Origin of the sequence: Enterobacter cloacae complex sp. P14RS, assembly GCF_014895895.1 — a bacterium.
Taxonomy (GTDB): Bacteria; Pseudomonadota; Gammaproteobacteria; order Enterobacterales; family Enterobacteriaceae; genus Enterobacter; species Enterobacter bugandensis.
Window position 1 is genome coordinate 57,672 of the sequence record NZ_JADBQM010000008.1, and the last position, 57,671, is coordinate 115,342.

General features: G+C 56.0%; 52 protein-coding genes (2 of these 52 cut by a window edge). 28 read left to right on the top strand and 24 right to left on the bottom strand.

Annotated features, from left to right (window positions below):
- A protein-coding gene (gene rhaT, locus IM295_RS07850; RefSeq protein WP_193066500.1) for an L-rhamnose/proton symporter RhaT crosses the window boundary here: on the top strand, positions 1-462 show its 3' end. It extends 573 nt beyond the left edge of the window; 462 of the gene's 1,035 nt are visible here — the last part of the coding sequence; the start codon falls outside the window, past its left edge; its stop codon occupies positions 460-462.
- Here the strand turns inward: rhaT and rhaR are convergent, their stop codons facing one another.
- Together rhaR and rhaS are read right to left on the bottom strand one after the other, a co-directional pair.
- Complete coding sequence (gene rhaR / locus IM295_RS07855; protein WP_028014857.1) at positions 463-1,311, bottom strand: HTH-type transcriptional activator RhaR; 849 nt, start codon at positions 1,309-1,311, stop codon at positions 463-465.
- Positions 1,312-1,384: 73 nt separating this feature from the next.
- Positions 1,385-2,221: an HTH-type transcriptional activator RhaS gene (gene rhaS, locus IM295_RS07860; RefSeq protein WP_028014858.1), complete on the bottom strand. Its 837-nt coding sequence runs from the start codon at positions 2,219-2,221 to the stop codon at positions 1,385-1,387.
- A gap of 301 nt (positions 2,222-2,522) precedes the next feature.
- On the opposite strand from rhaS, the gene rhaB reads away from it, so the two are divergent.
- The 5 genes from rhaB (at position 2,523) to rhaM (ending at position 7,665) form a co-directional block, all read left to right on the top strand.
- Positions 2,523-3,992 carry a rhamnulokinase gene (gene rhaB / locus IM295_RS07865; protein ID WP_063155513.1) on the top strand — a complete coding sequence of 490 codons (1,470 nt, stop codon included), beginning with the start codon at positions 2,523-2,525 and terminating at the stop codon, positions 3,990-3,992.
- Positions 3,989-5,248 (top strand): L-rhamnose isomerase, encoded by a 1,260-nt coding sequence (rhaA, locus tag IM295_RS07870; protein ID WP_192987483.1) that lies wholly within the window; start codon positions 3,989-3,991, stop codon positions 5,246-5,248. Before rhaB ends, rhaA begins: the two co-directional genes overlap by 4 nt.
- 96 nt (positions 5,249-5,344) lie before the next feature.
- Complete coding sequence (gene rhaD, locus IM295_RS07875) at positions 5,345-6,175, top strand: rhamnulose-1-phosphate aldolase (RefSeq protein WP_045260243.1); 831 nt, start codon at positions 5,345-5,347, stop codon at positions 6,173-6,175.
- Between the two features lie 30 nt (positions 6,176-6,205).
- The gene (gene fucO, locus IM295_RS07880) at positions 6,206-7,354 is read left to right on the top strand and encodes a lactaldehyde reductase (RefSeq protein ID WP_126300700.1); all 1,149 of its coding nucleotides are present in this window, start codon (positions 6,206-6,208) and stop codon (positions 7,352-7,354) included.
- Entirely contained in the window at positions 7,351-7,665 is a 315-nt protein-coding gene (rhaM, locus tag IM295_RS07885) for an L-rhamnose mutarotase (protein WP_047366790.1), read from the top strand. The genes fucO and rhaM overlap by 4 nt, the downstream gene beginning before the upstream one ends.
- Here the strand turns inward: rhaM and IM295_RS07890 are convergent.
- From IM295_RS07890 to IM295_RS07905, 4 genes are all read right to left on the bottom strand, one after another.
- The gene (locus IM295_RS07890; protein ID WP_069733783.1) at positions 7,653-8,930 is read right to left on the bottom strand and encodes an MFS transporter; all 1,278 of its coding nucleotides are present in this window, start codon (positions 8,928-8,930) and stop codon (positions 7,653-7,655) included. The two genes, rhaM and IM295_RS07890, sit on opposite strands and share 13 nt — an antisense overlap.
- A gap of 44 nt (positions 8,931-8,974) precedes the next feature.
- Positions 8,975-11,098, bottom strand: coding sequence for an alpha-galactosidase (locus tag IM295_RS07895; protein WP_193066501.1), 2,124 nt, complete (start codon positions 11,096-11,098; stop codon positions 8,975-8,977).
- A 104-nt stretch (positions 11,099-11,202) separates the two neighbouring features.
- On the bottom strand, positions 11,203-12,198 hold the full coding sequence (locus IM295_RS07900) for a LacI family DNA-binding transcriptional regulator (RefSeq protein WP_193066502.1): 996 nt from the start codon (positions 12,196-12,198) through the stop codon (positions 11,203-11,205).
- A gap of 17 nt (positions 12,199-12,215) precedes the next feature.
- Positions 12,216-12,764 (bottom strand): helix-turn-helix domain-containing protein, encoded by a 549-nt coding sequence (locus IM295_RS07905; RefSeq protein WP_193066503.1) that lies wholly within the window; start codon positions 12,762-12,764, stop codon positions 12,216-12,218.
- A 103-nt stretch (positions 12,765-12,867) separates the two neighbouring features.
- Between IM295_RS07905 and IM295_RS07910 the strand changes: the two genes are divergently transcribed.
- Positions 12,868-13,527: an AzlC family ABC transporter permease gene (locus tag IM295_RS07910; RefSeq protein ID WP_028014867.1), complete on the top strand. Its 660-nt coding sequence runs from the start codon at positions 12,868-12,870 to the stop codon at positions 13,525-13,527.
- Entirely contained in the window at positions 13,527-13,850 is a 324-nt protein-coding gene (locus tag IM295_RS07915) for an AzlD domain-containing protein (RefSeq protein ID WP_193066504.1), read from the top strand. The genes IM295_RS07910 and IM295_RS07915 overlap by 1 nt, the downstream gene beginning before the upstream one ends.
- A gap of 40 nt (positions 13,851-13,890) precedes the next feature.
- Here the strand turns inward: IM295_RS07915 and IM295_RS07920 are convergent, their stop codons facing one another.
- A complete protein-coding gene (locus IM295_RS07920) occupies positions 13,891-14,103 on the bottom strand; it encodes a DUF1471 domain-containing protein (RefSeq protein WP_028014869.1) in 213 nt (70 codons plus the stop codon).
- A 114-nt stretch (positions 14,104-14,217) separates the two neighbouring features.
- Entirely contained in the window at positions 14,218-15,054 is an 837-nt protein-coding gene (fdhD, locus tag IM295_RS07925; protein ID WP_193066505.1) for a formate dehydrogenase accessory sulfurtransferase FdhD, read from the bottom strand.
- A gap of 371 nt (positions 15,055-15,425) precedes the next feature.
- On the opposite strand from fdhD, the gene fdnG reads away from it, so the two are divergent.
- Genes fdnG through fdhE form a run of 4 tightly spaced genes read left to right on the top strand, consistent with a single transcriptional unit; the run spans position 15,426 to position 20,949 of the window.
- The gene (fdnG, locus tag IM295_RS07930) at positions 15,426-18,476 is read left to right on the top strand and encodes a formate dehydrogenase-N subunit alpha (protein WP_193066506.1); all 3,051 of its coding nucleotides are present in this window, start codon (positions 15,426-15,428) and stop codon (positions 18,474-18,476) included.
- A gap of 12 nt (positions 18,477-18,488) precedes the next feature.
- Entirely contained in the window at positions 18,489-19,391 is a 903-nt protein-coding gene (fdxH, locus tag IM295_RS07935) for a formate dehydrogenase subunit beta (RefSeq protein ID WP_193066507.1), read from the top strand.
- Positions 19,388-20,023, top strand: a complete 636-nt coding sequence (gene fdoI / locus IM295_RS07940) for a formate dehydrogenase cytochrome b556 subunit (RefSeq protein WP_015569914.1) — start codon at positions 19,388-19,390, stop codon at positions 20,021-20,023. The genes fdxH and fdoI overlap by 4 nt, the downstream gene beginning before the upstream one ends.
- On the top strand, positions 20,020-20,949 hold the full coding sequence (gene fdhE, locus IM295_RS07945) for a formate dehydrogenase accessory protein FdhE (RefSeq protein WP_028014872.1): 930 nt from the start codon (positions 20,020-20,022) through the stop codon (positions 20,947-20,949). Before fdoI ends, fdhE begins: the two co-directional genes overlap by 4 nt.
- Positions 20,950-20,987: 38 nt before the next feature.
- Here the strand turns inward: fdhE and IM295_RS07950 are convergent, their stop codons facing one another.
- Positions 20,988-21,362: a PIN domain-containing protein gene (locus IM295_RS07950; RefSeq protein ID WP_370551805.1), complete on the bottom strand. Its 375-nt coding sequence runs from the start codon at positions 21,360-21,362 to the stop codon at positions 20,988-20,990.
- Positions 21,362-21,604, bottom strand: coding sequence for a ribbon-helix-helix domain-containing protein (locus IM295_RS07955; protein WP_015569912.1), 243 nt, complete (start codon positions 21,602-21,604; stop codon positions 21,362-21,364). Before IM295_RS07955 ends, IM295_RS07950 begins: the two co-directional genes overlap by 1 nt.
- Before the next feature lie 198 nt (positions 21,605-21,802).
- Between IM295_RS07955 and IM295_RS07960 the strand changes: the two genes are divergently transcribed.
- Positions 21,803-22,723, top strand: coding sequence for an alpha/beta hydrolase (locus tag IM295_RS07960; protein WP_193066509.1), 921 nt, complete (start codon positions 21,803-21,805; stop codon positions 22,721-22,723).
- 8 nt (positions 22,724-22,731) lie between these two features.
- Here the strand turns inward: IM295_RS07960 and fabY are convergent, their stop codons facing one another.
- From fabY to IM295_RS07990, 6 genes are all read right to left on the bottom strand, one after another.
- The gene (fabY, locus tag IM295_RS07965) at positions 22,732-23,673 is read right to left on the bottom strand and encodes a fatty acid biosynthesis protein FabY (RefSeq protein WP_028014875.1); all 942 of its coding nucleotides are present in this window, start codon (positions 23,671-23,673) and stop codon (positions 22,732-22,734) included.
- A gap of 44 nt (positions 23,674-23,717) precedes the next feature.
- Complete coding sequence (dtd, locus tag IM295_RS07970) at positions 23,718-24,155, bottom strand: D-aminoacyl-tRNA deacylase (protein ID WP_008501836.1); 438 nt, start codon at positions 24,153-24,155, stop codon at positions 23,718-23,720.
- Positions 24,152-25,033, bottom strand: coding sequence for a virulence factor BrkB family protein (locus tag IM295_RS07975; protein WP_045260235.1), 882 nt, complete (start codon positions 25,031-25,033; stop codon positions 24,152-24,154). The genes dtd and IM295_RS07975 overlap by 4 nt, the downstream gene beginning before the upstream one ends.
- Positions 25,027-25,626, bottom strand: a complete 600-nt coding sequence (yihX, locus tag IM295_RS07980) for a glucose-1-phosphatase (protein WP_047745778.1) — start codon at positions 25,624-25,626, stop codon at positions 25,027-25,029. The genes IM295_RS07975 and yihX overlap by 7 nt, the downstream gene beginning before the upstream one ends.
- A gap of 87 nt (positions 25,627-25,713) precedes the next feature.
- The gene (locus tag IM295_RS07985) at positions 25,714-26,184 is read right to left on the bottom strand and encodes a hypothetical protein (protein ID WP_049001393.1); all 471 of its coding nucleotides are present in this window, start codon (positions 26,182-26,184) and stop codon (positions 25,714-25,716) included.
- Positions 26,181-26,924: a winged helix-turn-helix domain-containing protein gene (locus IM295_RS07990; protein WP_193066510.1), complete on the bottom strand. Its 744-nt coding sequence runs from the start codon at positions 26,922-26,924 to the stop codon at positions 26,181-26,183. The genes IM295_RS07985 and IM295_RS07990 overlap by 4 nt, the downstream gene beginning before the upstream one ends.
- 547 nt (positions 26,925-27,471) lie before the next feature.
- Between IM295_RS07990 and IM295_RS07995 the strand changes: the two genes are divergently transcribed.
- Together IM295_RS07995 and IM295_RS08000 are read left to right on the top strand one after the other, a co-directional pair.
- Positions 27,472-28,089 (top strand): helix-turn-helix transcriptional regulator, encoded by a 618-nt coding sequence (locus IM295_RS07995; protein ID WP_193066511.1) that lies wholly within the window; start codon positions 27,472-27,474, stop codon positions 28,087-28,089.
- Between the two features lie 72 nt (positions 28,090-28,161).
- Positions 28,162-31,092, top strand: a complete 2,931-nt coding sequence (locus IM295_RS08000) for an autotransporter outer membrane beta-barrel domain-containing protein (RefSeq protein ID WP_193066512.1) — start codon at positions 28,162-28,164, stop codon at positions 31,090-31,092.
- A 35-nt stretch (positions 31,093-31,127) separates the two neighbouring features.
- Here the strand turns inward: IM295_RS08000 and IM295_RS08005 are convergent, their stop codons facing one another.
- A complete protein-coding gene (locus IM295_RS08005) occupies positions 31,128-31,922 on the bottom strand; it encodes a DeoR/GlpR family DNA-binding transcription regulator (RefSeq protein WP_032644939.1) in 795 nt (264 codons plus the stop codon).
- Between the two features lie 34 nt (positions 31,923-31,956).
- Positions 31,957-32,853 (bottom strand): sugar kinase, encoded by an 897-nt coding sequence (locus IM295_RS08010; RefSeq protein ID WP_088204722.1) that lies wholly within the window; start codon positions 32,851-32,853, stop codon positions 31,957-31,959.
- Positions 32,854-33,008: 155 nt separating this feature from the next.
- Between IM295_RS08010 and yihU the strand changes: the two genes are divergently transcribed.
- From yihU to ompL, 7 genes are all read left to right on the top strand, one after another.
- Positions 33,009-33,899, top strand: coding sequence for a sulfolactaldehyde 3-reductase (yihU, locus tag IM295_RS08015; protein WP_193066513.1), 891 nt, complete (start codon positions 33,009-33,011; stop codon positions 33,897-33,899).
- Between the two features lie 17 nt (positions 33,900-33,916).
- Positions 33,917-34,792: a sulfofructosephosphate aldolase gene (gene yihT / locus IM295_RS08020; protein WP_028014885.1), complete on the top strand. Its 876-nt coding sequence runs from the start codon at positions 33,917-33,919 to the stop codon at positions 34,790-34,792.
- Between the two features lie 14 nt (positions 34,793-34,806).
- On the top strand, positions 34,807-36,048 hold the full coding sequence (gene yihS / locus IM295_RS08025) for a sulfoquinovose isomerase (RefSeq protein WP_063437450.1): 1,242 nt from the start codon (positions 34,807-34,809) through the stop codon (positions 36,046-36,048).
- A 16-nt stretch (positions 36,049-36,064) separates the two neighbouring features.
- Entirely contained in the window at positions 36,065-38,089 is a 2,025-nt protein-coding gene (locus IM295_RS08030; protein ID WP_193066514.1) for an alpha-glucosidase, read from the top strand.
- A 45-nt stretch (positions 38,090-38,134) separates the two neighbouring features.
- The gene (locus IM295_RS08035; RefSeq protein ID WP_022649848.1) at positions 38,135-39,517 is read left to right on the top strand and encodes an MFS transporter; all 1,383 of its coding nucleotides are present in this window, start codon (positions 38,135-38,137) and stop codon (positions 39,515-39,517) included.
- Between the two features lie 46 nt (positions 39,518-39,563).
- Positions 39,564-40,985, top strand: a complete 1,422-nt coding sequence (locus tag IM295_RS08040; protein WP_193066518.1) for an MFS transporter — start codon at positions 39,564-39,566, stop codon at positions 40,983-40,985.
- A 73-nt stretch (positions 40,986-41,058) separates the two neighbouring features.
- Positions 41,059-41,745: a porin OmpL gene (gene ompL, locus IM295_RS08045; protein ID WP_045260222.1), complete on the top strand. Its 687-nt coding sequence runs from the start codon at positions 41,059-41,061 to the stop codon at positions 41,743-41,745.
- 51 nt (positions 41,746-41,796) lie between these two features.
- On the opposite strand, the gene typA is transcribed toward ompL, so the two are convergent.
- On the bottom strand, positions 41,797-43,620 hold the full coding sequence (gene typA, locus IM295_RS08050; protein WP_028014891.1) for a ribosome-dependent GTPase TypA: 1,824 nt from the start codon (positions 43,618-43,620) through the stop codon (positions 41,797-41,799).
- A 378-nt stretch (positions 43,621-43,998) separates the two neighbouring features.
- Between typA and glnA the strand changes: the two genes are divergently transcribed.
- The 4 genes from glnA (at position 43,999) to IM295_RS08070 (ending at position 48,272) form a co-directional block, all read left to right on the top strand.
- A complete protein-coding gene (gene glnA / locus IM295_RS08055) occupies positions 43,999-45,408 on the top strand; it encodes a glutamate--ammonia ligase (protein WP_008501856.1) in 1,410 nt (469 codons plus the stop codon).
- A 169-nt stretch (positions 45,409-45,577) separates the two neighbouring features.
- Complete coding sequence (gene glnL, locus IM295_RS08060) at positions 45,578-46,627, top strand: nitrogen regulation protein NR(II) (RefSeq protein ID WP_014172250.1); 1,050 nt, start codon at positions 45,578-45,580, stop codon at positions 46,625-46,627.
- A gap of 11 nt (positions 46,628-46,638) precedes the next feature.
- The gene (gene glnG, locus IM295_RS08065) at positions 46,639-48,051 is read left to right on the top strand and encodes a nitrogen regulation protein NR(I) (RefSeq protein ID WP_028014893.1); all 1,413 of its coding nucleotides are present in this window, start codon (positions 46,639-46,641) and stop codon (positions 48,049-48,051) included.
- A gap of 110 nt (positions 48,052-48,161) precedes the next feature.
- Entirely contained in the window at positions 48,162-48,272 is a 111-nt protein-coding gene (locus tag IM295_RS08070) for a YshB family small membrane protein (RefSeq protein ID WP_017382667.1), read from the top strand.
- A 53-nt stretch (positions 48,273-48,325) separates the two neighbouring features.
- Here the strand turns inward: IM295_RS08070 and hemN are convergent, their stop codons facing one another.
- Positions 48,326-49,699 (bottom strand): oxygen-independent coproporphyrinogen III oxidase, encoded by a 1,374-nt coding sequence (hemN, locus tag IM295_RS08075; protein WP_126327362.1) that lies wholly within the window; start codon positions 49,697-49,699, stop codon positions 48,326-48,328.
- Between the two features lie 188 nt (positions 49,700-49,887).
- Complete coding sequence (yihI, locus tag IM295_RS08080) at positions 49,888-50,403, bottom strand: Der GTPase-activating protein YihI (protein WP_028014895.1); 516 nt, start codon at positions 50,401-50,403, stop codon at positions 49,888-49,890.
- 577 nt (positions 50,404-50,980) lie between these two features.
- Between yihI and yihA the strand changes: the two genes are divergently transcribed.
- Entirely contained in the window at positions 50,981-51,610 is a 630-nt protein-coding gene (gene yihA / locus IM295_RS08085) for a ribosome biogenesis GTP-binding protein YihA/YsxC (protein ID WP_045630625.1), read from the top strand.
- Positions 51,611-51,921: 311 nt separating this feature from the next.
- On the opposite strand, the gene polA is transcribed toward yihA, so the two are convergent.
- Positions 51,922-54,714, bottom strand: a complete 2,793-nt coding sequence (polA, locus tag IM295_RS08090; protein ID WP_193066515.1) for a DNA polymerase I — start codon at positions 54,712-54,714, stop codon at positions 51,922-51,924.
- A 440-nt stretch (positions 54,715-55,154) separates the two neighbouring features.
- Here polA and IM295_RS08095 point away from each other — a divergent pair, with 440 nt between their 5' ends.
- The gene (locus IM295_RS08095; protein WP_045630627.1) at positions 55,155-56,063 is read left to right on the top strand and encodes an acyltransferase; all 909 of its coding nucleotides are present in this window, start codon (positions 55,155-55,157) and stop codon (positions 56,061-56,063) included.
- A 23-nt stretch (positions 56,064-56,086) separates the two neighbouring features.
- On the opposite strand, the gene dsbA is transcribed toward IM295_RS08095, so the two are convergent.
- Together dsbA and IM295_RS08105 are read right to left on the bottom strand one after the other, a co-directional pair.
- Positions 56,087-56,710, bottom strand: a complete 624-nt coding sequence (dsbA, locus tag IM295_RS08100; protein WP_028014899.1) for a thiol:disulfide interchange protein DsbA — start codon at positions 56,708-56,710, stop codon at positions 56,087-56,089.
- Positions 56,711-56,737: 27 nt separating this feature from the next.
- A protein-coding gene (locus tag IM295_RS08105) for a serine/threonine protein kinase (protein ID WP_193066516.1) crosses the window boundary here: on the bottom strand, positions 56,738-57,671 show its 3' portion. 53 nt of this gene lie beyond the right edge of the window; only the last 934 of its 987 coding nucleotides appear in the window; the start codon falls outside the window, past its right edge; the stop codon is at positions 56,738-56,740.

Consider the following 57,671-nt stretch of genomic DNA (forward strand, 5'->3'; position numbering starts at 1 on the left):
ATGAACGCCGCCAAACCGATGCACGACGCCGCTGCGGCGCTGGGCGTTGACCCGCTGTATGTTGCCCTGCCAAGCTACGTGGTGATCATGGGCGGCGGCGCGCTGGTAAACCTCGGCTTCTGCTTCATTCGTCTGGCAAAAGTGAATAACCTGTCGGTAAAAGCCGACTTCTCGCTGGCAAAACCGCTGATCCTTACCAACGTTCTGCTCTCCGCGCTCGGCGGCCTGATGTGGTATCTGCAATTCTTCTTCTACGCCTGGGGCCACGCCAGCATTCCGCCGCAGTACGACTACATAAGCTGGATGCTGCACATGAGCTTCTACGTGCTGTGCGGCGGTCTGGTTGGGCTGGTGCTGAAGGAGTGGAACAACGCCGGACGTCGTCCGGTTGGCGTACTGAGCCTGGGCTGCGTGGTGATTATCATTGCGGCCAATATCGTCGGCCTCGGCATGGCGAACTGATTACGCTGCTTTTCGACTGCGATGACGCCACTGAACCGGCGTCATCCCCACCTCACGGTTAAACACCACCGAAAAGTAGTTACTGTCCTCAAAGCCGCAGCGCATCGCCACTTCACTGACCATCAGCTCCGTATGCTGTAACAGATACTGGGCGTGGCAGATGCGCAGCTGGCGCAGGTAATGGTTTATCGTCATTCCCGTCTGGGTGCGGAACTGCTGGCGCAGCGCGCGCTCGCTGCACTGCTCCTGCTCGCAGAATTTTTCCAGTACGAAACTCTTGTTCAGACTGCCCGCAAGCCGGGCGATCAGCTTATCCAGCAGCGCTTCCTGCGTGGTGGCGGAGGGATTATCCGTGGCGTAACGATGGCGCTTCAGGGTCATCACCAGCTGGGCGAAAAGCAGCTCCGACATCTGGTTTGCCACCGGGTCGCTCTTCTGGCTCTCCTGCTCCAGTTGGGAAATCGTCTGGCGCACCTGAGCCATGCCGCTGCTGCTTAAGCGCCAGTGCGGTTCGCCTCCGGCATTCAGAATGCCCGGAATGTTGCTCGCCCAGTCGACATTCAGTTTAAGCCTGTCAGGGCAGTAGATGACGTTCTGCAACACCAGATCGTTAACCGAGGCGTAGGCGTGTTTGTCTTCGGCGCGAATGTAAAACAGATCCCCGCGCGTGATGCGGTAGGGCCGGTCGTTGAGGACGTGAAGGCCGTTGCCGCGCCACACCAGCACCAGCTCGCAGAACTCATGGGTGTGCTCGGCAAAGACATTTTGCGGGTAACGGTCGGCCACCGCGACGGCCTGACTCGCGGAGGCAAAAAAATCATCTTTGCGAAGAATCAACTGAGCGGCCACACCACAACCTCTACGGCGAATAACCGGGCATTATTAGCTTTTTTGCGGCCTGAAAACGGTGACTGCCCTCGCGTTACTGAAGCAACGCGTCTTTCCCCTGACGAATATCGCGCGGCGACCAGCTAAATTCCCGGCGAAATAGCGTCGAAAAGTGATTACTGTCGCCGAAACCGCAGCGATAAGCAATTTCTGTAACGCTTTCGTCGGTATGCCGTAAAAGATGACGCGCTTTGATCAGGCGCAGACGGTTAAGGTAACGCTGCGGCGTGAGCCCGGTATGCTGCTTGAGCTGACGATGCAGCGTGCGCAGCGAGAGCGAAAAGTCGTCCGCCAGCGTTTCCCAGCAGACATCTTCAGCGAAATGATCTTCCAGCCAGGCCATGAGCTGGTTCAGCCGTGCGTCGTTATTTTCCATCCCTTCCACCATGCTGCTGCGGCGCAGCAGCACCAGCAGCTGCATAAACAGCAGCTCGCGGGTGGCAATCGCGTGCGTCTCCTGCCCGTCCTCGCTCTGCTCCATCTGGCTCACCAGCTGACGCACCTGCTGTAACGTGGATTGATTCACCCGCCAGTGCGACGGGTAGTGGCCGTCCTTCTCCTGCGGCAACAGCTGATTCAACCCGGAGAGAAACTGGAACGCGTCCGGGGAACGATAGAGTACGTTGGTCAGACACAGGTTGTCGGTATGTTCATACAGGTGCCTGTCGTGGTCACGCACGAAGCACACCGTACCGCCGCTGATGGTATACGGCTGACCGTTGAATACGTGGATGCCCGTTCCGTGCTCAACAATCACAATCTCATGAAAATCATGATGATGCTCCGGGAACGCAGCCTGAGGAAGCCGTGGCTCAATCGCGACGGGAGAAGCCCCCGAAGGAAAAAAATCGACGCTGTGCAGTACGGTCATAACGGCCCCCACCAATGAGAAAAGTTCTCAAAATAGTAATTAAGGCCCTCCACGCTCACCTTAAATTTTTGACAGTAAACCGCGCAAAAGCTGCCGATTTTTCAAGAAACAGGCGGAAAGATCGGGAAATGCGGTCAGCGTCACACTGCCAGCAAACCCCGCCATTACTGGAAACTGTGAACTCCCTCACGTTCACCTTTGCTTTCTTGCCAGCGCGAGATTTGGGCTGTCAGTGGAGAGAAGGTGGCTATTTCTTCCCTTTCTTACACTCATCGCTAATGACTTAAGAAAGGACCCGACCATGACTTTTCGCCATTGTGTGGCTGTCGATTTAGGCGCATCCAGCGGCCGTGTAATGCTCGCCACCTGGGACTGTGACCAGCACACCCTTACGCTTCGCGAAATGCACCGTTTCGCCAATTGTCTGCAAAAACAGGACGGTTTTGTGACCTGGGATATCGATGCGCTGGAGGCGGAGATCCGCACCGGACTTCACAACGTCTGCGAAGACGGTATCCGCATCGACAGTATCGGCATTGATACCTGGGGCGTGGATTACGTGCTGCTGGACAGTCACGGCGAACGCGTTGGCCTGCCCGTCTCCTACCGCGACAGCCGCACCGATGGGCTGATGGCGCACGCCATCGCGCAGCTTGGCAAAGAGAACATCTATGGTCGCAGCGGCATTCAGTTTCTGCCGTTTAACACGCTGTACCAGCTGCGCGCGCTGGTGGAGCAACAGCCAGAGCTGGTTGAAAAGGTGGCGCATGCGCTGCTGATCCCGGACTACTTAAGCTATCGTCTGACCGGCAACATGAACTGGGAATACACCAACGCCACCACCACGCAGCTGGTCAATATCAACACCGATAACTGGGATGAACACCTGCTGGCATGGACGGGCGCCTCGCCGTCCTGGTTCGGCGCGCCAACCCATCCGGGCAATGTGATCGGCCAGTGGATTTGCCCGCAGGGGAATGAAATTCCCGTTGTCGCCGTCGCCAGTCACGACACCGCAAGCGCGGTCATTGCCTCGCCGCTCGCCAGCAAAGACGCGGCCTACCTCTCCTCCGGCACCTGGTCGCTGATGGGTTTTGAAAGCAAAACGCCCTACACCAGCGACGCCGCGCTGGCCGCCAATATCACCAACGAAGGCGGTGCCGAAGGACGCTACCGCGTGCTGAAGAACATCATGGGCCTGTGGCTGCTCCAGCGGGTGCTGAAAGAGCAGAACGTCACCGACCTGCCCGCACTTATTGCGGAAACCGAAAAGCTGAAGGCCTGCACCTTCCTGATTAACCCGAACGACGACCGCTTTATTAACCCGGTGCACATGAGCGCCGAAATCCAGGCCGCCTGTTTTGACGCGGGGCAGCCGGTACCTTCCCGCCCCGCCGAGCTGGCGCGCTGTATTTTTGACAGCCTCGCCCTGCTCTATGCCGACATCCTGAGCGAGCTGGCGAGCCTTCGCGGTAAACCGTTCAGCCAGCTACACATCGTGGGCGGCGGCTGCCAGAACCAGCTGCTGAATCAGCTCTGCGCCGATGCCTGCGGCATTACCGTGGTGGCAGGCCCCGTAGAGGCTTCCACGCTCGGCAACATTGGCATTCAGTTGATGACGCTGGACGAACTATCAAACGTCGACGATTTCCGTTCGGTGGTGACGGCGAATAACAGCCTGACCACCTTCACCCCCAATCCCTGCCATGACATTGCCCGCTACCGGGCGCAGTTTCAGCAAAAACGACTGACTAAGGAGCTTTGCGCATGACCACTCAACTTGAACAAGCCTGGGACCTGGCTAAACAGCGTTTCGCCGCCGTCGGCGTGGATGTCGAAGAGGCGCTGCGCCAGCTCGACCGTCTGCCCGTCTCCATGCACTGCTGGCAGGGTGATGACGTCGCCGGCTTCGAGAATCCGGGCGGTTCCCTGACGGGTGGCATTCAGGCAACGGGTAACTACCCGGGCAAAGCGCGCAACGCCACCGAACTGCGTGCGGATCTGGAGCTGGCGCTGAGCCTGATCCCGGGGCCAAAACGGCTGAACCTGCACGCGATTTATCTCGAATCCGACGCACCGGTCGCGCGTAACGAAATCAAACCGGAACACTTTAAGAACTGGGTGGAGTGGGCAAAGGCCAACCGGCTGGGACTGGATTTTAACCCGTCCTGCTTCTCGCACCCGCTGAGCGCGGACGGGTTTACCCTTGCACACGCCAACGACGAAATCCGGCAGTTCTGGATCGACCACGTGAAGGCCAGCCGCCGCGTCTCCGCGTATTTTGGCGAGCAGCTCGGCACGCCGTCGGTGATGAATATCTGGATCCCGGACGGCATGAAGGACATCACCGTTGACCGTCTGGCGCCACGCCAGCGCCTGCTGGCCGCGCTGGATGAAGCCATCAGCGAGAAGCTGGATCCGGCGCACCATATCGACGCGGTGGAGAGCAAGCTGTTCGGCATTGGCGCAGAAAGCTACACCGTGGGCTCAAACGAGTTCTACATGGGTTACGCCACCAGCCGCCAGACCGCGCTGTGCCTGGATGCTGGCCACTTCCACCCAACGGAAGTTATCTCCGACAAAATTTCCGCCGCCATGCTCTACGTGCCGCGCCTGCTGCTGCACGTCAGCCGTCCGGTGCGCTGGGACAGCGACCACGTGGTCCTGCTGGACGACGAAACCCAGGCGATTGCCAGCGAAATCGTCCGTCACGATCTGTTTGACCGCGTGCACATCGGGCTCGACTTCTTTGACGCCTCCATCAACCGCATCGCGGCGTGGGTAATCGGCACCCGCAACATGAAGAAAGCGCTGCTGCGCGCCCTGCTGGAGCCGACTGCTGCGCTGAAACAGCTTGAAGAAAACGGCGACTACACCGCGCGTCTGGCGCTGCTGGAGGAGCAAAAATCCCTGCCGTGGCAGGCGGTATGGGAGATGTACTGCCAGCGTCACGATGCGCCTGCGGGCAGCCAGTGGCTGGACAACGTGCGGGCGTATGAAAAAGACGTGCTCGCCGCTCGTCAGTAAAAAATATCGCCCGGCGGCGCGTTGCTTGCCGGGCCTACAGGTAAAAGCAGGCCGGGTAAGCGTAACGCCACCCTGCATTTTCAAAGGAAACACTGTATGCAGACCATCACCACCTCCTGGTTCGTCCAGGGCATGATCAAAGCCACCTCCGACGCCTGGCTGAAGGGCTGGGACGAGCGCAACGGCGGCAACCTCACGCTGCGCCTGGACGATGCGGACATCGAGCCGTACGCCGCCGATTTTCACCAGAAGCCACGCTATATTGCCCTGAGCCAGCCGATGCCGCTGCTCGCCAACACGCCGTTTATCGTTACCGGTTCCGGCAAGTTCTTCCGTAACGTTCAGCTGGACCCGGAAGCCAATCTCGGCGTCGTGAGGGTAGATAGCGACGGCGCGGGCTACCACATTCTGTGGGGGCTAACGGACGACGCGGTGCCGACCTCTGAGCTGCCAGCGCACTTCCTCTCCCACTGCGAACGCATCAAGGCGACTGACGGCAAAGACCGCGTCATCATGCACTGCCACGCCACTAACCTGATCGCCCTGACCTACGTGCTGGAAAATAATTCTGATTTCTTTACCCGCAAGCTGTGGGAAGGCAGTACCGAGTGTCTGGTGGTCTTCCCGGACGGTGTCGGTATTCTGCCGTGGATGGTGCCGGGTACCGACGAAATCGGTCAGGCGACCGCGACGGATATGCAAAAGCACGCCCTGGTGCTGTGGCCGTTCCACGGCGTATTCGGCAGCGGCCCGACGCTGGATGAAACCTTCGGCCTGATCGACACCGCCGAGAAATCCGCAGAAGTGCTGGTGAAGGTCTATTCCATGGGCGGCATGAAGCAGACCATCACCCGGGAAGAGCTGATCGCGCTGGGCAAACGTTTTGGCGTTACCCCGATGCAGTCGGCCCTGGATTTATACGCGTAACGCCACAGGCGATAGTTAAGGAGAATTATCATGAGCTTTATGTTGGCACTTCCCAAAATTAGCCTGCATGGCGCGGGTGCAATCGGCGATATGGTCACCCTGGTGGCGACCAGGCAGTGGGGCAAAGCGCTGATTGTCACCGACGGCCAACTGGTGAAACTGGGCCTGCTCGACAGCCTGTTTACCGCGCTGGACGCCCATCAAATGTCATATCATCTGTTCGATGAGGTGTTTCCGAACCCGACGGAAGCGCTGGTGCAAAAAGGATTTGCGGCTTACCGGGACGCGGAGTGTGATTACATCATCGCCTTTGGCGGCGGCAGCCCGATTGATACCGCCAAGGCGATTAAAATCCTCACCGCTAATCCAGGCCCGTCTACCGATTACTCCGGCGTCGGCAAGGTGAAAAACGCAGGCGTGCCGCTGGTGGCGATCAACACTACCGCAGGCACCGCGGCAGAGATGACCAGCAACGCGGTGATCATCGACTCCGCGCGTCAGGTGAAAGAGGTGATTATCGACCCGAACATCATCCCGGATATTGCCGTGGACGATGCCAGCGTGATGCTTGATATTCCGGCCTCCGTGACCGCCGCAACCGGTATGGATGCGTTAACGCACGCCATTGAAGCCTATGTGTCCGTTGGCGCACACCCGCTGACCGATGCCAACGCGCTGGAGGCGATTCGCCTGATTAACCTCTGGCTGCCGAAAGCGGTCGACGACGGTCATAACCTGGAAGCGCGCGAGCAGATGGCGTTTGGTCAGTACCTGGCAGGTATGGCGTTTAACAGCGCCGGGCTGGGGCTGGTACATGCTCTGGCGCACCAACCGGGCGCAACGCACAACCTGCCGCATGGCGTGTGCAACGCCATCCTGCTGCCGATCATCGAAAACTTTAACCGCCCGAACGCGGTCGCGCGTTTTGCCCGCGTGGCGCAGGCAATGGGCGTCGATACCCGCGGGATGAGCGATGAAGTCGCCAGCATGTCCGCCATTCAGGCGATTCGCGACCTGAGCGCCCGCGTCGGCATTCCGTCAGGCTTCAGCCAGCTCGGCGTCACCAAAGCCGATATCGAAGGCTGGCTGGATAAAGCCCTCGCCGATCCGTGTGCGCCGTGTAACCCACGCACCGCCAGCCGCGATGAAGTCCGCGAGCTGTACCTGGAGGCATTATGATCCGCAAAGCGTTTGTGATGCAGATAAACCCGGACGCGCACGAGGAGTACGCGCGTCGCCACAATCCGATCTGGCCCGAGCTTGCAGCGGTGCTGAAAGCCCACGGCGCACACCACTACGCCATTTATCTCGATAAAGCACGCAACCTGCTGTTTGCGACGGTGGAGATTGAGTCGGAGGAGCGCTGGAACGCGGTGGCGAATACCGACGTGTGCCAGCGCTGGTGGAAATATATGGCTGACGTCATGCCGTCGAACCCGGATAACAGCCCGGTGAGCGCCGGGCTGAAAGAGGTGTTTTACCTGGAGTGATGCGTTAACGCTGCCGCCCCTGTGGTGGCAGCAATCTCCCGCCTGCTGCTCAGCGTAAACGCCGACACCACCGTAATCGCCAGCACGAAACAGCCCAGCATCAGATACGTCTCCTGAAAGCCGATCCGGTCATACATATTTCCGGCAAAGGCGGAGAGGAAAATCGCTGCCGACTGTTTGGCAAACTGAAAACCAATCAGATAGATGGTGGCCGACAGGCGCGTATCAAACACTCCGGTAATGTATTTGAATGCCCCCACCAGCAGGAACGGGACTTCCAGGGCGTGCAGCATCTTGAGGGCGATGACCTCCACGGCGGTGGTGGCAAACGACGAGCCGATAATGCGCGTCGCCATAATCACCCCGGCGATCAGCAGCGTGTTCTTCGCGCCGATGCGGTTAATGATCCACGGCGAGCAGAACATGATGATGGCGTTACAAATCTCCCCCGCCGTGGTGGCAAAACCAAAGGCGCGGGTCCCTTCCTGCGGCGTGGCGAAGAAGGTTTTAAAGAAGGTGGCAAACTGCTGGTCGAAAACGTCATACACGCAGGCCACGCCAATCACGTACAGGATGAACATCCACATTCTGCGCTGGCGGAACAGGTTGAACACGGTTTTAGCGGTGATCTGCGGCTGGTTCGCGCCCAGGGCGTTCATCACCTGCGCCGTCTGGTTGGGCTTCGGTTTCGCGACCACCAGCAGCAGCATCAGCAAAAGCGCCGCCGCCGATCCCATCCAGAAAACATACGACGGATCGATGCCGAACAGGATGCCGCCCGTTGAGGCGCACAGCCCCCAGCCGAGGCAGCCAAACATGCGCGCCTTACCGTACTCAAAGAAGCTGTTGCGGCTCACGCGTTCAATGTAGGCCTCAATCGCCCCGGATCCGGCTGAAAAAACAAAGCCGATATACAGCCCGCCGCTCAGCGCGCCCAGCCAGATATTGGCTTTCAGCAGCGGCGCGAAGACGTACAGGAAAAACGGCGCAAACAGAAACAGCAGCACCGAGATGATCCACAGCAGGTGTTTTTTCAGCCCCAGCTTGTCCGAAATGACGCCCAGCACCGGCTGGAAGGCAATGGCCGACAGCGAGATGCAGGAGAAGACAATCCCGGTATGGGTTTTGTTCAGACCGATGATGTCCGACAGCCAGATTGGCAGGAACGGAAAGCAGGTGGCCATGATGAAGAAGTAGAGAAAGAAGAACAGCCCGAAGATCCAGAAGTTAGGGTTGTCTTTGTGGGTACAGGTTGTTGTGTTCATTATTTTTATCCTCAACGGAGGGCCGGTTGCCCGGCCCGTCACCTTTACACGCGTTCCACGCCAATCAGAATGGCGGTTTCCGGATCCAGAATCGGCAGCGCAATACCCGCCCGCATCAGCCATTCGCCGCTTGCCGTTTGCGGGGCTTCCATCCACGCTGGCAGCTTGCGCATGGTGTGCCCGCCCTCGCCCGTGATCTGAATGTTCGGGTGATCCAGCAGCGTGATGCGGTACTGCGCGCTGGCGTCTAGCCCCGGCATGCGCAGCGGCATCATCAGGGTGTAATCCGGCATCGCGAGCTGGCTGACCAAAAACAGCCCCTGCGCTTTGTCTTCACTCACTATACCCTGCGCCAGCGTGGTGGCATCCGGCATGTCCACGCGCCACTGAGTACCGTGATGAATCACCTCACGCCACCGCTTATACAGCGCGGCGTAATGGCGATAGCCCTCACGCTCCTGCGCATCGACGGTGAGCGGATCCAGCTCCAGCCCCATATGCCCAAACAGCGCCGTCAGCCCACGGAAAGCGATGCTGTGCTGACGAAAGGTGGCGTGACATTTATGATGACCGATATGCGCCCCCATCACCTCCGGCGGGAAGAAGTAGCTCATGCCGCGCTGGATCGTGTTGCGCTCCAGCGCGTCGTTGTTGTCGGACGCCCAGAAGCGATGGCTGCGGGTCAGCACTTCATAATCGATTCGCCCCCCGCCGGAGGAGCAGGATTCAAATTCAATGTGCGGAAAACGCTCGCCCAGCACGTCCAGCAGGCGGTAAAACTGGCGGGTCTGCGCGTCGGCGGCAGCTTTACCGTTGTGCCCGGGCTGCACCAGCTCGCGGTTCATGTCCCATTTCACGTAGTCAACCGCATGCTCGCCCAGCAGCCAGCTCATGCGCTCCACGAGATAATCAAAGGCCTGCGGGATGTTGAGATTGAGCACCAGCTGGTGCCGCCCGGTCGCCTGGGGATAGCCCGGCAACGCCAGCACCCAGTCAGGATGCGCGCGATACAGATCGGAATCCGGGTTAATCATCTCCGGCTCGATCCAGATGCCAAACTCCATGCCGAGCCGTTTAACGTGACTGATTACCGGCGTCAGGCCGTTCGGGTATTTTTTCTCATCCAGGTACCAGTCACCCAGCGCGGCATGGTCGTCGTTGCGGCCTTTGAACCAGCCGTCGTCAATGATAAAGCGCTCCACGCCCAGCGCGGCGGCCTCGTCGGCCATGCGCATGATGTACTCCGGGTCGTGGCTGAAGTAGATCCCCTCCCAGGTATTGAGGTGTACCGGGCGTGGTTTGTTTTCCGGGAAGCGGATGATGCTGTCGCGCAGGTAGCGGTGGAACTGCTGGCTCATGCCGTTCAGCCCGTGCGGGGAATAACTGGCATACAGGCGCGGCGTCCAGAGCGTTTCGCCCTCTTCAATCGCCATTTCACCCGGCAGGTAGAGCGCTTCGGCCTGTATATAACGGCGACCATCGGTTTTCGCTTCGGCGCGCAGGCGGTGGTTGCCGCTCCAGCCCAGATGCACGCCCCAGACGTCGCCCTGCATTTCGCTGAACGATGGCGTACCGGCGATCAGCGCTGGGAAATGTTCGTGGGACGTTTTACCCCGACGGTTTTCAATGATAAAGCTGTCGTGTTCAAGCGTGACGCGGTGCGGCTGAAATTCTCTGATCCAGCGTCCGTGAAAGGCCATTACCTCCTGCGCGCGCTCGGCCACCGGCAGCGTGACGGCGAATCGGTCCACCTGCCACGCCAGCGCTTTCAGGTTGGTTAACCCATGGCGCACCACCAGCACGCCGCTAGCCTCCAGCGTCAGCTCGCTGGTCAGACGCAGCCCCGCGCATTCATCTTCGGCGGTTATCGTCAGGGTGTTTACGTCCTGCTGCACCTGCGTGGTTTTAAACACCGGGGAACCGTCCAGCCCCTGGCGATGCCCCTCAATACCGGGCGAGCCAAACAGCCCATGCCCCAGCTCGGCCATCAGCGTTACCGGGGAGTCCACATCCAGCCTGCCGTTTGCCACCGGCCGCACCAGCGTAGCGACGTTCTGCGGCGAAAAGTGCTGAAGATGCGGCCCCCAGTAGAGAATTTCGGCGAACGGTTGGGTTTTTATCACCACATCAACGGTGGTGCTTTCGAGTCGTAAAATGGCATCTTGCATCAGACATCTCCTGTCGTCGGGATGTCTTGAGTGTTGATCCGAAACGTTTCGGATACAAACCAAAACGTTTCGGATCTGTGATCGGGTTTGGAAATTTGCGCGGTTTAGGCCGTCTGGCCCGGGGTGAATTCGGGCTGCCAGAGCACCTGGAGCCGTTCGACGTCGTCGCCGTTAATCAGCTGGCGCACCATATCGGCAATCTGTTTCCCGACGCCCTGACGAGTGGACTGGATCACTGCCGCCACGTCAGCATCAACGATGCTGTCCTGCGGAAGTCCGTCATAAACCACCAGCGCAACGGCGTTCTCGCCTGTCAGGCGGCCCAGTTCCGCCAGCGCCATCGCCGCGCCGTCGCCGTGGGTGTTGCAGTCGGTAATGATGGCCGTGGGGGGCTGCGGCAGGGAGAGAAGTTCTTTCGTGGTGGCATACCCCACGCGGCGCGAAGGGGGCATAGCGCGCAGCCATTCGCTGGAGAACCCGGCTTCCCGCAGCGCGTCCAGGTAGCCCTGTCGCCGCTGGGTGATGAATGCCTGATTATTGCTTTCGCCCAGCAGGGCGATGCGCTGATGGCCTTTCTCAATCAGCCAGCGGGTGGCCTGGTACGTGCCAGCATAGTTGTCGAAGTCGAACCACGCGTACGGCTGCGGTAGCTGGCTGCGGCCAAGCGCCAGAAAAGGGAATCCGACGGCCTGCAGCTCTTCAAGTCGCGGATCGTGATCCAGCGTGTGGGCCACAATCAGCGCATCCACGCGGCGGCTTTGCACCATGCGCATATAGCAGTGCTTATCCGCCAGATCATCGTCGGCGATGAGCAGCAGGTCGATCTCATGTCGCGCCAGTTCGTGGCTAATTTCGCCGACCATGTCCATAAAAACGCTGTTATTGAGCGGAACAGGATGCACGGGAAAAACGAGGCCGACGGCATCAATTTTGCCCATCTTCAGGCGGCGCGCAAACGTATTAGGTCGGTAACCACGGCGCTGGGCCTCCGCCTCCACTCGGGCGCGCGTCTCAGCAGAAACATCGTCATACCCGTTGAGGGCGCGGCTGACGGTAGTGACGGACAGCCCCAGTTCTTTAGCAATGGCTTTGAGCGACATGATTTTCCGTATCTTCGTTAATTTTGTTCCGCCACCAGAAGGGCGTGGGTGTCTGGCTCCAGCGCCTTAAAGATATGCGGCTGATCGGCAGGGTAGCAAATGTAATCGCCCGGGCCGAGTTCTTCCGCCGCGTCGATCAGGCCGACCATCGCCCGCCCCTGGGTCACGATAATATGCTCAACCGACCCCGGCGGATGCGGCTGGGAAATACGGTCTGCGCCCGGCTGCGTCAGCAGCAGATAGATATCACGACGCGCGCCCGGCGGACACGCCGCCAGCAAAATCGCCTCGTAGTTTGCCTGCCCGGCAACCACCTTGGTGCCCTCGCCAAGGCGGATCACCTGCGTGACGGGCTGCTGCGGCTCCAGTAACCGGGCAAACGGAATATCCAGCGCCACGCAAAGCGACCAGAGCGTTTCCAGGCTAGGATTGCCGTTGCCAGACTCCAGCTGAGAAAGCGTAGATTTGGCGATCCCGGCACGGCGGGCAATTTCCGCCAGTGACAACCCGGTTCGCAGGCGTTCCCGCACCAGGCTTTTGGCGATCACGCTGATTGGCTGCGTCATAAAAACGGCCTCTGTCTCTCTATAACGAACGATTCGTTCATCTTGTAAAACGATTTTGATGCGTTCATTATAATGGAAATACGTTCGATATGGCTAAAATGATATGAAGAATCCCCTCTCTTGCCTGAAAGGCGACACGATAAAAGCGATAATTTTGGTCTGCCTCGCGGTAGGCGTGGTCGGCATGTCTTACGGCTCCCTGGCGATGGCCTACGGTTTTCCGCTGTGGGTGCCGTTTGTGCTTTCCCTCACGGTGCTGGCGGGCGCATCCGAGTTTATGTTTATCGGTATTGTGGCAAGCGGAGGTAACCCGCTGGCGGCAGCGGCCGCCGGTTTGCTGGTCAACGCGCGCCATGTGCCGTTTGGCGTGACGGTGCGTGAACTGGTGGGCAAACGGGGTTTGAGCTATCTCGGCTGTCACATCATGAACGATGAAAGCGTGGTGTTTGGCCTGTCGCAAAAAACGCCCGAGCAGCGTAAAGCGGCCTACTGGCTGTGCGGTTTAGGCGTGGCGATTATCTGGCCGGTGGGGGCGCTGCTGGGTGCCATGGTTGGTAAACTGCTGCCGGACCCGGAGACCATCGGGCTGGACGCGGTGTTTCCGGCGATCCTGCTGGCGTTAGTGGTACCCGCGTTTAAAAACCGTACCACGCTGATCCGCGCCTGCAGCGGTGCCGCGCTATCACTGGCTGCCGTGCCGTTTGCCCCGGTGGGTTTACCGGTTCTGCTCTCGTTACTCGGTCTCGCTGCGAGGAAAAAATAATGGGAAACATGACGTTTTTTATTCTCGGCATCGCCATTCTTTCTGCCGGAACCTACCTGATGCGTCTCGGCGGGGCAAAGCTGGGCAACCGGCTGGCTCTCTCTGAACGATCGCAGGCGCTGCTTTCCGATGCGGCTACCGTTTTGCTGTTCTCCGTCGCGCTGGCGACCACGTTTTATGAAGGGGAACATTTTGCGGGCATGGCGCGCGTGCTGGGCGTGGGGTTCGCGGTGTTTCTGGCATGGCGAAGAATGCCGTTAATTGTGGTGATCGTCGCGGCGGCGGTGGTGACGGCGCTGCTGCGTCTGGCGGGTATAAACTAAAAAAGCGCCCCAGGGGCGCTCTTTCGACGGTATAGCGAAATTATTTGTTCAGTTCAGCGGTCATGTGTACGCGGTTACCGGTGAACGCCTGGGTAATTTTGTAGGATGACGCGCCCGCTTCCTGAGCCTGAGCCGCGATTTTCGCTTCTGCGCTATCAATGGTGGAAGCAGAGGCGGTCACTGTCTGTGCAGCGAAAGAACCGAAAGAAGTAGCCAGAGCGATTACAGCGACAAAAGTTTTGATGCTTTTCATGATATAAACCCTTTCATTAAGTTGTTTAGGTAAGGCACCGTGCCTTGATGAGATAAATACTAGCCCTCATCCTGAACAACTAAAAGCGGAAGGATTTGCTATTATCGTTCAAAATTACTGATCAACCATTAACCGCTGCGGATGGGTATAAATCGTCGCCCTGCCCGGCTTGCAGAACCCCACCAGCGTCAGATTGCAGCGCTCCGCCACCTCCACCGCCAGCGTGGTTGCCGCCGACACCGCAAACAAAATTTCCACGCCGCACATCGCGGACTTCTGCACCATCTCATAGCTGGCGCGGCTGGAAACAAGCGCCGCGCCCTGCTGCCAGAGATCGCTCTCCCCCGCACGACGGCCTAATAGCTTGTCGAGCGCGACGTGGCGGCCCACGTCCTCATGCCCTCCAGCAATATCTCCTGACGGCAATACCCACGCCGCCGCGTGCGTGCAGCCGCTCAGTTGGCCGATGGGCTGAACATCGTTGAGATTTTCCAGCGCACGGTCGAGATGCGCCAGATTGAAGGTCTGGGTAAACAGCAGTGGCGCAACGGGCTTGCCAATATCATTAAGCTGCTCAACACCACAGACACCGCACCCGGTACGCCCGGCCAGCGCGCGGCGGCGCTCTTTCAGCCCCATAAAGCGGCGGCTGGAGAGTTCGATTTGCACTTCAAGACCGTTACACGCCTGAACCACGTCCATGCCGTAGATCTCCTGCGGGTGCGCAATGATGCCTTCCGAAAGGGAAAAACCGATGGCGAACAGTTCGAGATCTTTGGGTGAGGCCATCATCACCACGTGCGAAATACCGTTGTAAACGAGGGCAACGGGCACTTCTTCAGCCAGAAAATCGGGTGTGGCATGGGTAATGTGGGGCGGTCTGCGTACCGACATTTCCACAATGCCCGCAGGCAGTGGCGATGAGCGGGTAGCACGGTTTTGTTTAGACACAGCGGTATTCCTGAACAACCACGGAAGTAGGCCTGCTATTGCAGCATAAACCGCAGGCCTTACGCATAGTATGGATCAACTTTTCGACACTCATTGTCCTACTCATTAAGAAGAGGTGCAACCCGGCCCCCGCTACACCCCTTTAACATGCAGAGCTTATAGTGTGATCAGTGTCACACTTTATAATCAACACAGTGATAATACGTTCACTTTGTATTAACGCCGTTGGAACAGGTATACCGACATTGTGGTATTCTGATGATATCCCTCGGAGAAATGAGGGATTAACGCAAATTTTTCTCCTTTGCGGTCAATTCTCAACCGCGAAGTTAAAACTACATATATAAGCAATGTCGAACAAGGAGTGACCCATGCAGGTCAGCAGAAGGCAGTTCTTTAAGATCTGCGCTGGCGGTATGGCAGGCACCACGGCGGCGGCACTGGGCTTTGCGCCCGGCGTAGCGCTGGCGGAAACGCGGCAGTACAAACTGCTGCGCACCCGCGAAACCCGTAACACCTGTACGTACTGCTCCGTCGGCTGTGGGCTGTTGATGTATAGCCTCGGCGACGGTGCGAAAAACGCCAAAGCGTCTATTTTCCATATCGAAGGCGACCCGGACCATCCGGTCAACCGCGGCGCGCTGTGCCCGAAAGGGGCCGGTCTGGTGGACTTTATCCACTCCGAAAGCCGTCTGAAATTCCCGGAATATCGCGCACCTGGCTCCGATAAATGGCAGCAAATCAGCTGGGAAGAGGCGTTTGACCGCATCGCAAAACATATTAAAGAAGACCGCGATGCCAACTTTATTGAGAAGAACGCCGACGGCGTCACGGTCAACCGCTGGCTCTCCACCGGGATGCTGTGTGCTTCTGCCTCCAGCAACGAAACCGGCTATTTAACCCAGAAATTCACGCGCGCACTCGGTATGCTCGCGGTCGACAACCAGGCGCGCGTCTGACACGGACCAACGGTAGCAAGTCTTGCTCCAACATTTGGTCGCGGTGCGATGACCAACCACTGGGTCGACATCAAGAACGCCAACCTCATTGTGGTGATGGGCGGTAACGCCGCTGAAGCGCACCCTGTCGGGTTCCGCTGGGCGATGGAAGCCAAAATCCACAACGGTGCGAAACTGATTGTGATCGATCCCCGCTTTACGCGTACTGCGTCAGTGGCGGATTTCTACACCCCTATTCGTTCAGGTACTGACATCACTTTCCTGTCAGGCGTACTGCTGTACCTGATGACCAACGAAAAATATAACCGCGAGTACACCGAAGCCTATACCAACGCCAGCCTGATCGTGCGTGAGGATTACCACTTCGAAGATGGCCTATTCAGCGGTTATGACGCGGAAAAACGCAAGTACGACAAAACCAGCTGGAACTACGAGCTGGACGAAAACGGCTTTGCGAAGCGCGACACCACCCTGCAACACCCGCGCTGCGTATGGAACCTGCTGAAAGAGCACGTTTCCCGCTACACGCCGGACGTTGTCGAGAACATCTGCGGCACGCCGAAGGCGGACTTCCTGAAGGTCTGCGAGCTGATCGCGGAGACCAGCGCGAAGGACAAAACCGCGTCGTTCCTGTATGCACTCGGCTGGACGCAACACTCCATCGGCGCCCAGAACATCCGTACCATGGCAATGGTGCAGCTGCTGCTCGGCAACATGGGGATGGCAGGCGGCGGCGTGAACGCCCTGCGCGGTCACTCTAACATCCAGGGTTTGACCGACCTCGGCCTGCTGTCTCAGAGCCTGACGGGTTACATGAACCTGCCAAGCGAGAAACAGACTGATCTGCAGACCTACCTGACGGCCAGCACGCCAAAACCGCTGCTCGAAGGCCAGGTAAACTACTGGGGCAACTATCCGAAGTTCTTCGTCTCGCTGATGAAAGCTTTCTACGGCGACAAAGCGACGGCGGAAAACAGCTGGGGCTTTGACTGGCTGCCGAAGTGGGACAAAGGTTACGACGTTCTCCAGTACTTCGAAATGATGCACCAGGGCCAGGTCAACGGCTATATCTGCCAGGGCTTTAACCCGGTGGCGTCGTTCCCGAACAAGAACAAGGTTGTTGAATCCCTCTCGAAGCTGAAGTTCCTGGTGACGATTGACCCGCTCAACACCGAGACCTCGACCTTCTGGCAGAACCACGGCGAATCAAACGACGTCGATCCGTCGAAGATTCAGACCGAAGTGTTCCGCCTGCCGTCTACCTGCTTCGCGGAAGAGAACGGTTCTATCGTCAACTCCGGCCGCTGGCTGCAGTGGCACTGGAAAGGCGCGGACGCCCCGGGCATCGCCATGAACGACGGCGAGATCCTGGCCGGCATCTTCTTACGCCTGCGTAAGATGTATGCGGCAGAAGGCGGCGCGAACCCTGAGCCGGTGCTGAACATGACCTGGAACTACTCGACGCCGGAAAATCCTGCGCCGGAAGAAGTGGCCATGGAGAGCAACGGTAAGGCGCTGGCGGACGTTATCGACCCGGTCACCGGCGCGGTTCTGGCGAAGAAAGGCGATCAGCTCAGCACCTTCGCGCACCTGCGCGATGACGGTACCACCTCCAGCGGCTGCTGGATCTTTGCCGGTAGCTGGACGCCGAAAGGCAACCAGATGGCCAACCGCGACAACGCCGACCCGTCGGGCCTCGGCAATACGCTGGGCTGGGCATGGGCATGGCCGCTGAACCGCCGCATCCTCTATAACCGCGCCTCCGCTGACCCGCAGGGTAACCTGTGGGATCCGAAGCGTCAGCTGCTGAAGTGGGACGGCGCGAAATGGGGCGGCGTGGATATTCCGGACTACAGCACTGCCGCACCAGGCAGCGACGTTGGGCCGTTTATCATGCAGCCTGAAGGGATGGGCCGTCTGTTTGCTATCGATAAGATGGCGGAAGGGCCGTTCCCGGAACACTACGAGCCGTTTGAGACGCCGCTGGGCACCAACCCGCTGCACCCGAACGTGGTCTCTAACCCGGCAGCGCGTATCTTCAAGGGCGACTTTGAAGCGCTGGGTAAAAAAGACAAGTTCCCGTACGTGGGCACCACTTACCGTCTGACCGAACACTTCCACTACTGGACCAAGCACGCGCTGCTTAACGCCATCGCGCAGCCGGAACAGTTTGTGGAGATCGGCGAGAAGCTGGCGAACAAGCTCGGCATTGCCCATGGCGATACCGTGAAGGTCTCCTCTAACCGCGGCTACATCAAGGCCAAGGCGGTGGTGACCAAGCGTATTCGCACGCTGAACGTTCACGGTCAGCAGGTGGATACCATTGGCATCCCAATTCACTGGGGTTATGAGGGCGTGGCGAAGAAAGGGTTCATTGCGAACACCCTGACGCCGTTCGTCGGTGATGCGAACACGCAGACGCCGGAGTTTAAGGCCTTCCTCGTGAACGTGGAAAAGGTGTAACGGAGACGACTTATGGCTTATCACTCTCAAGACATTATCCGTCGTTCCGCGACTAACGGTTTCACGCCCGCGCCTCAGGCGCGGGACCACCAGCAGGAAGTGGCGAAGCTGATCGACGTGACCACCTGTATCGGCTGTAAAGCCTGTCAGGTGGCCTGCTCTGAGTGGAACGACATCCGTGACGAAGTGGGTCACAACGTCGGGGTGTACGACAACCCGGCAGACCTGACCGCCAAGTCCTGGACGGTAATGCGTTTCTCGGAAGTGGAGCAGAACGACAAACTGGAATGGCTTATCCGCAAAGACGGCTGTATGCACTGCGCGGATCCGGGCTGCCTGAAGGCGTGTCCGTCAGAAGGGGCTATCATTCAGTATGCCAACGGCATCGTCGACTTCCAGTCCGAGCAGTGCATTGGCTGCGGCTACTGCATCGCGGGCTGTCCGTTCGACGTGCCGCGCATGAACCCGGAAGACAACCGCGTCTACAAATGTACCCTGTGCGTTGACCGCGTTAACGTGGGCCAAGAGCCTGCATGCGTGAAGACCTGCCCAACCGGCGCTATCCACTTTGGCTCCAAAGAGGATATGAAAACGCTGGCGGCAGAGCGCGTGGGCGAGTTGAAAACCCGTGGTTATGACAACGCGGGCCTGTACGATCCGGCCGGGGTTGGCGGTACGCACGTGATGTACGTGCTGCACCACGCCGACAAGCCGAACCTGTATCACGGCCTGCCGGAGAACCCGGAAATCAGCGCCACCGTGAAGTTCTGGAAAGGCATCTGGAAACCGCTGGCCGCGGTGGGCTTTGCTGCCACCTTCGCAGCGAGCATCTTCCACTACGTCGGCGTCGGTCCGAACCGTGCGGAAGAGGAAGACGACAACCTGCATGAAGAGAAAGACGAGGTGCGCAAATGAGAAAACGTGACACCATCGTGCGCTACACCGCGCCGGAACGCATCAACCACTGGGTCACCGCCTTCTGCTTCATGCTGGCGGCGATAAGCGGGCTGGGGTTCTTCTTCCCCTCCTTCAACTGGCTGATGCAGATCCTGGGCACGCCGCAGCTGGCGCGCATCCTTCACCCGTTCGTGGGTGTGGTGATGTTTGCCTCGTTTATCATCATGTTTTTCCGCTACTGGCACCATAACCTAATCAATCGGGATGATATCTTTTGGGCGAAGAATATTCGTAAGATCGTCGTCAACGAGGAAGTGGGTGATACCGGGCGTTATAACTTCGGCCAGAAATGCGTATTCTGGGCGGCGATTATCTTCCTGGTCCTGTTGCTGGTGAGCGGCGTGATCATCTGGCGTCCGTACTTTGCGCCTGCTTTCTCAATCCCGGTGATCCGATTTGCGCTAATGCTGCATTCATTTGCCGCAGTGGCGTTAATTGTGGTTATCATGGTGCATATTTACGCCGCCCTCTGGGTGAAAGGCACCATTACCGCGATGGTGGAAGGATGGGTAACCAAAACGTGGGCGAAGAAACATCACCCGCGCTGGTACCGTGAAGTCCGCCAGAAACAGGAAAAGTCATCTGAATGAGTATTCGCATAATCCCGCAAGATGAGCTGGGGTCGAGCGAGAAACGTACGGCGGAGTATATTCCGCCGTTGTTATTCCCCAGACTCAAGAACCTCTACAACCGCCGCGCAGAGCGTCTGCGCGAGCTGGCAGAGAACAACCCGCTGGGCGATTTTCTGCGTTTTGCCGCGCTGGTCGCCCATGCGCAGGAGGTGGTGCTGTACGATCACCCGCTGCAAATGGACCTGACCGCGCGCATCAAAGAAGCTAACGAGCAGGGCAAGCCGCCGCTGGATATTCACGTCCTGCCGCGCGACAAGCACTGGCATAAGCTGCTGCATTCGCTGATTGCCGAGCTGAAGCCGGAAATGAGCGGCACGGCGCTGGCTGTCATTGAGAACCTGGAAAAAGCCTCTGACCTGGAGCTGGAAGAGATGGCGAGCGCGCTGTTTGCCTCCGACTTCTCGCTGGTCAGCAGCGATAAAGCGCCGTTTATCTGGGCCGCGCTGTCGCTCTACTGGGCGCAAATGGCGAGCCTGATCCCGGGCAAAGCCCGCGCCGAATACGGCGAAGCGCGCCAGTTCTGCCCGGTGTGCGGCTCAATGCCGGTCTCCAGCATGGTGCAGATTGGGACCACGCAGGGGCTGCGCTACCTGCACTGCAACCTGTGTGAAACCGAGTGGCACGTGGTGCGCGTGAAGTGCAGCAACTGCGAGCAGACTCGCGATCTCAACTACTGGTCGCTGGAAAATGAAGACGCGGCGGTGAAAGCCGAAAGCTGCGGCGACTGCGGAACCTACCTGAAGATCCTGTATCAGGAAAAAGACCCGAAAGTCGAAGCGGTGGCCGACGATCTCGCCTCGCTGATTCTGGATGCGAAGATGGAGCAGGAGGGCTTTGCCCGCAGCTCGATCAACCCGTTCCTGTTCCCGGGCGAAGGGGAGTAATCTCCGTGAGAGTGCCGGGCGGCGCGAGCTTGCCCGGCCTACACCTGGTAAGGCGTAAGGACCTCGTCAATACCCGCAAAAACTTTCGTGTTGCGAGAAATCAACGGACATTTTCTGCTCTGCGCTGTAGCCAGGATGATAGCATCAGGCAGTTTCATTCCATGCTTCTCACGTAGTAAAACGCTTCTTTCCGCGATATCCCGAGACACATCAATAATTTCAAAAGCGCCCATCACGGCTGCCGTTTTCGCTTCATGACCATGCCTGCGAGCGCCCACCATCACTTCCATCCAGGTAATTAAGCTGATGGCTCGATGCGACGCGGTATACTCAATCGCATCCGCAGCTTCAACACGGTTGTTGAAGAGATCAATGAGAATATTGGTATCAAACACTGCCATGTGCTTCATGATTACCACTCCTCACGCAGCTTGCGTTCATACTCAAGCCCGTCCTCTTTTCTGTCTCCCCACAGACCAAGCGCATTTCGGATAACAGAAGAACTCTGCTGGTCGAGATACAGCTCTATCGCTTCGCGAAGCAGTTCGGCACGTGGTTGATTTCGCAATTGCTTGAGGTTATCCAAACGTTGAATCACGTCATCAGACAAATCGATAAGTATTCTGCCCATATCAAGTTCCGCCAAAACGCTCATATATCACCTTAGTATATCATCTTTGGTTAATTTTCAGGCAAAATACTCTTTATCAATTTAGGGTGAAAGGACGTTTTTTAGGGAATGATCGATTTTGCGAGCCGCTTTCCACAATATGCACCTCTCAACATTTCTCTGTTTTCATCTGCTGTAAACCAGGCTATAAACTGTATAAACACACAGTAAAAGGACGTAACCATGGCTCTGGAGAAGGGTATTGATAAGCTGGTAAAGGAGTTTATTGCCGCAGGACGACCTTCCTCGCGAAAGCAGAGTATTGATGACCGGAGAAGCGGATATGTCGCCAGCACAGCGCTGGCCGGGGAAAAAGAAACTCGTGTCCAGGTTGAAACGCTAGTTCTTGAGGATTTGACCTTTCGGGTATTTTCGCCTGTCAATGCCCCTGAAACGTTACCTTGTGCCCTCTACTATCATGGCGGTTGTTTTGTCAGCGGTGGGTTTAAAACCCATGATAATCAGCTTCGCCAACTGGCGTTTTACGGTAACTGTCGGGTCATTGCGGTTCAGTACAGACTCGCACCCGAGCATACCTTCCCCGCTGCGCATGACGATGCAGAGAGAGCGGCAGATCTTGTCTGGCAGAATGCAGAACAATTAGGTGTGGATAAAAACCGGATTACACTTTGTGGAGACAGCGCGGGAGGCCATCTTGCGCTGGTAACATCATTGCGGCTTAAGGCCAAAGGTCTCTGGGATCCCGCGCAGCTCATTCTTATCTACCCCATGCTCGACGCTACGGCCAGTTTTGAAAGCTATACCCTCAATGGCATGGATTACGTGATTACTCGCGATACCCTTTTGAGCGGCTATGAAATGTATCTGGCTGGAGCCGACCGTCAGCATCCTGAAGTCAGCCCGCTGTGGCGCAAAGACTTTAGCGGTCTGCCAAAGGTCCACATTGTTACCGCTGAGTATGATCCGTTACGCGACGAAGGCGAGGCGCTTTGTCAGCGCCTCACGGAGCAAGGCGTGAAGTGTACCGCTCAACGATGGCGGGGTGTAATACACGGCTTCTTTCAGTTGAGTGGAATTAGCCAGTCAGCGCGAGACGTTATGCGAGATATTGCCTGGCGCATTAACCATGCCGGACGAGAGTGAGAAGGAGACTACTCCTCCTCGTTCCCACCCTCTTCATAAGCGCCATACGGCTTCGCAGGAAGAACGATATAGGTGCCTTCAAACACCGCGCCCGGCGTTTCATCGCCGAACAGCTCAACCTGCATCTGCACGCGCGCTTTGCGGCCACGTGCCAGACGATCGAGATCGCCGCCCAGCGCGCCAAGGTCCGCCACCGCGCTCGGCTTGCCGCTGATCGGCGCACTGTAGCGGATATGGGCATCGGCCAGAATAATGGTGCCGCCAAGATGCCGCTCGCGCAGCATTAGCCAGATCAGCCCCCAGCCGGTGAGCGTCGCCAGGGAAAACAGGCTGCCGGCAAACAGGGTGTGGTGAGGGTTCTGATTGCCGGTTTCCGGCATGGTGGTAATGAATTTTTGCCCGGTGTACTGCTGAATGCGCACGCCCATCTTTTCACTCAGAGGAATGTGTTCATACCAGGCCTGCTGCAGCTGCCCGCACCAGTCCGCGCGATGAAGAATATCGTCCAGCGTGGCGATGGGTTTGATCATCAAAAAGTGGCGAATCGGCGTGGTTTGCGGGGCGGTGATTTCACCCTGGTTAACAAAACCGAGTTTGGCAAAAAACTCCACGGCATCTTCCCGGGCGCTACAGGTGACGCGCTTAACGCCTTCCTGACGGGCGACGGACTCCAGCGTCATCGCCATTAGCGTCCCCAGCCCTTTATCCTGCACGGAAGGGTGAACCGCCATAAAACGAATCGACGCTTCGTTATCAGCGTTGATATACAGTCGCCCGACGGCGACGAGGTTACCCTCTTCGTCCATCACCATCTGATGATGGGCCATCGCATCCCAGGCGTCGCGTTCAGATCCTTTTGGCTGATGCAGTGGCTTGCGCAGCATTTCCCAGCGGAACTGGTAATACGCTTCTAACTCTTCTTCCGTTTGCGGTACTCGAAGGTGATACATAGCTGTACTCTCTCTTGTTACCCGCGGCCACGCCGCCAGTTGGCTCATACCTGGAGCCAGAATGTGACGGGGCCATCGTTCACCAGCGAGACCTGCATATCTGCAGCGAATCGTCCGGTTTGCGTATTCATTTCCTGTTGGCGACAACGCTCAACAAAGTATTCGTAAAGTGCTTCTGCACGATCCGGCGCGGCGCCTTTAGAGAAACTCGGGCGCATGCCGCGCTCGGTATCCGCTGCCAGCGTAAACTGGGAAACCACCAGCACGCTGCCGCCCGCCTGCTGGACGTTCAGATTCATCTTGCCTTCCGCATCGCTGAATATGCGGTAGCCCAACACGCGCTCGCATAAGCGGTTCGCTTTTTGTTCGTCATCATCCTTTTCGACACCTAACAACACCAAAAGTCCTGGGCCAATTTCACCCGTCACCTCTCCCTCCACGGTGACGCTGGCACGGGTTACGCGCTGTATCAATGCAATCATGGTTGGTCTGCTTCTAATTGTTTTTCAGCTTCTGCTGCTTTTTTAAGTTCGCGGTATACGCCGAGAGTGACAGTTATTTCGGCGCCAAGCAAGACGATACACCAGGTCCAGTAAACCCAGACAAACAAAATGGGGATCACCGCCAGCACGCCGTAAATCAGCTGATAAGACGGGAACATGGTGATGTAAAGGGCAAACCCTTTTTTACCCAGTTCAAAAAGCACTGCCGCCACCAGCGCCCCAACTACCGCATCGCGGTTAGGCACGCGCGTGGTCGGTACAACGCTATAGAGCAGCCAGAACGAGAGCCAGGACAGGATCAGCGGAAAAATACGCAGCACGTTATCAATCACGCTGTTTAAATCACTCGCCCAGCGCAAGGAGAGAAGATACGAACTGATTGCCAGACTCGCCCCAGCCAGCAACGGCCCCAGCGTTAAAATCATCCAGTAGACGGCAAAGGAATAGACCTTAGGACGGATTTTTTTGCTTCGCCAGATGGTGTTAAGCGCGCTGTCAATAGAGTACATCAGCAGCAGCGCGGTGACGATAAGGCCGCACGCCCCCACCGCCGTCATTTTGCTGGAGTTGGCAACAAACTGCTCGATGTAGTTCTGGATAACATCCCCGGTGGCCGGGATGAAGTTAGCGAAGACGAAATGGCGAAGCTGCAGGCTAACGTCCGCGAACATCGGGAAAGCGGAAAAGAGCGCAAAGATAACCGCCACCAGCGGCACTAATGAGAGCAACGACACGTAGGCGAGGTTACCCGCCAGCGTGGTCATGTTGTCCTCATCAATGCGGTGCCAGAGCAACTTCAGCCAGGCCCTCAGCGGGCGAGTATGATGCGTGGCTTTTTGATGAACGGTTTTTAGCATAACTGCTTCGCAAAGTAGTTTGGTATCGTCTCTTTTCCGGTCACCAGAATTGACGTGATACCCAACTGGTTAGCTCCCTCTATATTATCGGCGTTGTCATCGAAAAAGACCGCATCGGCCGCGGTGCATCCCTCTGCCTGCAAAACAGCCTGATAAATTCGCGCTTCAGGCTTACGCATACCCATCTCTTGCGAAAGATAGATCTTATCTGCCGCCGCCTTAACTTCGGGATATTCCTCTGGCCAGAAGGTCGTGTGCAGACGGTTGGTGTTAGACAGCACGACCACCCGGTGCCCCTGCTCGCGCAATTTGTGCATAATGTCGATCACTTCCGGACGGATCGCGACGAATACCGCCTGCCAGCCGTGAGAAAATTGTTCATAGCTTAACGAAAGCCCCATCTCCTGGCAGAAGCGTTCAGCAAACTCTTCATCGCTAATCTCGCCGCGTTCATGCTGATGGAAGGTCTCACCCATCGCGAAATCCTGCTTTAACGTCGCCAGCGGCACACGGCTAAAGTCGCTCCAGGCACCCAGCACCCGGTTAAAATCGATATCGACGATTACGTTTCCTAAGTCAAAGATATAAAGCATGTTTATCTCCTTTCGCCGTGGAGAGATAACTGTAGCGGGAATCACGAGATTTGACTATGCGTGCCGTCTAAGGTGTGCGATTGATTTTTACGGTGCGTTTTTACGGCAGTACAGCGAAGGGACGTTTGACGCGGCAAAAAGCCACGCTCCACGGTACTCATCAATCATCAGGCTCAGATCTCTTCCCGGCGTGCGATAAAAACCCGGTAGCGTTGCATTGATATCAGCCTCATCCGCACTATCGGCGAAGGTTTTAATAATACGATCGTTATTCAATACGCGCGCGTTCTGGTGATCGCTGTAGTGGAAATAGATGGTGCGGTTGACTTCAGAAACCACGTGACCAAACAGTTTACCGTTAATGACAGCGGTCCCTTCCCGATGCTGCATTCGCCATGAAACCGTTCCTACAAATCGGTTTTTACCAATCGTCCATTCCACATCACCTGTACAGCGTATCGGCGCACTCGAAAAATGCGAATACGCTAACCAGCCGCTGGTAATAGCAGCCCCCAGCAACGCCGCCAGCAAAATAATACGATTCCCGAGTGTCATCATTGCTCATGCGCCCAAAAATAATGCGTGGTACATAACGCTGCCGCGTCATGTCGCGCATCGTTATTACAGACAAACGCCGCGATTCGCTCCGTTTTACTATAGCCGATGAGAAAAACGTATCGGTTTCCGGCACACAGGCTGGGATAATTTTTTAACAAGCGAAGGTAAAGGTCCTGCATATGTTCATTAGGTGCATAAAAGAGTTGGCAGGCGTTGGTCGTGCTGCCCATTGAAAGTGGAATGTAGTGACTAAACGGCATGTTCTGGTGATGTTTATATAATATGACCCCGTTAATAAGCGCGATCAGAAAAAGCGTAGCGGTGGCTATTATTAACCACGCCGGCTTCTTCATCGCGGTGCCTTCGGCTATTGCCACGTCTTCACTGGCAATTATCGGCTCGGCGGTTGGGGTAAATACTTCAACCTGGGTGGCTTCGGAAAGCGTCAGCCCGCGACGCGAAATCGTTTTTACCGTATCGCGCGGCAACCCCACTTCAGCCAGCGCATTGCGCAATGTCAAAATGGCCTGGTAAAAGGTATTCGGTGTGGTGACATCGTTACGCTCACCCCATCCCACCACCATTAACTGATTTTGCGAAATTATTTCGCCAGGATGGGTAACGAGATAAAGAAAGCAGAGATTGGCAGGAAGCTGCAAATGTATCGTGCGCCCGGTAATATGATTCGCCAGGGTTTTGTTTTCCGGGTCATACTCGACCAGCTTGTTAATAAGATACAATTTTACTTTCCTCTGCAATAACAATATTTAACCCCACAAACCCAAAAAACACACGTATATTTAACAACAGTATAGGTCAGAAGGATCAGAGCGCGACACACCCGTACCTAAGATTAGAAACATCGCATTATTTTTCAATTGATTACAAATCGGTTTTCTTAGGTGAGCCTCAGCTAAAAGGACATAATGAGATTTCATTACACTTCACCAGGTCAAATAATTATATTGAGCCACACGTTGAGAAAAGACTGACGTTCAGGAAGATCGAGGTGACGAATCTTTAGCTATTAGTGCTGTTTCGTCAATTTCCTTCCGGGGTTGTTTTTGCCGAATAATCTTAATGGGTTGATGAATATTCCTGGGTAAGGTCTGACAATCAATGTTCTGTCGCTATGTCTGCGGCCTGCAAGAATTGAGACAGCCAGGAATTTATTTTCTCTGGCATTATTTCTCATAAATACGACAGCAACGCTGGATATGTTTCAAGATTGACACATTTGAAAGGCAGTGAAATATTGATAATGAAAATAAGACAGGAGTGGACTGGATGATAACATCGTCGCAAAAGGTTGTCCGCTGTATAAGCTGCGAATTGTCCTGTCAGTTATTTCCGGATAACACGGTGCGCTCACAATACTGTGGCAGCGCCTCCTTCGCAGTTTGGCCGGTGGGAAATCATTTCCTGCAACTTGCAGTAGAAAATAAAATATTGTCTGGGAACAAGAATCATTTATTACGCGGATTTATTTTTGTAGATTTTTCGATGTATAACCTGCGCCTGCTTGTCGATCCGCAATGGATTGAACATCTGGCGATGACTAACATGCACATCGTGCTTATCGCGGACCGTAAACTGGAGGCGTTGGCTCACTATTTTTTCGCTCACCACAGTGAAATAAAGGGAATTATTTATTCAGATGACGATGACGCTATATTGCAGGAAAAAATTAACCATCTTTTTTCCGGCAGGCGAGTGAGCAGCAGGCGTGGTAATACCCTGAACACTGTTGAATTCACTTTACTTAACAGACTTATTTCAGGGGTGTGCCTCCGGGAGATAATAAAAACAACCAGCATTGATGTGAAAAAAATTTACGTTCATAAAATACGATTAGAGAGGAAGTTAGATACCAGCATTCATAAAATACTCGTTTCTATTTTGTAATTTCAACTTCTTAACATGCCCACATTTAATGGTGTGGAGGATGTTTTACGCCTGAAAGAAAGGGGGGCAGTTATGCCATATTTATTGAAACACTCACCTGTCGCCGTTGCGATTTCGCTGGCACTATCGTCAGCGCTATTTACCGCGAATGCTGCAGTTATCGATTTTGCTAATTTACCAGCCACCGGAGCAGTAACGGATTTGCCTGCGGAAATACAGGCGCTGATTCCTGCAACGGCAAACGCGAACTTTAGCAAAAATACTAGCGATCCTAACTATGTCTACCAGTACAGCCCTGGCAATATTCCAGTCTACGGGGATGGGATCACTCTCGAAGGGCCGGGGGCGGAAGCCTTTGAGCACTCCGTGACCGTTATTCAGAACTCCACGTCCGGCAGCCCGGGGGTGATATTTGGTGACGACCTGACTATTCGTACCCAGTCAAAAGTGGCTGCCAATAACGGTAAAGATGTCGACGGTATTCGTACCCACGGTATGAACACGCCGAATAACCCGGTATTTATCATTACCGGCGACCGCACCCACATTTACGTTAATGGCCAAAGCGGCGATGGCATCAATGCCGGGTACAGCTCCTTCAGCCAGGGTTCTCTCGGCTCCGCCAATATTTATGTGGGTGACGATCTCTATATCGAAACCACCGGCAGTACCGGTCGCGGTATTAGCGCCTATGCACTGAATGATGCCTCGAAGGCCAAAAATAACATTGTCGTCGGCGATCGTGCGCATATTGTGACGCGGGGTACCTACGCCGAGGGGATTCGTACCAACCAGAGCGGCTCATCCGTCCGTCTGGGGGATGAGACCACCATCGAAACGTTTGGCACCTCGGCCTACGGCCTGTATGCGGGTTCTGCCTCCAGAATCGAGCTGGGAAAAAAAGCGACCATTACCACCGACGCAGCCAGTGCCTCCGGCGTGTACTCTACCGGCTCGTCAACCATCACCCTTGATGAAGGCGCGACCATCACCACCAACGGTGCCAGCGCGCATGGCATCTACGCTTATACAGCAGCGGTAAATGTGGGAGATAACGTCACCATTGCGGTCAACAGCAGCGAGAAAACCAGCAGCTCCGCCCAGGCACCGCACGGGATGTATGCCTGGTCACGCGGCGTGATAACGCTCGACGGTGGGGCAACCATTACCACCGCAGGCCAGCGCGACCAGGGTAGCTATGCCCTGAACGCCAGCAATGGCGGAATTATTGATGCCTCTGCAGGCGGAAAATTCCTCCTTAACGGCGATATCCTCGCCGCAGGTGGCGTCGCGGCCAACAGTACCCTTCCGGCACAAAACAGTACCATTACGCTGACAATGGGTAACAGCTCGCTGTGGAACGGAGCATCGTACATAGAAAGCAACGCTGCCGGGACCGGTACTCTCGCGCTTACGATGAATGATGCCGTCTGGAATATGCGTGACAGCTCAACGCTGACCAGCCTGACCCTGAACGCGGGCGGCACGATAAATTTCCAGCATGCTGAGGACGCGGCCTGGCAAACCCTGACCATCAACGAGGATTACACAGGCAACGGCGGCAAGCTGGTTTTCAATACCGTGCTGTCTGACGATACCTCTGAAACTGACAGGCTGATTGTTGAAGGAAACACATCCGGTCGTACCGCGGTTGACGTAAACAACATTGGTGGTGCAGGCGCACAAACCGTTGAAGGGATTGAAATAGTCAGCGTTGGCGGCAACTCGGAGGGAACGTTTGAGAAGGCCAGCCGTATCGTAGCGGGGGGTTATGACTATAACGTTGTGCAGAAAGGTAAGAACTGGTTTCTGACCAGCCTGGCTGAACCCGTTGACCCACCAATCGACCCGGTAGATCCTCCTGTTGACCCGGTAGACCCACCGGTCGACCCCGTCGACCCGCCTGTTGACCCGGTGGATCCACCTGTTGACCCTGTCGACCCGCCTGTCGTCCCGGTAGATCCGCCCGTCGACCCGGTGATTCCGCCGCAAGAACCGGTACCGCCACCTGCGCCGCCGAAAAGCGAGCATCAGTATCGCCCAGAATTTGGCAGCTATCAGGCAAACAGCTATGCGGCAAATACGCTGTTTATGACCCGCCTGCACGATCGTCTGGGTGAAACGCAGTACACCGACATGCTCACCAGCGAGCAAAAAGTGACGAGCCTTTGGATGCGAAACGTCGGCGGGCATGCGCGTTTCAACGACGGCAGCGGCCAGCTAAAAACGACAGCCAACCGTTACGTACTGCAGTTGGGTGGCGATATCGCCCAATGGAGCACAGATGGCCTGGACCGCTGGCATCTTGGCCTGATGGCGGGCTACGGTAACAGCCAGAGCCGGAGCGCTTCCAGCCTGACCGGATACCACTCACGTGGCGAAGTGAATGGCTATAGCGTAGGTCTGTACGGTACCTGGTACGCAAACGAAGCCGATAAAAGCGGCACCTACGTTGATAGCTGGGTTCTGTATAACTGGTTTGACAATAAGGTGATGGGGCAGGACCAGGCGACCGAGCGTTATCGCTCCAGCGGCATAACCGCCTCTGTCGAAGCGGGCTATAGCGTTAAGGTGGGTGAAAGCGGCCGCAACAGCTACTGGATCCAGCCGAAGGCGCAGGCCGTTTGGATGGACGTGCAGGCTGACGACCATCGCGAGCGTAACGGCACGCGGGTGAAAGACGAAACCCAGGGCAACTTGATGACGCGTCTCGGCGTGAAGGCCTATATCAGCGGACATAACGCGATGGATGACGCTAAATCACGCACCTTCCAGCCGTTTATTGAAGCGAACTGGATCCACAATACCCAGACCACGCGCATCCGCATGGATGACGTCAGCAATGAGATGCGCGGTACGCGCAATATTGGTGAGTTAAAGACGGGCGTAGAGGGGCAGATTACCCCGCAGCTTAGCGTCTGGGGCAATGTGGCACAGCAGATTGGCGATAAAGGCTACAGCGATACGCAGGGAATGCTGGGGATAAAATACAGCTTCAAATAACAAAAAAGCCGCTGAGAAATCAGCGGCTTTTTGCTTCAGGCGATATCATCGCTGGTACAGGCCAGCACCGTTTCAACCTTGCTGGATTTCAGATGATTTTGCAGCGCCGAGCCGGGCATCTCATCGGTGAAAAGAGCCGTTGTCTGCGCCACGTTGCCAATTTCCACCGCGGCGGATGCGTTAAATTTCGTATGATCGGCCGCCAGCAAAATGTGGCGAGAGTGGGCCATCATGGTTTTCACCACGCTGGCTTCATTCACGTCAAACTCCATCATCGCGCCGTCGTGCTCAATCGCCCCGACGCTGGTCACGAGATAGTCCGCCCGAAAACCAGACACAAACGCCGTCGCCGCAGGCCCGATAATGCCGCCGTTGTGCGGGCGCAGCGTGCCGCCGGGCACCATCACTTCAAAGCGCGGGTTCTTATACAAAATATGCGCCACCCGCAGGCTGTTGGTGATGATGCGCAGATGATTATGGTTAAGCAGCGCCCGGGCAACGTGCTCTACGGTCGTGCCGATCGTAATGAAAATAGTTGAGCCGTCGGGAATATAGTCCGCAATCGCCTCCGCAATCGCCCGCTTCTCTTCGGTAAGCGACACTTCGCGCTGCTCGAACGCCGTGTTTACCACGCTGGATGCCCTGCCCGCGCCGCCGTGATGACGCGTGATCAGCCCCTGCTCGCTGAGCTTACGGATATCCCGGCGCACCGTTTGCGTCGACACGTCCAGCAGCTGCGCCAGTTCATCAATGTTCATATAGCCGCGATCGGCAATCAGCGTCAGCAGCTGATCGTGACGCGGGTTGCCGGTCAGTTCGGTAAGGCTCATGGGCTGTCCTCTGAAAACCATCACGCTCCGCATTTTATACAAAAAGTGACAAAAAAGAGCGGGTTTGATCACAGTCGGGTATACCCGCGCGCCCGCCGGGCTTTGTGCATTTCAGGGCTGCGACGGCGCTGGCAAAACGCACGGCGTCTGCGGCGGTGGATTGCTGCCCCAGGCTGAACGCCAGCGCGCCGTGGAAAACGTCGCCCGCGCCGGTGGTATCCACCACGTTCACCTCAAAGCCGGATTGATGACACAAGGCGCCGTTTTCCAGCCAGTAGCAGCCGTCTCGCCCCTGAGTGACATACACATGTCCATTTGTGAGCGTTTGTGCTTTTTTAAGGGCATCTTCTGCTTTATCCAACTGAGTTAGTCGCCGCAGGCCCGGCGCGGAGAAGGCCGCGTGGTCGCTTAAGGCTATCAGTTCCGCGATGTCCTGCGGGGTAACGTCAGCATCAAGCAAAGTAGGAACGCCCTGCTGACGGGCCAGGGTAAACGCCTGTTTTGCCCCGTCATGCCAGCGCACGTCTGCTAACACGATATCCCATTGCGAGAAGTCGATTTCATGCAGCCAGTCTGCCTCGGCGGGCAGATCGGGGCTGGGGTAGTTGGCAATCACTCGTTCTCCGCCTGCGTCCACCAGCACCGCGGATTGTGACGAGCGGGCACCTTTAAACACGCGTGTATAGCGGGTGTTCACCCCCAGGGATTCCAGCTCCGCCAGCAGCCGTCTGCCGGTATCGTCGTCCCCCACCCGGCCAATAAAATCCACTTCCGCACCCAGTTTTGCCGCGGCCACCGCCGCCGTGGCCGCCGGGCCGCCCCCCACTTCCGTATAGTCCTTTGCGACATATTTCCCACCTTCCTTAGGTAAATCATCGAGATACCAGATGCGATCCAGCACGGTAATGCCGACACAAACGATGCGAGTCATGGTGATTCCTTCTGCGATTTCTGATGCCTTCATTTTAATTTCACCAAATGTTTAAAAAGTGACCCGTGTCAATTTTTTGACTATAAATTACAAATACGATCAAAAACAGACAACACAAACGCGCAGAAATTGACACGATGTGACAGGAGAGAGGCATGTCAGCAATCGCATTTATCGGTTTAGGGCTGATGGGCGCGCCAATGGCGAAGAATCTGTTGAAGCAAGGCCACCAGCTTAACGTGTTTGACGTGAACCCGCAGGCGGTTCAGGCGCTGGTAGAGAGCGGCGCACGGGCGGCGGCTACGCCCGCTCAGGCCGCAACGGACGCCGAATTCGTCATTACCATGCTGCCAAACGGCGACCTGGTGCGCAGCGTCCTGTTCGGCGAGCACGGCGTGTGCGAAGGGTTATCCCGCGACGCGCTGGTGATTGATATGTCCACCATTCACCCGCTGCAAACCGACGCGCTGATCCGCGACATGGCTGAGCGCGGCTTCAGCCTGATGGACGTGCCCGTGGGACGCACGTCTGACCATGCCATCGCCGGCACGCTGCTCCTGCTGGCGGGCGGCACCGCGCAGCAGGTGGAACGCGCCACCCCCGTCTTAATGGCGATGGGCAATGAGCTGATTAACGCCGGCGGGCCGGGCATGGGCATCCGCGTTAAGCTCATCAATAACTACATGAGCATCGCCCTGAACGCGCTTTCCGCCGAGGCGGCCGTGCTGTGTGAAGCGCTTGGCCTCTCCTTTGACGTGGCGCTGAAGGTGATGAACGGCACGCCGGCGGGTAAAGGCCACTTCACCACCTCATGGCCGAACAAGGTGCTGAAAGGCGATCTTTCACCCGCCTTCATGATCGACCTTGCGCATAAAGATCTGGGGATCGCCCTGGACGTGGCTAACCAGCTCCACGTTCCGATGCCGCTGGGCGCGGCGTCCCGCGAAGTTTACAACCAGGCACGCGCCGCCGGGCGCGGGCGCGAAGACTGGACGGCCATTCTTGAACAGGTTCGCGCATCTGCCGGGCTGAAAAAATCACACTGATACGAAAGGACTGAGGAATGACGATGTACACCCTGAAAGATATCACCCGACCTTCCGGCGGTTTTGCAATGCTGGCCGTGGATCAGCGCGAAGCGATGCGCCTGATGTTTGCCGCCGCAGGCGCGCCGGTGCCGGTAACCGACCAGCACCTGACGGATTTTAAGGTCAACGCGGCGAAGATTCTGTCGCCATACGCCTCTGCCATTCTCGTCGACCAGCAGTTCTGCTATCGCCAGATTGTCGAGCAGCAGGCCGTAGCCAACAGCTGCGCGATGATTGTGGCGGCCGACGAGTTTATTCCGGGGAACGGTATTCCGGTCGACAGCGTGGTGATCGACAAAAGCATCGACGCGCAGGCGGTCAAACGCGACGGCGGCAAGGCGCTCAAGCTGCTGGTGCTGTGGCGTAGCGATGAAGATCCGCAGCAGCGCCTGGAGATGGTTAAAGCATTCAATACGCTGTGCCACGACAACGGGCTGCTGAGCATTATCGAGCCGGTGGTGCGTCCGCCGCGTCGCGGAGCCGAATTTAACCGCGAACAGGCGATTATCGATGCGGCTAAAGAGCTGGGCGACAGCGGTGCCGACCTCTATAAGGTGGAGATGCCGCTGTTTGGTAAGGGCACGCAGCAGGAACTGCTGACGGCCTCGCAGAAGCTGAACGAGAACATCGCTATGCCGTGGGTGATCCTCTCCTCCGGCGTGGACGATAAGCTGTTCCCGCGCGCCGTGAGCGTGGCGATGCAGGCAGGGGCATCGGGCTTTTTAGCCGGTCGCGCCGTCTGGTCATCGGTGATTGGCCTGCCGGATACCGAGCTGATGCTGCGTGATATTTCCGTACCAAAACTTCAGCGTCTGGGTGAGATCGTCGACGAAATGATGGCTCGCCGTTAAGAAAGGACCCGAACATGAAATGGTTTAACACCCTGAGCCACAACCGCTGGCTCGAACAAGAGACCGACCGCATTCTCGATTTCGGCAAAAACGCCGCCGTACCGACCGGCTTTGGCTGGCTGGGCAATAACGGGCAAGTTCGCAGCGATATGGGCACCCATCTTTGGATCACCGCCCGCATGCTGCACGTGTACGCGGTGGCGGCGAACATGGGCCGTCCCGGCGCGTATGCCCTGGTTGAGCACGGCATTAACGCCCTCAACGGTCCGCTGCGCGACAAGCAGCACGGCGGCTGGTACGCCTGCGTAAACGATGAAGGCGTCATTGACGCCTCCAAGCAGGGCTATCAGCACTTTTTCGTCCTGCTGGGCGCGGCGAGCGCCGTCACCACCGGCCACCCGCAGGCACGCAAGCTGCTGGACGATGCCATCGAGGTGATTGAGCGCTACTTCTGGAGCGAACAGGAGCAAATGTGCCTCGAGTCCTGGGATGAAGCCTTCAGCAAAACGGAAGATTACCGCGGCGGTAACGCCAACATGCACGCCGTGGAAGCCTTCCTGATTGTCTATGACGTAACCCACGACCGGAAATGGCTCGACCGCGCCCTGCGCATCGCCTCGGTGATTATTCACGACGTGGCGCGCAAAGGTGAGTATCGCGTTAACGAGCATTTCGACACCGGCTGGAACCCGATCCGCGATTACAACATCGATAACCCTGCTCACCGCTTCCGCGCCTACGGCGGCACGCCGGGACACTGGATTGAGTGGGGCCGCCTGATGCTGCACCTGCGCGCCGCGCTGGAAGCGCGCTTTGAAACGCCACCTGAATGGCTGCTGGAAGATGCGAAAGGCCTGTTCCACGCCACCATCCGCGACGCCTGGGCACCCGACGGCGCCGACGGGTTTGTCTATTCCGTGGGCTGGGACGGTAAGCCTATCGTCCGCGAACGCGTGCGCTGGCCAATCGTCGAGGCGATGGGCACGGCCTATGCCCTCTATACCGTGACCGGCGAAGCGCAGTACGAAGCCTGGTATCAGAAGTGGTGGGATTACTGCATCAAGTACCTGATGGATTACGAAAACGGTTCCTGGTGGCAGGAGCTGGACACCAATAACGAAGTGACCACCAAAGTCTGGGACGGCAAGCAGGATATTTACCATCTGCTGCACTGCCTGGTGATCCCCCGCCTGCCGCTGGCGCCGGGCTTAGCGCCTGCCGTCGCCGCCGGATTGCTGGACAGCCAGGCCAAATAATAAAGACGGAGTTTTTATGCGTACCCTACACAATATTGACCTGAAAAATAACGAACGTGGCTTCACCCTGCGCTGGCAGGATCGTCTGATTTTGTCCCACTCCGAAGAAGCGCCTTGCCTGTGGATCGGCGCAGGCGAAGCCGATATCGAGATGTTTCGCGGCAATTTCAGCATTAAAGACAAGCTCAACGAAAAGATTGCCCTGACGGACGCGACCGTCTCGCAGCAAAGCGCGGGCTGGGCCATCCGCTTTACACGCGGCGATGCGGTGAGCGCGACGCTGCTGGTGGGCGTGGATGCGGAAGGCCGTCTGGAGCTGAAGCTGAAAAATGATGCCGCCAGCCATAACCGCATCTGGCTGCGGCTGGCGGCGCAGCCGGAAGATCATATCTACGGCTGCGGCGAGCAATTCTCGTATTTCGATCTGCGCGGCAAGCCGTTCCCGCTTTGGACCAGCGAGCAGGGCGTGGGGCGCAACAAGCAGACCTACGTCACCTGGCAGGCCGACTGCAAAGAGAACGCGGGTGGTGACTACTACTGGACCTTCTTCCCGCAGCCTACCTTCGTGAGCACCCAGAAGTACTACTGCCACGTGGATAACAGCTGCTACATGAACTTTGACTTCAGCGCACCGGACTTCCACGAGCTGGCGTTCTGGGAAGATAACGCCACGCTGCGCTTCGAATGTGCGGAAACCTACGTCGATCTGCTGGAAAAACTGACCGGCCTGCTGGGACGTCAGCCGGAGCTGCCGGACTGGGTGTACGACGGCGTGACGCTGGGCATTCAGGGCGGCACCGAGGTGTGCCAGCAGAAGCTCGACGCTATGCGCGAGGGCGGCGTGAAGGTGAACGGCATCTGGGCGCAGGACTGGTCCGGCATCCGCATGACCTCCTTCGGCAAACGCGTGATGTGGAACTGGAAGTGGAACAGCGAGCTCTATCCGCAACTTGACGAGCAGATCGGGCAGTGGAAGCAGGAGGGCGTACAATTCCTCTCCTATATCAACCCGTACGTCGCCAGCGATAAAGATCTCTGCGAAGAGGCGGCGAAACGCGGCTATCTGACCAAAAACGCCAACGGCGAGGACTACCACGTTGAATTCGGCGAGTTCTACGCGGGCGTTATCGACCTGACCAACCCGGAAGCCTACGGCTGGTACAAAGAGGTCATTAAAAAGAACCTGATCGAACTGGGCTGCGGCGGCTGGATGGCCGATTTCGGGGAATATCTGCCGACCGATACCTTCCTGCACAACGGCGTGAGCGCGGAGATCATGCATAACGCCTGGCCTGCCCTGTGGGCCAAATGTAACTACGAGGCGCTCCAGGAAACCGGCAAGCTCGGGGAGATCCTGTTCTTCATGCGCGCGGGCTACACCGGCAGCCAGAAGCACTCGGTGATGATGTGGGCGGGGGATCAGAACGTCGACTGGAGCCTGGACGACGGCCTGGCGTCCGTCGTGCCTGCGGCCCTTTCGCTGGCGATGACCGGGCATGGCCTGCACCACAGCGACATCGGCGGCTATACCACCCTGTTCGAGATGAAGCGCAGCAAGGAGCTGCTGCTGCGCTGGTGCGACTTCAGCGCCTTTACGCCGATGATGCGTACCCACGAGGGCAACCGCCCTGGCGACAACTGGCAGTTCGACGGCGATGCGGAAACCATCGCGCACTTTGCGCGCATGACCACCGTGTTCACCACCCTGAAGCCGTACATCAAAGCTGCGGTTGCGCAGAACGCGAAAAGCGGCCTGCCGGTGATGCGTCCGCTGTTCCTGCACTACGAGGACGACGCGCGCGCCTACACGCTGAAATACCAGTACCTGTTTGGCCGCGACCTGCTGGTGGCACCGGTTCATGAAGAGGGCCGCCGGGACTGGTCGCTCTATCTGCCGCAGGACAGCTGGGTCAATGCGTGGACGGGGGAAATCTGCCAGGGCGGCGACGTGACCGTAGATGCCCCGATCGGCAAGCCGCCGGTCTTCTATCGCCAGCACAGCGAATGGGCAGATCTGTTTAGCACCTTACGTGATATCTGATAAGGCTCGCCCGCAGGGAAACCTGCGGGCAGACGGAGAACAATAATGAGTCAACATACTTCCGATCCGGCAACCCTACGCCTGCCGTTTAAAGAAAAACTCGCCTACGGGATGGGCGATCTCGGCTCTAACATCCTGCTGGATATCGGCACGCTTTATCTGCTGAAGTTTTACACCGACGTGCTGGGGCTGCCGGGCACCTACGGCGGAATCATCTTCCTGATTGCGAAGTTCTTTACCGCCTTCACCGATATGGGCACCGGAATCATGCTCGACTCCCGGCGCAAGATTGGCCCGAAAGGGAAATTCCGCCCGTTCGTACTGTATGCCGCCTTCCCGGTGACCTTACTGGCGATTGCCAACTTCGTCGGTACGCCATTTGAGATGACCGGCAAAACGGTGATGGCAACGGTGCTGTTCATGCTGTACGGCCTGTTCTTCAGCATGATGAACTGCTCTTACGGCGCGATGGTGCCCGCCATCACCAAAAACCCGGATGAGCGCGCCTCGCTGGCGGCCTGGCGTCAGGGCGGCGCCACGCTCGGCCTGCTGCTCTGTACGGTGGGTTTTGTCCCAGTGATGAACCTGATTGAGGGTAACGACCAGCTTGGCTACATCTTTGCCGCCACCCTCTTCTCGCTGTTCGGGCTGTTCTTTATGTGGTGGTGCTATAAGGGCGTCACCGAGCGTTACGTCGAGACGCAGCCCGCTAACCCGGCGCAAAAGCCGGGGCTGCTGCAGTCGTTTCGCGCCATTGCCGGGAACCGCCCGCTGTTTATCCTGTGTATCGCGAACCTGTGCACGCTGGGCGCGTTTAACGTTAAGCTCGCCATTCAGGTCTACTACACGCAGTACGTGCTGAACGACCCGATCCTGCTGTCGTACATGGGCTTCTTCAGCATGGGCTGTATTTTTATCGGCGTCTTTATGATGCCCGGCGCGGTGCGGCGCTTCGGCAAGAAAAAGGTCTACATCAGCGGGTTGGCAATTTGGGTGGCGGGCGACCTGCTCAACTACTTCTTCGGCGGCGGCTCGGTGAGCTTTGTGGCGTTTTCCTGCCTGGCGTTCTTCGGCTCCGCGTTTGTGAACAGCCTGAACTGGGCGCTGGTATCCGATACCGTGGAATACGGCGAGTGGCGCACCGGCGTGCGCTCCGAAGGGACGGTCTACACCGGCTTTACTTTCTTCCGTAAGGTCTCGCAGGCGCTGGCGGGCTTCTTCCCGGGGATCATGCTCACGCAGATCGGCTATGTGCCCAACGTGGTGCAGTCCGCCGGGACGGTTGAAGGGCTGCGGCAGCTGATATTTATCTATCCGAGCCTGCTGGCGGTCATCACCATCGTGGCGATGGGCTGCTTCTACAACCTCAACGAGAAGATGTATGTGCGCATCGTGGAAGAGATCGAACTGCGCAAACGTACGGCCTAAATGACGTGATAGAGCGCCCTGCGGGGCGCTCTGAGGATCGACCATGATACACAATACTGATCCGTTAACCCTGAAATTGAGCCTGCGAGAGAAGTGCGCCTACGGGATGGGCGATTTTGGCTCGAATCTGATGCTGTGTATTGGCACGCTATACCTGCTGAAGTTTTATACCGATGAACTGGGGATGCCCGCGTTCTACGGCGGCATTATTTTCCTGGTGGCGAAGTTTTTTACCGCCTTTACCGACATGCTGACCGGGGTGCTGCTGGACTCCCGGCGAAACATTGGCGCGCGAGGAAAATTCCGGCCATTCATTTTGTATGCCTCCGTCCCGGTGGCGCTGGTTGCCACGGCGCAGTTTATGGCCAACGACTTTAGCCTTACGGTCAAAACGGCCATCGCCACCGTGCTCTTCATGATGTTTGGGCTTTGCTACAGCCTGATGAACTGCGCCTACGGTGCGATGGTCCCTGCCATCACCAAAAACCCGAACGAGCGCGCGCAGCTTGCCGCGTGGCGTCAGGGCGGCGCAACGGTGGGGCTGTTGCTCTGCACAGTCGGCTTTATGCCCATTCAGGCGCTGTTCGTCCACCAACCCTCCCTCGGCTATCTAGTGGCTGCGCTGGTGTTCGTCACCGGCGGCCTGTTCTGCATGTGGTGGTGCTACAGCGGGGTGAAAGAGCGCTATGTCGAGATAACGCCCGATCACCATAAGCCCGGCATTCTTAAATCGTTCTGCGCGATTTTTCGCAATCCGCCGCTGCTGGTGCTGTGCATTGCCAACCTGTGTACTCTCGCCGCGTTCAACATCAAGCTGGCGATTCAGGTCTATTACACCCAGTACGTGCTGAACGATCTGCATCTGCTGTCGTGGATGGGCTTTTTCAGCATGGGCTGCATTCTGATTGGCGTGTTTCTGGTGCCCGGCGCGGTGAAGCGCTTTGGCAAGAAGCCCGTCTATCTGGGCGGGCTGGCGCTGTGGGCGGTGGGCGACGTGCTGAACTTCTTCTGGGGAACCAGCTCCCTGCTGTTCGTGCTGTTTTCCTGCATGGCCTTTTTCGGCACCGCGTTTGTGAACAGCCTGAACTGGGCGCTGGTGCCGGATACCGTTGATTACGGCGAGTGGAAAACCGGCATTCGCGCCGAGGGATCGGTTTACACCGGCTACACCTTCTCGCGCAAAATCTCCGCCGCTCTCGCCGGCTTCCTGCCCGGCATCATGCTGACCCAGATCGGTTACGTTCCTCATGCGGTGCAGAGCGCGGGCACGCTGCTGGGTTTGCGTCAGCTTATTTTCCTCTGGCCGTGCGGCCTGGCAATCGTCGCCGCCGTGACCATGGGGCTGTTTTATAAACTCAACGAAGCGCGCTTCGCCTTTATTATCGAGGAGATTGGAAAACGGAAAAAACAGTCAGCGAATACCCCTGAGATAACACCCAACAATAAAGCGTCAGCAGTCACTTTATAACAATAATTCGGCCAGTATTTCCTTCCTGTTCATCAGGAGGGAGGCCCTTCTGTACCTGATACATGGACAAATTATGAAAAGAATCATCACTGTACTGATCGTGTCGTCTGTGTCCTGCCCGGTATTCGCCGGGGCCTATGTTGAAACCCGTGAAGCCTACAATACGGCCTCTGAGCTGCACGAAGTGATCCTGCGTGCCGGCTATAACTTCGATATGGGCGCGGGGTTGATGTTCACCAACGCCTACAACGTGGGGAGGTGGGATGAGCTCAAGCACAGCTATAACGAAATAGAGGGGTGGTATCCGCTCTTTAAACCGACGGACAAACTCACCTTCCAGCCGGGCGGGTTGATCAACGACAGCAGCGCCGGTTCGGGTGGCGCGGTTTATTTAGATACCAACTATAAATTCACGGACGGGTTTAATCTGACGTTCCGCTATCGCTATAACCATAACAATTACGATACGCCGGACTATAACGGGCAGATGGATAAGAACGACACGCACGAATTTGCCAACTACTGGAATTTCAAGGTGACGGATGCGTTTTTCTACACCTTTGAGCCGCATTTTTTCCAGCGGATAAATGATTACCACAGCAAAAATGGCAAAGACCATCACTGGGAAATTACCAACAAGTTCAGCTATAAGATCGACAGAAACTGGCTGCCGTACCTCGAACTCCAGTGGCTGGACAGATGGAATGATTACAACCGCGAGCAGTACAGGATCCGCCTGGGGTTACGTTATTCGTTCTAATAAAAAAGCCGCTGATTTCTCAGCGGCTTTTTTTACTACGGATTGACCGTATTAGTCTTCTTTTGCACCGCGCATAGCACGTTTACGATCGTTCTCGGTCAGGTGACGTTTACGGATACGAATTGACTGTGGAGTCACTTCTACCAGTTCGTCATCATCAATGAACTCCAGAGCCTGCTCCAGGGTCATCTTGATCGGTGGAACCAGAACCGTTGCTTCGTCAGTACCGGACGCACGCATGTTGGTCAGCTTCTTACCGGTCAGGCAGTTTACCGTCAGGTCGTTAGAACGGCTGTGAATACCGATGATCTGGCCTTCGTAAACTTCAGCACCGTGACCCAGGAACAGCTTACCGCGATCCTGCAGACCGAACAGCGCAAACGCAACCGCTTTACCCTGACCGTTGGAGATCAGTACGCCGTTGTTACGCTGGCCCACTTCGCCCGGACGAACGTCGTCGTAGTGGCTGAAGGTGGAATACAGCAGGCCGGTACCGGAGGTCATGGTCATGAACTCAGAACGGAAGCCGATCAGGCCACGGCTTGGGATCACGTAGTCGAGACGTACGCGGCCTTTGCCGTCTGGATTCATGTTTTTCAGGTCGCCTTTACGTTCGCCCAGTGCCTGCATCACAGAACCCTGGTGCTGCTCTTCTACGTCCAGCGTTACGTTTTCGAACGGCTCTTGTTTACGGCCATCGATTTCACGGAAGATTACTTTCGGACGGGAAACCGCCATCTCGAAACCTTCACGACGCATGTTTTCGATCAGAACAGACAGGTGCAGTTCACCACGACCAGAAACGCGGAATGCATCAGCGTCTTCGGTTTCTTCAACGCGCAGCGCAACGTTGTGCACCAGCTCTTTGTTCAGACGGTCAAGGATCTGACGAGAGGTAACGAACTTACCTTCTTTACCACAGAACGGAGAGGTGTTGACGTTGAAGAACATGGATACGGTTGGTTCATCAACGGACAGGGCTGGCAGTGCTTCGACGTTCTGCGGATCGCAGATGGTGTCGGAGATGTTCAGTTCACCCAGACCGGTGATCGCGATGATGTCGCCCGCTTCAGCGATGTCGCTCTCGATACGCTCAAGACCCAGGTGAGTCAGGACTTTACCGACTTTACCGTTACGGGTTTTGCCTTCGCTATCGATGATAGTGACCTGCTGGTTAGGCTTCACTTTACCGCGCTTGATACGGCCAATGCCGATTACGCCAACGTAGTTGTTGTAGTCGAGCTGGGAGATCTGCATCTGCAGGGTGCCTTCCAGATCAACGTTTGGCGCAGGAACACGGTCAACAATCGCCTGATACAGCGGGGTCATGTCTTCAGCCATGTCTTCGTGGTCCAGACCTGCGATACCGTTCAGCGCAGAGGCGTAAACGATAGGGAAGTCCAGCTGCTCGTCGGTCGCGTCGAGGTTAACGAACAGGTCGAAGACCTGGTCAACAACCCAGTCAGGACGCGCGCCAGGGCGGTCAACTTTGTTGATAACAACGATTGGCTTCAGACCATGGGCAAAAGCTTTTTTGGTCACGAAGCGCGTCTGTGGCATTGGGCCATCCATTGCGTCAACGACCAGCAGAACGGAGTCTACCATGGACATTACACGTTCAACTTCACCACCGAAGTCGGCGTGCCCTGGGGTATCAACGATGTTGATACGGTAGTCATTCCATTTAATCGCGGTGTTTTTCGCGAGGATGGTAATCCCACGCTCTTTCTCCAAATCGTTGGAGTCCATCACGCGTTCTTGGGTTTCGGCACGAGCATCAAACGTACCGGATTGCTGCAGCAGCTTATCAACCAGGGTAGTTTTACCATGGTCAACGTGCGCGATGATGGCGATGTTACGCAAATTTTCGATCACAACTTTGCCTCAGGCATTTAGAAATAGCGCGTTATTGTACACGGATTAATCGCACTACAAAACAGGATCACAAACATCCCCCGCAAACAAGTATTGCAGAGATGCTTTGTGATCGCTTTCACGGAGCGGTAAAAGGGCACTTTAACGTAAATTGCACCAATATGGTGCTTAATGTTCACATTGAAGCACTATACTGGTGCAACAAATCCATCATGGTGCAGCCCTTTTGCACTATGGTGCGCATGATAACGCCTTTTTGGGGTGTTTTAAAAGTTGGCACAGATTTCGCTTTATAAAAAATACATGGCAACAGCCAGTACCAACAGAAATTGAAGACCTCGTTACCACGACGACAATGACCAATCTGGAGAGTTAAGTATGTCCGCTGAACACGTTTTGACGATGCTGAACGAACATGAAGTGAAGTTTGTTGATCTGCGCTTCACCGATACCAAAGGTAAAGAACAGCACGTCACAATCCCTGCTCATCAGGTGAACGCCGAATTCTTTGAAGAAGGCAAAATGTTTGACGGCTCCTCCATTGGTGGCTGGAAAGGCATTAACGAATCCGACATGGTTCTGATGCCAGACGCAACCACTGCGGTCATTGATCCGTTCTTCGAAGAACCAACCCTGATCATCCGCTGCGACATCCTCGAGCCAGGCACGCTGCAGGGCTACGACCGCGACCCACGTTCTATCGCAAAACGCGCTGAAGAGTACCTGCGTTCTACCGGCATCGCGGACACCGTTCTGTTCGGGCCAGAGCCAGAGTTCTTCCTGTTCGACGACATCCGCTTCGGTGCCTCTATTTCTGGCTCCCACGTGGCTATCGACGACATCGAAGGCGCATGGAACTCTTCCACCAAATACGAAGGTGGTAACAAAGGTCACCGTCCTGGTGTGAAAGGCGGTTACTTCCCGGTTCCTCCGGTCGACTCTGCACAGGACATCCGTTCCACCATGTGTCTGGTGATGGAAGAGATGGGCCTGGTTGTTGAAGCGCACCACCACGAAGTGGCGACTGCGGGTCAGAACGAAGTGGCAACCCGCTTCAACACCATGACCAAAAAAGCGGACGAAATTCAGATCTACAAATACGTTGTGCACAACGTTGCGCACCGTTTCGGTAAAACCGCGACCTTCATGCCAAAACCAATGTTTGGCGACAACGGTTCCGGTATGCACTGCCACATGTCTCTGTCCAAGAACGGTACCAACCTGTTCTCTGGCGACAAATATGCCGGTCTGTCCGAGCAGGCGCTGTATTACATCGGTGGTGTTATCAAACACGCTAAAGCGATCAACGCCCTGGCGAATCCAACCACTAACTCCTACAAGCGTCTGGTCCCGGGCTACGAAGCGCCAGTTATGCTGGCCTACTCTGCGCGTAACCGTTCTGCTTCCATCCGTATCCCGGTGGTGGCGTCTCCAAAAGCGCGTCGTATCGAAGTGCGCTTCCCGGACCCAGCGGCTAACCCATACCTGTGCTTCGCAGCGCTGCTGATGGCCGGTCTGGACGGTATCAAGAACAAGATCCACCCAGGCGAAGCGATGGACAAAAACCTGTACGACCTGCCGCCAGAAGAAGCGAAAGAGATCCCACAGGTTGCTGGCTCTCTGGAAGAAGCCCTGCAGGCGCTGGATGCAGACCGCGAGTTCCTGACTGCGGGTGGCGTATTCACTGACGACGCTATCGATGCTTACATCGCCCTGCGTACTGAAGAGAACGACCGCGTGCGTATGACTCCGCATCCGGTTGAGTTCGAACTGTACTACAGCGTTTAATTTAGTTGTTTTACCCGGCGTCAAAAGCGCCGGGGGTAGTTGCCGTGGAAACTTTTAGCCCATCTCCGGATGGGCTTTTTTCTCCACCAACAACCTGATCTCACGCGCTTTTTACGCTGAAACCGCTATACTGCACTAAAACAGTGCAACGACTCCAGGAGACTGCTGAATGGCAACTGGCACGCTGCCCGATGCTGGGCAGATCCTCAATTCTTTGATTAACAGCATCCTGCTGGTCGACGACGAGCTGGCCGTCCATTACGCCAACCCGGCGGCGCAACAGCTGCTCGCCCAGAGTTCACGCAAACTGTTTGGCACCCCGCTTCCTGAGTTGTTGAGCTATTTCTCGCTGAATATTGGCCTGATGCAGGAAAGTTTGCAGGCCGGTCAGGGGTTCACCGATAACGAAGTCACGCTGGTGATCGACGGGCGCTCACATATTCTTTCCCTTACTGCGCAACGTTTGCCGGAAGGACTGATCCTGCTGGAAATGGCGCCGATGGATAATCAGCGTCGCCTGAGCCAGGAGCAGCTTCAGCATGCGCAGCAAATTGCCGCCCGTGACCTGGTGCGCGGTCTGGCGCATGAAATCAAAAACCCGCTGGGTGGGTTACGCGGCGCGGCGCAGCTTCTGACCAAAGCCCTGCCCGACCCTGCGCTGGCGGAATATACCAACGTCATCATTGAGCAGGCGGACCGCCTGCGTAACCTGGTCGATCGCCTGCTCGGGCCGCAGCAGCCGGGTATGCACGTTTCAGAAAGCATTCATAAAGTCGCTGAACGGGTGGTGAAGCTCGTCTCTATGGAGCTGCCGGAGAACGTCACGCTGGTGCGTGATTACGACCCAAGCCTGCCGGAACTGGCGCATGACCCGGACCAGATTGAGCAGGTTCTGCTGAATATTGTGCGCAATGCCCTGCAGGCGCTGGGGCCGGAAGGCGGCGAGATTATTTTACGCACCCGCACCGCCTTCCAGCTTACGCTGCACGGCGTGCGCTATCGTCTGGCGGCACGCATCGACGTTGAGGATAACGGGCCTGGCATTCCTTCTCATCTGCAGGACACCCTGTTCTACCCAATGGTAAGCGGGCGCGAAGGCGGTACGGGACTGGGCTTATCTATCGCCCGCAGCTTGATCGATCAGCACTCCGGAAAAATTGAATTTACCAGTTGGCCGGGACATACCGAGTTTTCGGTTTTCCTGCCGATTAAAAAATAAAGGTGACGTTTATGCAACGAGGGATAGTCTGGGTAGTCGATGACGATAGCTCCATCCGTTGGGTGCTTGAACGCGCGCTCACAGGGGCAGGTTTAAGCTGCACGACGTTTGAGAGCGGCAGCGAGGTGCTCGACGCACTCACCACCAAAACGCCGGACGTTCTGCTGTCGGATATTCGCATGCCGGGCATGGACGGGCTGGCGCTGTTAAAGCAGATCAAACAGCGCCATCCTATGCTTCCGGTCATCATAATGACGGCTCATTCCGACCTGGATGCCGCGGTGAGCGCCTATCAGCAAGGGGCGTTCGATTACCTGCCCAAACCGTTTGATATCGACGAAGCGGTGGCGCTGGTTGAGCGCGCGATTAGCCACTACCAGGAGCAACAACAGCCGCGCCACGCACCCGATTTTGGGCCAACCACTGACATCATCGGCGAAGCGCCGGCGATGCAGGACGTGTTTCGCATTATTGGCCGTCTGTCCCGCTCGTCCATCAGCGTGTTGATTAACGGGGAATCGGGTACAGGTAAAGAGCTGGTGGCGCATGCGTTACATCGCCACAGCCCGCGGGCAAAAGCGCCGTTTATCGCCCTCAATATGGCGGCGATCCCGAAGGATTTGATTGAGTCCGAGCTGTTCGGCCACGAAAAAGGGGCGTTTACCGGCGCGAATACCATTCGCCAGGGGCGCTTTGAGCAGGCTGACGGCGGCACGCTGTTCCTGGACGAGATCGGCGATATGCCGCTGGACGTTCAAACTCGCCTGCTGCGCGTGCTGGCCGACGGGCAGTTTTACCGCGTGGGCGGCTATGCGCCGGTGAAGGTGGACGTGCGTATTATCGCCGCGACGCACCAGAACCTGGAGCTGCGCGTGCAGGAGGGCAAATTCCGTGAGGATTTATTCCATCGCCTGAACGTGATCCGCGTCCACCTGCCGCCGCTGCGCGAGCGTCGGGAAGATATCCCGCGCCTGGCGCGTCATTTCCTGCAGGTGGCGGCCCGCGAGCTGGGCGTGGAAGCCAAGCAGCTTCATCCTGAAACCGATGCCGCCCTCACCCGTCTGGCGTGGCCGGGCAACGTACGCCAACTGGAAAACACCTGCCGCTGGCTGACCGTGATGGCCGCCGGACAGGAAGTGTTAATTCAGGATCTCCCTGCCGAACTGTTTGAGGCCACCGCGCCCGAAAGCAGCACCGGGCACGCGCTGCCGGACAGCTGGGCAACGCTGCTGGCGCAGTGGGCCGACCGCGCGCTGCGTTCCGGTCATCAAAACCTGCTGTCTGAGGCTCAGCCAGAGATGGAGCGTACGCTGTTGACCACCGCGCTTCGTCATACGCAGGGCCATAAGCAGGAAGCCGCGCGCCTGCTGGGATGGGGACGTAATACCCTGACGCGCAAGCTGAAAGAGCTGGGAATGGAGTGATCGTACACCGCTGTGTAAAGGTTATTAATTGAGCGCAAATTGCCGTTATTTTGCGCTTTACTGTTCCGATGAGTTTTGTATGATCGTGCCCGGAAATTGGGGGAATCATCATGCTGGAATCATTAGTGACTTTACTGTCGAGCGGAGCAGCTGAAAGCCACACGCCGCAAACCGCTGTTGCTGCGGTATTATGTGCGGCGCTGGTTGGGCTGTTTAGCTAGCAGGTTGAAATGTAAAAGCCGGGTAGCGGCTTCGCCTTACCCGGCTTTGCGCCTTAAATCACCCGTGAAAACTGCTGCATACGCGCCTTCTGGCGCAGATACGCGTCAAAACACATGCAGATATTACGGATCAACAGACGCCCTTTCGGCGTGACCTCAATCGCGTTCTCCGACACATCCACCAGCCCGTCTTTCGCCAGCGGCGCAATCAGCTTCAGGTCTTCCGCAAAATATTCGCTGAATGTCAGATCCCACTGCGCTTCCACCTCGCTAAAGTCGAGACGGAAGTTGCAGATAAGCGCCTTAATCACATCACGACGAATGCAGTCGTCACGGGTCAGCGCGATGCCGCGCCATAGCGCGTTGCCGGTTGCATCAACCTGCTGGTAGTAGAGCTTCAGCTCTTTCTGGTTCTGCGCGTAGCTATCACCGATCATGCTGATGGCGGAGACACCCATGCCGAGCAGATCGGTATCGCCCTGAGTGGTGTAACCCTGGAAGTTGCGGTGCAGAACGCCGTCACGCTGGGCAATCGCCAGCTCGTCATCCGGACGGGCAAAGTGATCCATGCCGATAAATTGATAGCCGCTCTCCGTCAGAGAGGTGATAGTTTCCTGCAGGATATCCAGCTTCTGCTGGGCAGAAGGCAGATCGGCATCTTTGATTTTGCGCTGGGCGGCAAATAGCGTCGGCAGGTGCGCATAGTTAAAGACGCTCAGGCGGTCTGGGCTAAGTTCAGCCACGCGCTTCAGCGTGAAGGCGAAGCTCTCCGGCGTCTGCTTTGGCAGGCCGTAAATCAGGTCGATGTTGGTCGAGGTAAAGCCGATGTCGCGCGCGTGGTTGAGTAAGGCGAAGATAAATTCCTCGTCCTGCTCGCGGTTGACCAGACGCTGCACCTCTTTATTGAAATCCTGCACGCCCATGCTCAGACGATTAAAGCCTTCGGCGCGTAAGTGATCCAGTACATCCAGCTCAATTTCACGCGGATCGACTTCGATCGAGATTTCAGCGTCGTCGTTAAAATTGAAATTTCCGCGCAGCAGCGTCATCAGGCGGCTTATTTGCGCCTTATTGAGATACGTTGGCGTGCCGCCCCCCCAGTGAAGCTGGCTGACGTGACGACCTTTAAAAAGCGGCGCGCGGTGCACAATTTCCTGTTCGAGCGCATCGAGGTATTGGTCGGCTTTATGCTGCTGACGGGTCACGATTTTATTGCAGCCGCAGAAGTAGCAGAGCTTGTGGCAGAACGGAATATGGACGTAGAGCGACAGCGGACGCTCTGGATAGCGCGCGACGGCCTGCTGAAAATCCTCCTCGCCGAAGGCATCGGAGAACTCCAGCGCGGTGGGGTATGAGGTATAACGCGGCCCGGAATAGTTATACTTCTGGATTAGGGCCAAATCCCAGTCGATAGTTGGTGCTGACATGCTCACTCCTTCCGTTGGTGTCGCGTTCGTATACGGCGGCCCGTTCTGGCCCCATCGCGGGCCATCATTCGGGTGCGCAGCCACTTCTGTCGCCGCGACAACCGCCGTAGTTTAACGAATAACCACACCAGATAACATATAACCGGAAGGGTTATAAGCAGGACTATCGTGCCTGCCGGGTGCAAATGTTAGTTTCCACCTTTCAGAAGACGCATCATATCTTCCTGCTTTTCTTCTTCCTCTTCGTCGTCTTCGTCATCGTAAGACAGACCCAGCTTCTGCATCAGCTCATCAATGCGGTCCAGTTTGGCATCTACCCATGACTGCTCTTCGGCGGTCAGGGTTTCACCCTCTTCAAGACGTTCCAGCAGCGCGTCCAGGCGCTCATCGTTCTCCAGCATATCCAGCTCAGCCTGCGGTGAAAGCATAGGTTTCTCGCTCTTTGGTTTGTGCTGCTTAGTGACCGGGGTGTCTGTCACGCCCAGTGGAATGGGAGTTTTACTGCCGATACGAGGGTCTTTCTGCTGTTTGCCTTTTGCAGAAGCGCCCGCTGCACCACCGCCGTTGGCACGGCTACCCGCAGCATGACCGCGATGCTTCTTATCGCGTTTGCGATCGCGCGCTTCCTGGTTTAGTTCTTCGCGCGTTTTGCGGCGTGCTTTTGCAGGGCGTTTCGCGCCCGCAGCGGAGGTTGGTTTTTTCATGATGTTTTATCTTAAAGTCGTTTTCTTCAGTATAGAATTGCGGCGAAATCTAGCAGAAAGCAAGCAAAGAAAAAAGGCGACAGAGCAATCTGTCGCCTTTTTTCCTGACTCACAACCCTTAACGGGTCAGACATTCCATGTTTACCAACAACACACCCTGTTTATCCTTTGGCTGATACCGTCCGTGTATGGTTCCATTTCCTGTTAAAACGCCTCCAGGCGCTGGTCGTCCTGACTATCCTGCGTCTTCGCCTCCTGGCGCTCCTGACCCTAATCCTTAAGTCGATTTCCTGTTGGCTTCCTCGCCTTGCCGCATACTTTACCTTGTTCCGTTAAACTAACAAGCAACGAAACGGTACAAATACGGATTTTCAGATAATTACCTGGAAATAAGATTATGATTTAAAACAGTTTGCATTTTTTGACGCCTGCGAATTCTCTGAAATCTCCCATAACAACATTAGCCGATCTCTCACAGCCGTTTGGGCATTCGCCTGCAAGCCTCGTGCAATGAGAAAAGCCTTTTGCCCGCATTCGGGTATAATCCCTCCAGATTACGATTTTTGGAGACGACCACGTGACTACCTGGAACTACCAACAGACGCATTTTGTCACCAGTGCGCCCGATATTCGCCACCTGCCTTCTGATACCGGTATTGAAGTGGCATTTGCTGGCCGCTCAAATGCGGGGAAATCCAGCGCCCTGAATACGCTGACCAATCAGAAGAACCTGGCGCGTACCTCAAAAACACCTGGCCGTACCCAGCTGATTAACCTCTTTGAAGTGGCTGAAGGCAAACGCCTCGTAGACTTGCCGGGATACGGCTACGCGCAGGTGCCTGAAGAGATGAAGATCAAGTGGCAGCGTGCGCTGGGCGAATACCTGGAAAAACGCCTGTGCCTGAAAGGTCTGGTGGTGCTGATGGATATTCGTCACCCGCTAAAAGATCTCGATCAGCAGATGATCGACTGGGCCGTAGCAAGCGATATCGCCGTGCTGGTGCTGCTGACGAAAGCCGACAAGCTGGCAAGCGGCGCGCGTAAAGCGCAGGTGAATATGGTTCGCGAAGCGGTACTGGCCTTCAATGGCGATGTACAGGTTGAGCCTTTCTCTTCGCTGAAAAAACAGGGCGTGGACAAGCTGCGTCAGAAGCTCGACAGCTGGTTTAACGAGCTGGAACCCGCGACGGAAGCGGAAGAAGAGTAATACCGAGCGCGGCGATGTCCGCGCTTTTTTTGCCCGAACTTTTCTTTGCCGCAATAAAAAACGCCCCAGTCATTACTGACTGGGGCGGCTAAAATATTCAGCCAAATCCGATTACGTGAAGTAAAAGGTCTGAAAGATAGAACATCTTACCTCTGTACCCTACGTCGATAACTCTACCCCTTTTTTTGCTGTAGAAAAAGCACTTTTTGTAGTTTTTTTTCATTCTTTACATAGGGAATTCTAATGATCGTCACAAAACGCGCGTTGTTATGTTGCTAACTTACATAAAAAGCGCGTTATTCACAGAACCTTTAGTGAGCCTGATCCCAGTTTTCACCACTTCCCACTTCCACCAGCAACGGCACGTCCAGCGTCATGCTGCTTTCCATGAGTTCATGGATCTTTTTCGACACAATATCGAGATCGTCTTTGTGCACTTCAAACACCAGTTCATCGTGTACCTGCATGATCATTTTCACGCGCGGCTTCTCTTTCTCCAGCCAGGCATCAACGGCGATCATTGCGCGCTTGATGATGTCCGCTGCGGTACCCTGCATCGGGGCGTTGATCGCCGCACGCTCTGCGCCAGCGCGGCGCGCCGCGTTGCTGGATTTGATGTCCGGAAGATAGAGACGACGGCCATCCAGGGTTTCAACGTAACCTTTCTCTTTCGCCTGCGCGCGGGTGCGTTCCATATATTCCAGAACGCCCGGATAACGCTCGAAGTAAAGATCCATATACTTCTGCGACTCTTTGCGCGGAATGTTTAGCTGGCGTGAAAGGCCAAACGCGCTCATGCCGTAGATTAGACCGAAGTTGATCGCTTTTGCACTGCGGCGCTGTTCGTTGGTTACGCTGTCCAGCGGCAGACCGAAGACTTCGGCTGCTGTCGCCCGGTGAATATCCTTTCCTTCGGCAAACGCGCTGAGAAGGCCTTTGTCACGGGAGAGGTGCGCCATAATGCGCAGTTCGATTTGCGAGTAGTCCGCCGAGACAATCAGATAATCCTCTGGTGCGATGAAAGCCTGGCGAATACGGCGGCCCTCTTCGTTACGTACCGGGATGTTCTGCAGGTTGGGATCGGTTGACGAGAGACGACCGGTCGCCGCCACAGCCTGATGATATGAGGTGTGCACGCGGCCCGTTTTCGGGTTGATCATCAGCGGAAGCTTGTCCGTGTAGGTAGACTTCAGCTTCGCGAGACCGCGGTACTGAAGAATCACTTTTGGCAGCGGGTAGTCCAGCGCCAGCTCTTCCAGCACCTCTTCAGAGGTTGACGGCGCGCCGCCAGGGGTTTTCTTCAGCGGCTTAATGCCCTGCTTTTCAAACAAGATAGTTTGCAGCTGTTTCGGTGAAGAGAGGTTAAACGGCTCGCCGGCAAGGTCGTGCGCTTTTTGCTCAAGCTCGGTCAAACGCTGCGCGAGCTCGCCAGAGTGGTTATGCAGCACCGTTGGATCGATTTTAACGCCATTGCGTTCGATACGGGACAGCACGGGCACCAGCGGCATTTCAATATGCTGGAATACGTTCAGCGGACCTTCGTGCTTCTGCAGTTTTGGCCACATCTTCAGATGCAGTTGCAGCGTGACGTCGGCATCTTCCGCCGCGTAGCGCCCTGCTTCTTCAAGAGCAATCTGGTTAAAGGTGAGCTGATTTTTCCCTTTACCGGCAATCTCTTCAAAGGTAATGGTTTTGTGCTTGAGCCAGCGGTCAGATAAGGAATCCATATCATGACGGCCCGCCACGCTGTCCAGAATGTAGGATTCGAGCATAGTGTCAAAGGCAATCCCGCGCAGCTCAATGCCGTAGTTCTGCAGAATGCCGCGGTCGTACTTGAGGTTTTGACCAACCTTCAGCGCCTTTTCGTCTTCCAGAATCGGCTTCAGTAGCTCAAGCGCGCGCTCGCGGGAGATCTGCTCCGGCGCATCCAGGTAGTCGTGCGCCACGGGAACGTAGGCGGCAATACCCGGCTCTGTCGCAAAGGACAATCCCACCATATTGGCTGAGATGTTGTCGAGGCTGTCTGTTTCGGTGTCAAAGGCAAAGACCGGCGCTTTTTTCAGTTTCTCGATCCAGGCGATCAGCTGTGACTCTTCCAGAATGGTTTCGTAGTTGTCGAAGGAGAGCGCTGCGGCTTCTTCTTCCGCCTGATCTTCGGCATCAACGACAATCGTCTCTTTCGGCTTAGCAGCAGGTTTGGCCCCTTTAGCCTGCAGCCATTTACCGGCTTCCACGTCAGTGGTCCAGCGCTTGAATTCGTATTTCTTAAACAGGTTCAGCAGGTCGTCAGCGGAAGGCTGTTGCACTTCCAGCTGCTCACAGCCCAGCTCCAGTTCCACATCGGTTTTGATTGTTGCCAGCTTATAGGAGAGATAAGCCACCTCTTTGTTCTCTTCCAGCTTCCCGGCCATGGTTTTTGCGCCACGGAAGGAAAGTCCGGCGATTTTGTCTGGTTCCGCGTAGAGCGTGTCCAGACCACCCAGCCCCTGAAGCAGCGCCTGCGCGGTTTTTTCACCGACGCCAGGAACGCCAGGAATGTTATCCGAGGAGTCGCCCATCAACGCGAGGAAGTCGATAATCAGCTCTGGCGGCACGCCATACTTAGTGACTACTTCTTCTGGTCCCAGAATGGTGTTGGTCATGGTGTTGATCAGGGTAATACCTGGCGTCACCAGCTGCGCCATATCTTTATCACCGGTGCTGATCAGCACCGGACGGCCCATTTTTTCAGCTTCACGCGCCAGCGTACCGATGACGTCGTCAGCCTCCACGCCAGAGACGGCCAGCAGCGGCAGGCCCATTGCTTTCACCATGGCGTGCAGTGGCTCAATCTGCGCACGCAGATCGTCAGGCATTGGCGGACGATGAGATTTGTAATGTTCGAACAGCTCATCGCGGAAGGTTTTGCCTTTCGCATCAAAAACGACAGCCGCATGGGTGGGCTGATACTGAAGAATCAGGCTGCGCAGCATGTTCAGCACGCCGTACATCGCGCCGGTAGGTTCCCCTGCGCTATTGGTCAGAGGAGGAAACGCATGGTACGCCCGATACAGGTAAGAAGAGCCGTCGACGAGAATAAGTGGGTTTTCTGGGATCTGAACCATAATGTCCGTGCCTTTAATCAATTTATGCGTAAAGGATGCCACAGAAGGATGAAAACATCAGTTATTCAGGTTCGATACAGGAAAAGATTTTGCGATCGTGAGGATCGCTCGCAAAATTCAAACTGTGGATAAGTTTGTGAATATTTTCACTTCAAATGAAAAACAGATACTAAAAGCAGGTGCGCGTTGAGAATAAATTATTACATATCATAATGTTAATAACTAACACTGCATGAAAATAGCTTGCTGATGGCAATTTAGTCTATGTGGATATAAGTCCTGATTAGCGCACAATATTAGAGAAATCTTCTGCTTCAGGGGAAAAGCCGTCTATTGACGATATGAAAGCGCCATAATTTTGTCACTTTTCTGATAAAATCAGCCCCCAGCGCCGTATCATCGGCGGGTCCATTAAAGCTAACCACCTGAAAAAGCTCATCATGTCGAGATTGCTCGCTGCAATAACATTACCGCTAAGCATCATTTTAACAATTCTGGTGACGATTGCGTGTTCTGTGCCAATCATTATCGCCGGGATCGTTAAACTGCTGCTGCCTGTGCCTGCGGTGTGGCGATCCGTCTCTGCGTTTTGTAATTTCATGATGTATTGTTGGTGTGAAGGGTTAGCGATCCTGCTGTGCCTGAATCCGCATCTTAAGTGGGATGTCGAAGGGCTGGAGAGCCTCAACAAAAAGAACTGGTACCTGCTGATCTGCAATCATCACAGCTGGGCGGACATCGTGGTGTTATGCGTGCTTTTTCGCAAACATATCCCGATGAACAAGTACTTCCTGAAGCAGCAGCTCGCCTGGGTGCCCTTTATCGGGCTGGCCTGCTGGGCGCTTGATATGCCGTTTATGAAACGCTATTCGCGCAGCTATCTGATTCGTCATCCGGAGCGTCGCGGTAAGGATGTGGAGACCACGCGCCGCTCCTGTGAAAAGTTTCGCGCACATCCAACGACCATCGTGAACTTTGTTGAAGGCTCACGGTTTACGGAAGATAAACGTCAACAAACACGCTCCCCTTATCAGAACCTGCTTCCGCCAAAGGCGGCGGGTATTGCGATGGCGCTTAACGTGCTGGGTGCACAGTTCGATAAACTTCTGAACGTTACGCTCTGCTATCCGGAAAATGACAGGACGCCATTCTTCGATATGCTCAGCGGCAAGCTGACGCGCATTGTTGTTCGGGTGAATTTAGTGCCGATCGATGCCGGGCTGCACGGTGACTACGTTAACGATAAGAATTTTAAACGTGGTTTCCAGCAGTGGCTTAATACGCTCTGGAAAGAGAAAGACGAACAGATAGACAGCATTAAATCTTCATACAAAAACGCCGGTCAGTGACCGGCGTTTTCATATCAACGAAATTACTTCTTCTCAACCAGGTATTTCACGGTATCAGCATACTGCTGTACGAAAATATCCATGCTGCTGGTGTCCATGCCCTGCATGTTCAGCTGATATTTGCCGTTAACAAACATCGCCGGAACGCCCTGAAGCTGCAGATCAGCGGCCGCTTTTTCCTGCTGAGCAACCAGAGATTTCACTACAAAGCTGTTCCACGCGGCGTCGTACTCTTCACCTTTCACACCGGCATCAACGAACACTTTGCGGATATCCGCAGTGGTCTGAACGGTCTGGGTTTTCTGTACGGCTTCGAACATTGGAGCAGTGATTTTATCTTCCACGCCCAGCGCCATCGCAACCGCCCACGCCTGAGTCAGGTCTTTACCCAACGGGCCCAGGAACTCAACGTGGTACTTGGTCATTTTGGTGCCTTCCGGCAGCTTCTTCTTCACGTTGTCAGAAACATGCAGCACCTCTTCGAATTGATAGCAGTGCGGGCAATAGAATGAGAAGAACTCCAGAACCTGTGGCTCGCCAGCAACCGGCTTTTCCAGCGTGATAAACTGTTTACCGTCGGTAAACTGTGCAGCAGAAGCGCTAAATGCCAGAATCATACCTGCCAGCGCCAGCCAAATTTTTTTCATGATTAACTCTCTCCTGGGTGTGTCCAATTAATACATCGGCGTTAATTGCAGAGGGGGTTCCTGAAGAACCTTAACCTGCTGAGTGAATGTAGATATCTGGCTGCGCCAGTAATCTTCTCCGGTAAGCCACGGGAAATTACGAGGAAATGCGGGGTCGTCCCAACGCCTGATTAACCATGCGAGATAATAAACAAAACGCATCGCACGTAAAGGCTCAATCAGGGCAATTTCGTCTGAATTAAACGGGCTAAATTCTTCATAGGCTTCAATAATCGTTTCAAGCTGCATGCGCTGCTCGGCTTTGTCGCCATTGAGCAGCATCCACAGATCCTGAACCGCTGGTCCCATGCGCGCATCGTCGAGATCGACAAACAGCGGTCCATCGCGCCAGAGAATATTTCCGGCGTGACAATCGCCATGTAGGCGCAGAACGGAAATATCATCACGCCAGCAGGTTTTCACCGCAGCAATAAGCTTATCGGTGGCGTTGAGGAAATGCTCCTTTAACGCAGCGGGGATCAGCGCAGACGTTTCGAATATCTGACGTGGTTCGGTGAGATATTCATGAATCCCGATCGTTGGTCGGGCAGTGAACGCTGTTTTACGTCCCGTCTGATGAATGCGTCCCAGATAGCGAGCAACCCACTCCATCTGATCGATATTATCCGCTTCAAACTGGCGGCCACCCAGACTGGGAAATACGGCGTAGTAAAACCCTTCATGCGTGAGCAGCGTTTGGTTATTGAACTTTATCGGCGCGGCAACGGGGACGTCATCAACCAGCAGATCGTGAGCAAACTGGTGCTCCTCCTGAATTTGCTGTGCAGACCAACGTTCAGGGCGATAGAACTTTACGACGAAGCGCTGACGATCCTCGTCCTGAAATTGATAGACGCGGTTTTCGTAGCTGTTTAACGGAGTTAGCCCGGAATCCACACGAATACCCTGTTCAAACAGGGCA

Bases quoted from the DNA above. Each gene is read 5' to 3' on its own strand.
- IM295_RS07910 (WP_028014867.1), top strand. From the start codon at position 12,868: ATGAAGAATCCCCTCTCTTGCCTGAAAGGCGACACGATAAAAGCGATA.
- hemN (WP_126327362.1), bottom strand. From the start codon at position 49,699: ATGTCAGCACCAACTATCGACTGGGATTTGGCCCTAATCCAGAAGTAT.
- IM295_RS08005 (WP_032644939.1), bottom strand. From the start codon at position 31,922: ATGAGCCTTACCGAACTGACCGGCAACCCGCGTCACGATCAGCTGCTG.
- IM295_RS07915 (WP_193066504.1), top strand. From the start codon at position 13,527: ATGGGAAACATGACGTTTTTTATTCTCGGCATCGCCATTCTTTCTGCC.
- rhaA (WP_192987483.1), top strand. From the start codon at position 3,989: ATGACCACTCAACTTGAACAAGCCTGGGACCTGGCTAAACAGCGTTTC.
- glnG (WP_028014893.1), top strand. From the start codon at position 46,639: ATGCAACGAGGGATAGTCTGGGTAGTCGATGACGATAGCTCCATCCGT.
- IM295_RS08030 (WP_193066514.1), top strand. From the start codon at position 36,065: ATGCGTACCCTACACAATATTGACCTGAAAAATAACGAACGTGGCTTC.
- IM295_RS07890 (WP_069733783.1), bottom strand. From the start codon at position 8,930: ATGAACACAACAACCTGTACCCACAAAGACAACCCTAACTTCTGGATC.
- glnL (WP_014172250.1), top strand. From the start codon at position 45,578: ATGGCAACTGGCACGCTGCCCGATGCTGGGCAGATCCTCAATTCTTTG.
- IM295_RS08095 (WP_045630627.1), top strand. From the start codon at position 55,155: ATGTCGAGATTGCTCGCTGCAATAACATTACCGCTAAGCATCATTTTA.
- fdoI (WP_015569914.1), top strand. From the start codon at position 19,388: ATGAGAAAACGTGACACCATCGTGCGCTACACCGCGCCGGAACGCATC.
- IM295_RS08070 (WP_017382667.1), top strand. From the start codon at position 48,162: ATGCTGGAATCATTAGTGACTTTACTGTCGAGCGGAGCAGCTGAAAGC.
- glnA (WP_008501856.1), top strand. From the start codon at position 43,999: ATGTCCGCTGAACACGTTTTGACGATGCTGAACGAACATGAAGTGAAG.
- IM295_RS08035 (WP_022649848.1), top strand. From the start codon at position 38,135: ATGAGTCAACATACTTCCGATCCGGCAACCCTACGCCTGCCGTTTAAA.
- rhaM (WP_047366790.1), top strand. From the start codon at position 7,351: ATGATCCGCAAAGCGTTTGTGATGCAGATAAACCCGGACGCGCACGAG.
- yihI (WP_028014895.1), bottom strand. From the start codon at position 50,403: ATGAAAAAACCAACCTCCGCTGCGGGCGCGAAACGCCCTGCAAAAGCA.
- dsbA (WP_028014899.1), bottom strand. From the start codon at position 56,710: ATGAAAAAAATTTGGCTGGCGCTGGCAGGTATGATTCTGGCATTTAGC.
- rhaD (WP_045260243.1), top strand. From the start codon at position 5,345: ATGCAGACCATCACCACCTCCTGGTTCGTCCAGGGCATGATCAAAGCC.
- ompL (WP_045260222.1), top strand. From the start codon at position 41,059: ATGAAAAGAATCATCACTGTACTGATCGTGTCGTCTGTGTCCTGCCCG.
- IM295_RS07920 (WP_028014869.1), bottom strand. From the start codon at position 14,103: ATGAAAAGCATCAAAACTTTTGTCGCTGTAATCGCTCTGGCTACTTCT.
- fdhE (WP_028014872.1), top strand. From the start codon at position 20,020: ATGAGTATTCGCATAATCCCGCAAGATGAGCTGGGGTCGAGCGAGAAA.
- fdxH (WP_193066507.1), top strand. From the start codon at position 18,489: ATGGCTTATCACTCTCAAGACATTATCCGTCGTTCCGCGACTAACGGT.
- IM295_RS07895 (WP_193066501.1), bottom strand. From the start codon at position 11,098: ATGCAAGATGCCATTTTACGACTCGAAAGCACCACCGTTGATGTGGTG.
- IM295_RS07900 (WP_193066502.1), bottom strand. From the start codon at position 12,198: ATGTCGCTCAAAGCCATTGCTAAAGAACTGGGGCTGTCCGTCACTACC.
- fabY (WP_028014875.1), bottom strand. From the start codon at position 23,673: ATGTATCACCTTCGAGTACCGCAAACGGAAGAAGAGTTAGAAGCGTAT.
- polA (WP_193066515.1), bottom strand. From the start codon at position 54,714: ATGGTTCAGATCCCAGAAAACCCACTTATTCTCGTCGACGGCTCTTCT.
- rhaB (WP_063155513.1), top strand. From the start codon at position 2,523: ATGACTTTTCGCCATTGTGTGGCTGTCGATTTAGGCGCATCCAGCGGC.
- IM295_RS07995 (WP_193066511.1), top strand. From the start codon at position 27,472: ATGATAACATCGTCGCAAAAGGTTGTCCGCTGTATAAGCTGCGAATTG.
- IM295_RS07955 (WP_015569912.1), bottom strand. From the start codon at position 21,604: ATGAGCGTTTTGGCGGAACTTGATATGGGCAGAATACTTATCGATTTG.
- IM295_RS07985 (WP_049001393.1), bottom strand. From the start codon at position 26,184: ATGATGACACTCGGGAATCGTATTATTTTGCTGGCGGCGTTGCTGGGG.
- IM295_RS07960 (WP_193066509.1), top strand. From the start codon at position 21,803: ATGGCTCTGGAGAAGGGTATTGATAAGCTGGTAAAGGAGTTTATTGCC.
- IM295_RS08010 (WP_088204722.1), bottom strand. From the start codon at position 32,853: ATGACTCGCATCGTTTGTGTCGGCATTACCGTGCTGGATCGCATCTGG.
- fucO (WP_126300700.1), top strand. From the start codon at position 6,206: ATGAGCTTTATGTTGGCACTTCCCAAAATTAGCCTGCATGGCGCGGGT.
- yihT (WP_028014885.1), top strand. From the start codon at position 33,917: ATGACGATGTACACCCTGAAAGATATCACCCGACCTTCCGGCGGTTTT.
- IM295_RS07905 (WP_193066503.1), bottom strand. From the start codon at position 12,764: ATGACGCAGCCAATCAGCGTGATCGCCAAAAGCCTGGTGCGGGAACGC.
- dtd (WP_008501836.1), bottom strand. From the start codon at position 24,155: ATGATTGCATTGATACAGCGCGTAACCCGTGCCAGCGTCACCGTGGAG.
- yihS (WP_063437450.1), top strand. From the start codon at position 34,807: ATGAAATGGTTTAACACCCTGAGCCACAACCGCTGGCTCGAACAAGAG.
- yihU (WP_193066513.1), top strand. From the start codon at position 33,009: ATGTCAGCAATCGCATTTATCGGTTTAGGGCTGATGGGCGCGCCAATG.
- IM295_RS08000 (WP_193066512.1), top strand. From the start codon at position 28,162: ATGCCATATTTATTGAAACACTCACCTGTCGCCGTTGCGATTTCGCTG.
- yihX (WP_047745778.1), bottom strand. From the start codon at position 25,626: ATGCTTTATATCTTTGACTTAGGAAACGTAATCGTCGATATCGATTTT.
- IM295_RS07975 (WP_045260235.1), bottom strand. From the start codon at position 25,033: ATGCTAAAAACCGTTCATCAAAAAGCCACGCATCATACTCGCCCGCTG.
- rhaS (WP_028014858.1), bottom strand. From the start codon at position 2,221: ATGACCGTACTGCACAGCGTCGATTTTTTTCCTTCGGGGGCTTCTCCC.